Source organism: Methylobacterium frigidaeris (assembly GCF_022179185.1).
Classification (GTDB): Bacteria; Pseudomonadota; Alphaproteobacteria; order Rhizobiales; family Beijerinckiaceae; genus Methylobacterium; species Methylobacterium frigidaeris.
On the sequence record NZ_BPQJ01000040.1, the window covers coordinates 1 to 56,498 of the forward strand.

Annotated in this window: 47 protein-coding genes, 3 tRNA genes and 7 pseudogenes (1 of these 57 running past the window's edge); 26 read left to right on the top strand and 31 right to left on the bottom strand. The window is 69.1% G+C overall.

The features are described 5' to 3' along the window. Window positions 1-10 precede the first annotated feature (10 nt). From MFF64_RS28125 to MFF64_RS28140, 4 genes and pseudogenes are all read right to left on the bottom strand, one after another. A complete protein-coding gene (locus tag MFF64_RS28125) occupies window positions 11-901 on the bottom strand; it encodes an alcohol dehydrogenase catalytic domain-containing protein (protein ID WP_238192914.1) in 891 nt (296 codons plus the stop codon). A gap of 189 nt (window positions 902-1,090) precedes the next feature. Next, on the bottom strand, window positions 1,091-1,345 hold the full coding sequence (locus MFF64_RS28130; protein ID WP_238192915.1) for a hypothetical protein: 255 nt from the start codon (window positions 1,343-1,345) through the stop codon (window positions 1,091-1,093). A 495-nt stretch (window positions 1,346-1,840) separates the two neighbouring features. Next, entirely contained in the window at window positions 1,841-2,680 is an 840-nt protein-coding gene (locus MFF64_RS28135; RefSeq protein WP_099901267.1) for an aldo/keto reductase, read from the bottom strand. Between the two features lie 335 nt (window positions 2,681-3,015). Further along, a pseudogene (locus tag MFF64_RS28140) lies at window positions 3,016-3,328 on the bottom strand (hypothetical protein); the annotation flags it as partial. A gap of 192 nt (window positions 3,329-3,520) precedes the next feature. Here MFF64_RS28140 and MFF64_RS28145 point away from each other — a divergent pair. Both MFF64_RS28145 and MFF64_RS28150 read left to right on the top strand, forming a co-directional pair. Next, a complete protein-coding gene (locus MFF64_RS28145; protein WP_238192916.1) occupies window positions 3,521-4,732 on the top strand; it encodes an adenylate/guanylate cyclase domain-containing protein in 1,212 nt (403 codons plus the stop codon). Window positions 4,733-5,330: 598 nt separating this feature from the next. Beyond that, a complete protein-coding gene (locus tag MFF64_RS28150) occupies window positions 5,331-6,860 on the top strand; it encodes a PAS domain S-box protein (protein ID WP_238192917.1) in 1,530 nt (509 codons plus the stop codon). Window positions 6,861-7,046: 186 nt separating this feature from the next. Here the strand turns inward: MFF64_RS28150 and MFF64_RS38645 are convergent, their stop codons facing one another. Continuing rightward, the gene (locus MFF64_RS38645; protein ID WP_438823103.1) at window positions 7,047-7,274 is read right to left on the bottom strand and encodes a DUF6894 family protein; all 228 of its coding nucleotides are present in this window, start codon (window positions 7,272-7,274) and stop codon (window positions 7,047-7,049) included. A 206-nt stretch (window positions 7,275-7,480) separates the two neighbouring features. Here MFF64_RS38645 and MFF64_RS28155 point away from each other — a divergent pair, with 206 nt between their 5' ends. After that, window positions 7,481-7,795 (top strand): hypothetical protein, encoded by a 315-nt coding sequence (locus tag MFF64_RS28155; protein WP_238192918.1) that lies wholly within the window; start codon window positions 7,481-7,483, stop codon window positions 7,793-7,795. A gap of 8 nt (window positions 7,796-7,803) precedes the next feature. Here MFF64_RS28155 and MFF64_RS28160 read toward each other — a convergent pair. The 4 genes and pseudogenes from MFF64_RS28160 to MFF64_RS38050 form a co-directional block, all read right to left on the bottom strand. Continuing rightward, window positions 7,804-8,649 (bottom strand): annotated as a pseudogene (locus tag MFF64_RS28160) (SDR family NAD(P)-dependent oxidoreductase). 14 nt (window positions 8,650-8,663) lie between these two features. Next, window positions 8,664-9,881: pseudogene (locus tag MFF64_RS28165) on the bottom strand (ABC transporter substrate-binding protein). A gap of 135 nt (window positions 9,882-10,016) precedes the next feature. Then, the gene (locus MFF64_RS28170; protein WP_238192919.1) at window positions 10,017-11,645 is read right to left on the bottom strand and encodes an AMP-binding protein; all 1,629 of its coding nucleotides are present in this window, start codon (window positions 11,643-11,645) and stop codon (window positions 10,017-10,019) included. 206 nt (window positions 11,646-11,851) lie between these two features. Further along, a pseudogene (locus MFF64_RS38050) lies at window positions 11,852-12,631 on the bottom strand (thiolase C-terminal domain-containing protein); the annotation flags it as partial. Between the two features lie 14 nt (window positions 12,632-12,645). Here MFF64_RS38050 and MFF64_RS28180 point away from each other — a divergent pair. Then, on the top strand, window positions 12,646-12,903 hold the full coding sequence (locus MFF64_RS28180; protein ID WP_238192920.1) for an effector-associated domain EAD1-containing protein: 258 nt from the start codon (window positions 12,646-12,648) through the stop codon (window positions 12,901-12,903). A gap of 694 nt (window positions 12,904-13,597) precedes the next feature. On the opposite strand, the gene MFF64_RS28185 is transcribed toward MFF64_RS28180, so the two are convergent. From MFF64_RS28185 to MFF64_RS28235, 11 genes are all read right to left on the bottom strand, one after another. Next, a tRNA-Tyr gene (locus tag MFF64_RS28185) sits at window positions 13,598-13,682 on the bottom strand. Between the two features lie 112 nt (window positions 13,683-13,794). Beyond that, complete coding sequence (gene recJ, locus MFF64_RS28190) at window positions 13,795-15,588, bottom strand: single-stranded-DNA-specific exonuclease RecJ (RefSeq protein WP_238192921.1); 1,794 nt, start codon at window positions 15,586-15,588, stop codon at window positions 13,795-13,797. Between the two features lie 222 nt (window positions 15,589-15,810). Beyond that, window positions 15,811-17,211, bottom strand: coding sequence for an NAD(P)(+) transhydrogenase (Re/Si-specific) subunit beta (locus MFF64_RS28195; RefSeq protein WP_099902775.1), 1,401 nt, complete (start codon window positions 17,209-17,211; stop codon window positions 15,811-15,813). A gap of 4 nt (window positions 17,212-17,215) precedes the next feature. After that, window positions 17,216-17,665: a proton-translocating transhydrogenase family protein gene (locus MFF64_RS28200; protein ID WP_099902777.1), complete on the bottom strand. Its 450-nt coding sequence runs from the start codon at window positions 17,663-17,665 to the stop codon at window positions 17,216-17,218. Window positions 17,666-17,694: 29 nt separating this feature from the next. Next, a complete protein-coding gene (locus tag MFF64_RS28205; RefSeq protein WP_238192922.1) occupies window positions 17,695-18,837 on the bottom strand; it encodes a Re/Si-specific NAD(P)(+) transhydrogenase subunit alpha in 1,143 nt (380 codons plus the stop codon). A gap of 199 nt (window positions 18,838-19,036) precedes the next feature. Further along, window positions 19,037-19,330 (bottom strand): aa3-type cytochrome c oxidase subunit IV, encoded by a 294-nt coding sequence (locus MFF64_RS28210; RefSeq protein WP_099904580.1) that lies wholly within the window; start codon window positions 19,328-19,330, stop codon window positions 19,037-19,039. Between the two features lie 247 nt (window positions 19,331-19,577). After that, complete coding sequence (locus MFF64_RS28215) at window positions 19,578-20,945, bottom strand: ABC1 kinase family protein (RefSeq protein ID WP_099904578.1); 1,368 nt, start codon at window positions 20,943-20,945, stop codon at window positions 19,578-19,580. 159 nt (window positions 20,946-21,104) lie between these two features. Next, complete coding sequence (locus MFF64_RS28220) at window positions 21,105-21,416, bottom strand: metal-sensitive transcriptional regulator (protein ID WP_048452223.1); 312 nt, start codon at window positions 21,414-21,416, stop codon at window positions 21,105-21,107. 180 nt (window positions 21,417-21,596) lie between these two features. Further along, the gene (locus MFF64_RS28225) at window positions 21,597-22,484 is read right to left on the bottom strand and encodes a manganese catalase family protein (protein WP_099904576.1); all 888 of its coding nucleotides are present in this window, start codon (window positions 22,482-22,484) and stop codon (window positions 21,597-21,599) included. A gap of 438 nt (window positions 22,485-22,922) precedes the next feature. Further along, window positions 22,923-22,998, bottom strand: a tRNA-Ala gene (locus MFF64_RS28230). A 108-nt stretch (window positions 22,999-23,106) separates the two neighbouring features. Then, window positions 23,107-23,182 (bottom strand) — tRNA-Ala (locus tag MFF64_RS28235). Window positions 23,183-23,291: 109 nt separating this feature from the next. Between MFF64_RS28235 and MFF64_RS28240 the strand changes: the two genes are divergently transcribed. The 5 genes and pseudogenes from MFF64_RS28240 to MFF64_RS38060 all read left to right on the top strand — a co-directional run. Then, window positions 23,292-23,579 (top strand): YggT family protein, encoded by a 288-nt coding sequence (locus MFF64_RS28240; RefSeq protein ID WP_238192923.1) that lies wholly within the window; start codon window positions 23,292-23,294, stop codon window positions 23,577-23,579. Window positions 23,580-23,587: 8 nt separating this feature from the next. Then, window positions 23,588-23,920 (top strand): DUF167 family protein, encoded by a 333-nt coding sequence (locus tag MFF64_RS28245; protein WP_238192924.1) that lies wholly within the window; start codon window positions 23,588-23,590, stop codon window positions 23,918-23,920. 70 nt (window positions 23,921-23,990) lie between these two features. Further along, window positions 23,991-25,106 (top strand): MaoC family dehydratase, encoded by a 1,116-nt coding sequence (locus MFF64_RS28250; protein WP_342352951.1) that lies wholly within the window; start codon window positions 23,991-23,993, stop codon window positions 25,104-25,106. A 141-nt stretch (window positions 25,107-25,247) separates the two neighbouring features. Continuing rightward, window positions 25,248-25,622 (top strand): annotated as a pseudogene (locus MFF64_RS38055) (PAS domain-containing protein); the annotation flags it as partial. A gap of 63 nt (window positions 25,623-25,685) precedes the next feature. Continuing rightward, a pseudogene (locus MFF64_RS38060) lies at window positions 25,686-26,534 on the top strand (methyl-accepting chemotaxis protein); the annotation flags it as partial. A gap of 18 nt (window positions 26,535-26,552) precedes the next feature. Here the strand turns inward: MFF64_RS38060 and mntR are convergent. Then, window positions 26,553-27,011, bottom strand: coding sequence for a manganese-binding transcriptional regulator MntR (gene mntR / locus MFF64_RS28260; protein WP_099901484.1), 459 nt, complete (start codon window positions 27,009-27,011; stop codon window positions 26,553-26,555). A 434-nt stretch (window positions 27,012-27,445) separates the two neighbouring features. Beyond that, window positions 27,446-28,336 (bottom strand): LysR family transcriptional regulator, encoded by an 891-nt coding sequence (locus MFF64_RS28265; RefSeq protein WP_238192926.1) that lies wholly within the window; start codon window positions 28,334-28,336, stop codon window positions 27,446-27,448. Window positions 28,337-28,618: 282 nt separating this feature from the next. Between MFF64_RS28265 and sdhC the strand changes: the two genes are divergently transcribed. The 7 genes from sdhC to MFF64_RS28300 all read left to right on the top strand — a co-directional run bounded on the left by sdhC (window position 28,619) and on the right by MFF64_RS28300 (window position 33,536). After that, entirely contained in the window at window positions 28,619-29,038 is a 420-nt protein-coding gene (gene sdhC, locus MFF64_RS28270) for a succinate dehydrogenase, cytochrome b556 subunit (RefSeq protein WP_099901046.1), read from the top strand. Window positions 29,039-29,052: 14 nt separating this feature from the next. Next, window positions 29,053-29,466, top strand: a complete 414-nt coding sequence (sdhD, locus tag MFF64_RS28275; protein WP_099901048.1) for a succinate dehydrogenase, hydrophobic membrane anchor protein — start codon at window positions 29,053-29,055, stop codon at window positions 29,464-29,466. A 23-nt stretch (window positions 29,467-29,489) separates the two neighbouring features. Beyond that, window positions 29,490-31,316 carry a succinate dehydrogenase flavoprotein subunit gene (gene sdhA, locus MFF64_RS28280; protein ID WP_238192927.1) on the top strand — a complete coding sequence of 609 codons (1,827 nt, stop codon included), beginning with the start codon at window positions 29,490-29,492 and terminating at the stop codon, window positions 31,314-31,316. A gap of 19 nt (window positions 31,317-31,335) precedes the next feature. Continuing rightward, entirely contained in the window at window positions 31,336-31,569 is a 234-nt protein-coding gene (locus MFF64_RS28285; RefSeq protein WP_099903685.1) for a DUF433 domain-containing protein, read from the top strand. A 5-nt stretch (window positions 31,570-31,574) separates the two neighbouring features. Further along, window positions 31,575-31,946: a DUF5615 family PIN-like protein gene (locus MFF64_RS28290; protein WP_273557178.1), complete on the top strand. Its 372-nt coding sequence runs from the start codon at window positions 31,575-31,577 to the stop codon at window positions 31,944-31,946. A 4-nt stretch (window positions 31,947-31,950) separates the two neighbouring features. After that, the gene (locus tag MFF64_RS28295; RefSeq protein WP_099903689.1) at window positions 31,951-32,733 is read left to right on the top strand and encodes a succinate dehydrogenase iron-sulfur subunit; all 783 of its coding nucleotides are present in this window, start codon (window positions 31,951-31,953) and stop codon (window positions 32,731-32,733) included. 185 nt (window positions 32,734-32,918) lie between these two features. Next, window positions 32,919-33,536 (top strand): AprI/Inh family metalloprotease inhibitor, encoded by a 618-nt coding sequence (locus MFF64_RS28300; protein ID WP_238192928.1) that lies wholly within the window; start codon window positions 32,919-32,921, stop codon window positions 33,534-33,536. Window positions 33,537-33,539: 3 nt separating this feature from the next. Here MFF64_RS28300 and MFF64_RS28305 read toward each other — a convergent pair whose 3' ends face one another. The 3 genes from MFF64_RS28305 to MFF64_RS28315 form a co-directional block, all read right to left on the bottom strand. Then, window positions 33,540-34,916: a TAXI family TRAP transporter solute-binding subunit gene (locus MFF64_RS28305; RefSeq protein ID WP_425324352.1), complete on the bottom strand. Its 1,377-nt coding sequence runs from the start codon at window positions 34,914-34,916 to the stop codon at window positions 33,540-33,542. 110 nt (window positions 34,917-35,026) lie between these two features. Next, window positions 35,027-36,643, bottom strand: coding sequence for an outer membrane beta-barrel protein (locus MFF64_RS28310; protein ID WP_238192929.1), 1,617 nt, complete (start codon window positions 36,641-36,643; stop codon window positions 35,027-35,029). Between the two features lie 114 nt (window positions 36,644-36,757). Further along, complete coding sequence (locus MFF64_RS28315) at window positions 36,758-37,324, bottom strand: GNAT family N-acetyltransferase (RefSeq protein WP_099903294.1); 567 nt, start codon at window positions 37,322-37,324, stop codon at window positions 36,758-36,760. 74 nt (window positions 37,325-37,398) lie between these two features. On the opposite strand from MFF64_RS28315, the gene mutL reads away from it, so the two are divergent. Continuing rightward, window positions 37,399-39,363 carry a DNA mismatch repair endonuclease MutL gene (gene mutL / locus MFF64_RS28320; RefSeq protein ID WP_238192930.1) on the top strand — a complete coding sequence of 655 codons (1,965 nt, stop codon included), beginning with the start codon at window positions 37,399-37,401 and terminating at the stop codon, window positions 39,361-39,363. Between the two features lie 719 nt (window positions 39,364-40,082). Then, on the top strand, window positions 40,083-40,817 hold the full coding sequence (aqpZ, locus tag MFF64_RS28325; RefSeq protein WP_099904070.1) for an aquaporin Z: 735 nt from the start codon (window positions 40,083-40,085) through the stop codon (window positions 40,815-40,817). Window positions 40,818-40,976: 159 nt separating this feature from the next. Here the strand turns inward: aqpZ and MFF64_RS28330 are convergent, their stop codons facing one another. Continuing rightward, window positions 40,977-41,474: a DapH/DapD/GlmU-related protein gene (locus tag MFF64_RS28330; RefSeq protein ID WP_099904068.1), complete on the bottom strand. Its 498-nt coding sequence runs from the start codon at window positions 41,472-41,474 to the stop codon at window positions 40,977-40,979. A gap of 458 nt (window positions 41,475-41,932) precedes the next feature. Between MFF64_RS28330 and MFF64_RS28335 the strand changes: the two genes are divergently transcribed. Together MFF64_RS28335 and MFF64_RS28340 are read left to right on the top strand one after the other, a co-directional pair. Next, window positions 41,933-43,816 carry a GumC family protein gene (locus MFF64_RS28335; RefSeq protein WP_238192931.1) on the top strand — a complete coding sequence of 628 codons (1,884 nt, stop codon included), beginning with the start codon at window positions 41,933-41,935 and terminating at the stop codon, window positions 43,814-43,816. A 206-nt stretch (window positions 43,817-44,022) separates the two neighbouring features. Continuing rightward, window positions 44,023-44,166 carry a hypothetical protein gene (locus tag MFF64_RS28340; RefSeq protein ID WP_165795778.1) on the top strand — a complete coding sequence of 48 codons (144 nt, stop codon included), beginning with the start codon at window positions 44,023-44,025 and terminating at the stop codon, window positions 44,164-44,166. A 310-nt stretch (window positions 44,167-44,476) separates the two neighbouring features. On the opposite strand, the gene MFF64_RS28345 is transcribed toward MFF64_RS28340, so the two are convergent. Further along, the gene (locus MFF64_RS28345; RefSeq protein WP_099904408.1) at window positions 44,477-45,874 is read right to left on the bottom strand and encodes a chloride channel protein; all 1,398 of its coding nucleotides are present in this window, start codon (window positions 45,872-45,874) and stop codon (window positions 44,477-44,479) included. Between the two features lie 23 nt (window positions 45,875-45,897). Between MFF64_RS28345 and panE the strand changes: the two genes are divergently transcribed. Next, window positions 45,898-46,836: a 2-dehydropantoate 2-reductase gene (gene panE / locus MFF64_RS28350; RefSeq protein ID WP_099904406.1), complete on the top strand. Its 939-nt coding sequence runs from the start codon at window positions 45,898-45,900 to the stop codon at window positions 46,834-46,836. A gap of 193 nt (window positions 46,837-47,029) precedes the next feature. Here the strand turns inward: panE and MFF64_RS28355 are convergent, their stop codons facing one another. The 3 genes from MFF64_RS28355 to MFF64_RS38210 form a co-directional block, all read right to left on the bottom strand. Further along, window positions 47,030-49,708 carry an AbfB domain-containing protein gene (locus tag MFF64_RS28355; RefSeq protein ID WP_238192933.1) on the bottom strand — a complete coding sequence of 893 codons (2,679 nt, stop codon included), beginning with the start codon at window positions 49,706-49,708 and terminating at the stop codon, window positions 47,030-47,032. Window positions 49,709-49,729: 21 nt separating this feature from the next. After that, the gene (locus tag MFF64_RS28360) at window positions 49,730-50,380 is read right to left on the bottom strand and encodes an SCO family protein (RefSeq protein ID WP_099900378.1); all 651 of its coding nucleotides are present in this window, start codon (window positions 50,378-50,380) and stop codon (window positions 49,730-49,732) included. A 425-nt stretch (window positions 50,381-50,805) separates the two neighbouring features. Further along, window positions 50,806-51,522: a LysR substrate-binding domain-containing protein gene (locus MFF64_RS38210; protein WP_369010723.1), complete on the bottom strand. Its 717-nt coding sequence runs from the start codon at window positions 51,520-51,522 to the stop codon at window positions 50,806-50,808. Here MFF64_RS38210 and MFF64_RS28365 point away from each other — a divergent pair. After that, window positions 51,523-51,705: pseudogene (locus tag MFF64_RS28365) on the top strand (hypothetical protein); the annotation flags it as partial. Window positions 51,706-51,956: 251 nt separating this feature from the next. Here the strand turns inward: MFF64_RS28365 and MFF64_RS28370 are convergent. Then, window positions 51,957-52,406, bottom strand: a complete 450-nt coding sequence (locus MFF64_RS28370) for a MarR family winged helix-turn-helix transcriptional regulator (protein WP_238192934.1) — start codon at window positions 52,404-52,406, stop codon at window positions 51,957-51,959. Between the two features lie 230 nt (window positions 52,407-52,636). Here MFF64_RS28370 and MFF64_RS28375 point away from each other — a divergent pair, with 230 nt between their 5' ends. The 4 genes from MFF64_RS28375 to hmgA form a co-directional block, all read left to right on the top strand. Continuing rightward, a complete protein-coding gene (locus MFF64_RS28375; protein WP_099899882.1) occupies window positions 52,637-53,590 on the top strand; it encodes an MBL fold metallo-hydrolase in 954 nt (317 codons plus the stop codon). A gap of 66 nt (window positions 53,591-53,656) precedes the next feature. Then, window positions 53,657-55,312 (top strand): FAD-dependent oxidoreductase, encoded by a 1,656-nt coding sequence (locus tag MFF64_RS28380; protein WP_099899880.1) that lies wholly within the window; start codon window positions 53,657-53,659, stop codon window positions 55,310-55,312. Beyond that, entirely contained in the window at window positions 55,312-55,542 is a 231-nt protein-coding gene (locus MFF64_RS28385) for a DUF2783 domain-containing protein (protein ID WP_099899878.1), read from the top strand. Before MFF64_RS28380 ends, MFF64_RS28385 begins: the two co-directional genes overlap by 1 nt. A 76-nt stretch (window positions 55,543-55,618) precedes the next feature. Beyond that, window positions 55,619-56,498, top strand: partial view of a homogentisate 1,2-dioxygenase gene (gene hmgA, locus MFF64_RS28390; protein ID WP_099899876.1) — the 5' portion only. 482 nt of this gene lie beyond the right edge of the window; 880 of the gene's 1,362 nt are visible here — the first part of the coding sequence; its start codon is at window positions 55,619-55,621; the stop codon falls past the right edge of the window.

A 56,498-nucleotide genomic window follows, 5' to 3' on the forward strand; every position in this document is an offset into this window, starting at 1 on the left:
CTCCGTCGGCTCAAAGCCATACTTCAGGGCGGACCACTCCGATGGGGGCTGACCACGATGGAACGAAGACGCCGACGACGCCGATGCCGCCGGTGAACTTCACCGACTTGACCAAGTCGTTCATGGTCATGTTGGGGTGCTCGTGGCCCTCCGGATCGTGCGCCTGGTAGCCGACGCACTCGCAGCCGCGGTCGGCTCCGATGCCGTTCGTCAACTCGAGCACCTGGTCCACCGGGGAGCCCTTGGAATCGTCGATGGGGATGGCTCCGATCGAGCCGGCCAGGCGCAGGCGGTCGGGATGGCGGTCGACGACCATCACCATGCTGGCGCCCTTGATCATCGCCGAGTGGGCCGCCATGAGTCCGACCGGGCCGGCCCCGTAGATCACGATCGACTCGCCGGGACGCAGTCCAGCAAGCTCGGTGGCGTGCCAGCCGGTCGGGAAGATGTCGGCCAGCATCACGTAGTCGTTCTGTCGCTCCTCGGCATCCGGCGGCAGCTTCAGGCAATTGTAATCGCCGTAGGGGACGCGCAGCAGGTCGGCCTGGCCGCCCCGATACGGACCCATGCCGGCAAAGCCGTAAGCGGCGCCGGCCATATTCGGCATGACGCTTCGATCCGCCGTCGTCAGGCAGAATGCGCTCAAGCCTCGCTCGCAATTCTTGCAGAAGCCGCAGCCGATGTTGAAGGGGATGGCGACCCAGTCCCCGACCTTCACCCGATCGACGGCATCGCCCACTTCGGCCACCTGGCCGAGGTTCTCGTGCCCGAACACGCCCCCGCGCTGGAAGTCGGTACGGCCCTCATACATGTGCAAATCGGAACCGCAGATATTGGTGCTCGTGATCCGCACCAGCACGTCGGTCGGCTTCTCGATCCGGGCGTCAGGCACGTCCTGCACCGCGACATCGCGCGGGCCGTTATAGACGACTGCTCTCATCGGGAGCTCCTGCCCTGAGGCCGTATGCCAAGCAAAGAGAGATACAGGCTGCCTGTCGTCAGATCATCCGGGCGGTACCTACGGTGTTCTCCGGAGTGCGATTGGCGCCAGTTTCCAGGGAGGGCGCCTTTTCGAAGCAACCGAAGCGGTTCAGATCTCGAACGTCTGACCGTCTGAAACGACCTGAGACAGCCGGCTATTCCGGTCGTCGGCGTCGCTGCCGTCGTTCCAGACAGGCGGAAGCAGGAGTTTGAGGCCGAGGGCAACGCCGTGCTGGATCGGCCATAAGTCCTTCGTGCTCATCGGAGTCTCCGAAGGTGCGTGGTAGAGGAGGTCGACCGCATGCCAGAAGGCTGCGCGCTCGGCTGGCGCGACGCCGCTCAGGATGGTCCGGATGTCGGACATGGCACCAGTCGCATTCGTGACAAGGTCATCGGGAGTGAGGGGATCTTGAGAAGCAGCCATGTGGTACTCCGCGGGTGTTATAATCATCTTTAAACATAACTATGATCATGCTCGCGCCAATGAGGGCGATTACTAAGTAAATATGCCAAGAAACTTACATCCTTTAACATCTCTCAAGGAATTGTTTCGGGCGTTTCGGCGGCGAGATCGCATCGTCGGAGCTTGTCGCAGAAGCACTGAGTTGTGACGTCAGGGCGAATGCCCTGGGCAAGTCACTGTAACCGACGCATGTGTCGCCGGCCGACCTGATGCGGCACAACACGAAAGGCCCAACCGCCAACCGGGCCCCATGAGCTTGGCGCTGTGCCGCAGATTGTTTGGCATCCGTGTGGCGGTTGGAGCCGACCGCCGGATTGCGTCGATGTTGTCGATCTTACGTACCTCAGGCAGGGCTTCCGCGCCAGCACCTGCACCGGCTCGGCTGCCCTCTTGGATCTACAGCATGGGAAGCCGGCGCGGCCGCGGGCCAAGCGGGAACGCTGCGTCGAGCCGTGCGATCTCGGCGTCCGTCAGCGACAGCGCGCCGGCGCCCGCGTTGTCGGCGGCGTGCTCGGGGCTGGACGCCTTCGGGATCGTGAAGGAGGACGGCCGCCGTAACAGAAACCGGAGCGCGACCTGGCGTGCGGTCGCGCCGTGGTGTGCTGCGATGCTCTCCAGCACGCGGCCGCCCGGCGTGTGCGGGCCGGGGAAGCTGCCATGGCCGAAGGGGCTGTAGGCGACGACGGCGACGCCGTGCTCCTCGCACCAGGGCTGCACGGCGTGCTCGATCGCACGCTCCTCCAGATGGTAGAGCACCTGGTTGCAGGCGATCCGGCCCTCGCCGCCGGCTTTCCAAGCAGCATCGAGGTCGGACACGTCGAAGTTGCTCACCCCCCAAGACAGGATCTTGCCCTGCTCGCGGAGCCTCTCGAAGCCGGCGAAGGTGTCCTCGAGCGGGTGCGGACCGGGCCAGTGCAGGAGGCAGCAGTCCAGCCTGTCGGTGCGCAGGCGTGCGAGCGAGCGCTCGCAGGCCGCCACGGTCCCGGACCGCGAGGCATTGCTGGGGAGAACCTTGGAAACGAGAAAAACCTCGTCGCGCCGTCCGATGATCGCCTCGCCGACCACGATCTCGGCATCGCCGTACATCTCGGCGGTGTCGATGTGGGTCGTGCCGAGATCGAGGCCTCGGCGCAGGGCAGCGACCGCGGTGGGCCGGTGCGCGTCGTCGATGTACCAGGTTCCCTGGCCGATCACCGCAACTTCGCGCGGCACGGGACCAAACGGGCGCCGCTCCATGGTCTCTCCTCCTCGCGGGATGCGAAGCGAGAGGACCCGGACAGTCCGACCACTCCGCAGCAGGAGAACGTTGGCTGCCGCACCTTGGTTTAATAGGGGATGTTCCTCAGGATGTTCCCATTGTCCGCAAGAGCCGACAAGCTTCAGTGCACTGGCGACATCACCCGATCGATCTCTCACCTGTCGCGCGGCGATCAGGCGGGCGTCCCAATCCGACGGCTTCAAGCCCGTGCAATTAGCCGTCGCCGGAACCTCGGACGGCGTCGTGGCGCCGAACAACTCCATCTGCGCACTCGGCGGGCGTCAGGCGGCTGAGGTCGCTCCGATGGCTGGCCAGACTCGTCGTCCCTGCCTCGCGGCACCTTGCGTTGCGTTGAGCGATGCTGGCCAAGCGCCCGGCACACGCGGCTTTCGGGGACGTGCAGGACATCCCTGCCATGCTCGATGCCTGCGCGGGGCTCGGACGCCTCCCTGGGCCGCCTCCCACAGGAACAGCTTGTCGGGGATGAGGTTCGCGATTGCCGTGGCCACGCTCGAGCCTTGCGAGACCGAAACATCGACCTGCCGCAGCTTGGCGCCGACATCTTCAGGATTACGCCGTTTCCCGTCATCGTCATGACCGGAAAACCATACCTCGCGGCTGACCACTCCGGCAGGGGCGGATCATGTGCGCACCACGACTGACGGACAACGACCTAAATACTGACGGACATCAGGGCCTCCCTTGGCGACCCGGCTACACTTGATCGAAGCTGCGATAGCACCCGGGACACGCTTGATGGTTCTTCGGGCAATCGGACCGGTCGACGCAGACGTATACCCTCGGAGGCCGACTTTCGCATGCGGATCACGATCGCCAAGATAGGCGCTGACCAACGCGACAGCGACGACGTTGCGCTGCAAAAGATGATACTCGTCAGCGTTGTTTTGACTTCCGCCGTGGCAGCAGCGGTATGGGGTCTCGTTTACATGGCCGCAGGAGCACGAATCGCCGGTGCCGTCCCCGCGGCGTACTGCGTCTTGTCGCTGGTCGATACAATCCTGTTCGGCATGATTCGCTGCTATGCGTTCTATCGTTTCACGCAGCTGATGTTAATATTGCTGCTTCCGTGCCTGATGATGATATGTCTGCGTGGTTTCCAGAATTCGAGCGCTGTCATCCTCTGGTCCACGCTCTGTCCACTGGGCGCCCTCGTCGTCCATGATCTTCGAGCTGCACGCCTTTGGTTCTTACTCTTCCTCATCCTGCTCGCCAGCAGTGCGCTTCTGCCGCCTCCCGGCAACTCCACGGACTTGCCTTCGACACTGGTCGCCTTTTTCTTTGTTCTGAACATCGGCTGCGTCGTAAGCGTTGTATTCTCAATGATGTATTATTTTGTTAAAACAAAAAATATGCTCCAAATCCGCTCAGAAATGTTGCTTTCAAACATTATGCCCGTCGAAATATCAAATATACTTAAAGGAGAATATCGCACGATCGCCGATCAGTACGACGACGCGACCATCTTGTTTGCTGATTTGGTGCAATTTACACCCATGGCTCAGTCGATGTCGCCCATGGAGTTGGTCGAGCTGCTCGATGAGGTCTTCATGTGCTTCGATGTGTTGGTTGAGAAATATCAATTGGAAAAGATCAAGACCATCGGCGATTGCTATATGGTTGTGGCCGGCGTACCGCGCCAGCGGGCCGATCATGCCCACGCGCTGGTGCGCATGGCGCTTGAGATGCAGGCGTGCGTGGCTGAGCGTGAGTTCTGCGGCAGGCTCCTCACATTCCGCATCGGCATGAACTCGGGGCCCGTGGTAGCAGGCATCATCGGCCGGAAGAAATTCATCTACGATCTATGGGGCGATGCCGTGAACATTGCCAGTCGCATGGAATCTCAGGGCCAGAGCAAGGCCATTCAGATCACGCATGCAACGTACAAGCTGATCAAGGATGACTTTGTTTGCGAATCGCGCGGGACGATCAGCGTCAAGGGATCGGGTTCAATGGAGATCTGGCACGTTTTGGGTGAAAGATCCGGTCGCCCGGTGATGCTTGTCACGTGATATATCGTTTAAGCGCGCGGCTGAGCCTGCACGTTTTGTTCTACAACATTGCGAGGTGATCCAGATCTTGATAAGCGGAAGTCCAGACTTTCCCGGGTCAGAGTGCCAATCACAGCGATCCGGACCCAACTCTCTTGCAGGCAACTTCGCCGCGAGGGCTCGCTCCGCGCCCAGGCTAACAATCCGTGTTCTTACACAGCTTGCCGCCTTCTCGGCCGTTCGGAAGGTCTGCTCGCCGGCGGTCTGATCGGCCCTGGGCGACCGGGGCTGTGCCCATGACCGACTGAAACGATCTCCCGTATGCCGAGCAGCGACTACGCCGTGCCGGCCAGATGCAGATCTTGCGCAGCCAAGGCTATCTGGCTCGGTCCCAAGCCGTCGATGCCCTGATGCGATCCCGCAAATTCCTGGCCGCCCCAGTCCTTGGCGTAAGAGATAGTGGTACGCCAGCAAAACGTTGACATGAAATGGCCTGAGTGCAATTGGACTTACTGGCGGAACGAGCCTAAAATATCGGGATCACCAGCTCGTTCCGAGCCCGTAGGCACTGGTGGCTGGGAGCGACGTGTGCTCCCGCCTGCTTCGCGTGAGCACGACGATGCCCGATCTCGAGCGGCACGCTCTGGTTGAGCAAACCAAGTCTCCCATCCGGAACGCTCAGCGGCCCCAGCTTGTCGGTCCTGCCGGAAACGACAGAAAGATCGCTCAGAGGACGCAGCAGGTCATCGAGCATCCAGTTGGGCTGACCGCGGACGAGGTGCTGCGCGAGAGTGAGGAGCGCTTCCGGGCCGTGGCCGAGCAAGCCGAGGCCGGCATCGTCATCGTCGACACCGGCCATCGGATGAGCTTCGTCAACGACCGCTACTGCGAGATCCTGAGGCGCACTCGAGATGATCTGCTCGGCCGCACCGTGCAGGAGCTGACCCACCCGGACGACTGGGCGATCAACGAACCCCTTTATCAGCGGGCCATGGCACAGGGCGCGCCCTTCACCATCGAGAAGCGCTACCTGCGTCCGGATAGCACGGCAGTATGGGTGCGCAACGTCGTCAGCGCCCTTCGCGACGAGACGGGCGCCATCGTTGGCGGCCTCGCGGTCTCGCTCGACATCACCGAACGCCATCAGGCTGAAGAGGCGTTGCGCGAGAGCGATGAGCGCTTCCGGCGCTTCGCCGAGCATTCGGCGAATGTGCTGTGGCTCGCGGATTTGGAGAGTGGACGGCTCGATTATCTCAGCCCGGCCTTCCGGCGCGTCTGGGGTATGCCCGCCGAGGACATGCCGGACCTTTCGCGTTGGCTCGCCAGCGTCCATCCGGATGACCGGGACGCCGCTGCGCAAGCGCTGGAGCGGGTGCGGGGTGGTGAGACGCTGATCCTGGAATACCGCATCCTGCGCGACTCGGACCGTGCGGTGCGTCGCATCCGCGACACCTTCTTCCCGATCCCGGGCAGCGACGGGCCGATCCGGTCAGCGGGTGGGATCGCGCAAGACATCACCGTCGACATGGGCCTGCGCGCCTACGTGGTGGCGGTCGGGGACGACGCCCGGAGCAGTCTCGTCGACACTCTGCAGGCCGCCGGTTACGCGGTGCAAGCCTTTGGAAGCGGTCAGGCGCTCCTCAAGATGGCGGGGTCACTAATACCGGGCTGCGTCGTGCTCGACCTCAAGGAAGCCGGCGACTTGGTTGTTGCAAGCGAGCTGAAGGCGGTCCGCGCGCACCTGCCCGTGGTGGTGGTCGGCGCGAGCAGGGGTGATGTCGGTTTCGGGGTCCGTGCCATGAAGGCGGGAGCGGTCGATTTCCTCGAAGCCCCCTGGGCACCGGAGGCGCTGCTCTTCGCCGTCAAGACGGCGCTCGCCGAGATCCACGCCAAGGCTGATCGGGTGCGCCGGGGCGACGAAACTTATGCCCGGATCGCAGCGCTGTCCGCTCGCGAGCGCGCAGTGCTGGAGGGCTTGCTCGCGGGCGGGACCAACAAGACGATCGCTCGTGGTTTGGGGCTGAGCCCGCGCACGGTGGAGATCCACCGGGCCCGAGTCATGGAGACGCTCGACGCCCACACCCTGCCCGAGGCGGTCCTGATGGCGACGGCCGCCAGTGTTCGTCCCGCCGATCACAGCGGTGACTAGGTTACGACCTAGCTCCTGCATGAAAAGGAGGTCGCCCTTGCACACCCACGTCGAGGTGGTCCTGCGCTGCCCTCCGTCTCGCGCGACGGATATAAGGCATTTCGGTTGCCGATTCAAAGTCACCGATGGCCTGCTACCCAGTGAGTGCCTCTGCACAAGGACGGCGTGATTGAAATCCCTACCGTTCTATTGAGATGTTGAGACCCGAATGCTGAACAGCTGCCGCCCAGTTTCATCAGCAACCGTCATGACCCATTCACCGACAGGCCAGATATCACCCAACGTATTATCGATCATCAACTCGCCGATGATCCTCAAGGCTTCCTTCCTGGCGGATTCTAAATTTGAAAGCTCGACTCCGTCTCTGTCGACGTAGCGACGAGCTTCGTTGATATGAAAATAATACAGGGGCATTCATTGCACAGCCAAATCGGGCAAATAGGTATACGGGAATGGGCAGGGCTCGGATCGGCCGAGAGAGCACTATCTGTCGGCTCTTTCAGCATCGCATAAGCGCGGAACTCTGCTGGTTGTTAAGGTAACATACAGCGCATTCGGGATGCCCTGACTGGTATTTCGGACTGGGCGAAGTGCGATGCCGCGGCATGGTAGCTGCATGGATGACTGGCATCAACTTCCTCTCCATTCAACTCATCCGAAGTGCGCCACATCTGGTCTACGCATTCAAGCTGTCGAACGATCCAGCGTTCGCCGCTCAGCTATCCGCATCGCCAGTAGTGAATAGGGGCTGGTTTCTCGATGGCAGCTTGTGGAAGAAGAGCAGCCATTTCAGTGGCTATGTCTGGAGATCCGAAATTGGCGCAATGCGGCCATCGGCCGCCTGCGACTTGGGCCGAACAGAATACGGTTTCGAGTTGCCCGGCTTGTGCGGTCACGTGCACCTTGGGGTGTACGCGCCGATGGGGACGGATTGATCGTTATCTCAGATCGTCAGCCCGCTTCCCACGACGATGATCTGGCCGCTGATGTAATCGGATTCGGGGGTGCAGAAGAGGTACACGGCGTTCGCGGCCTCCTCCGGGGTGCCGGCACGACCGAGTGGGATTGATCGTACCATCGTGTCCAGCATCTCCGGCCGGACGCCGACCTTGATGGTCTGGCCGCCGACCTCGATCTGCGCCTGTCCTCCGGCGAGGGGCTGCGTCAGACGGGTCTCGATGAGACCGAGCGTGACGCAGTTGACGTTCACCTTGTAGCGACCCCACTCCTTGGCCATCGTTCGCGTCAATCCGATCAGCGAGGACTTGGCGGACGAGTAGCCGACCTGCCCGACGTTGCCGCCGAGGCCGGCGATCGACGAGATGTTGACGACCTTCCGGAAGATCTCGCGCCCTTCGTCAGCCTCACGCTTCGCGAAGGTCCGGATCGCGTCGGACGCCGCGCGCAGAATGCGGAACGGGGCGACGACGTGTACGTCGAGCATCGCCTGGAACTGTTCATCGTTCGTGTTGCCGATCGTCGCGTCCTAGGTGTAGCCGGCGTTGTTGACGATGATGTCCAGCCCGCCGAGTTCATCGACGGCGGTCGCCACGAAGCGGTCGGCGAATGCCGCATCGGTCACGTCGCCGACGCAGGCGGCGGCTCGGTGGCCGGAAGCCCGCAGCTCGTCGAGGAGGGCCCCGGCAGGCCCCGCATCGAGATCGTTCACCACCACGCTGGCACCTTCGCGGGCGAGCTTGAGCGCGATGGCGCGGCCGATCCCCCGGCCGGAGCCGGTGACGAGCGCGACCTTCCCGGCCAGCCGGCCGGTTCCTCCATCATGAGACATCGGAACGGCTCCTTTCACTTGGCAGAGGGGCATGAACCGTCGAGCGGGCGCGCCGCCTCTTCGGCCGGGATCCTCCCGATGACCTTGAAGACGTCGAACCGCTCCTTGGCCGCGCCTTTCATCTCGTCGGGCGACCGAACCTGCGTCAGCAGCATCTCATGCAGCATGCGCCCGTCGGACCGCACCGTCCCGGACGAGACATACGCATCGTCGACCGGCATCGCACGGAGCTTCTTCGCGACCGTGTCGCGGTCGAGCGTGCCCGCGGCCTCGACCGCCTTGAGATAGTGGAGCACGGCCGAGTAGACGCCGATCTGCACCCAGCTCGGGCTGCGGCCCATCCGAGCCATGAAGCGCCGCGAGACGGCCTCGGCCTAGGGGCTCTGCGACCAGTAGAACGGGCTGGTGGTCAGGAGCCCCTGCGCGTTCTCCAGGCCGACCGCCAGGGCGTCGGCCTCGAAGAAGATGACGCCGAACAGGCGCTGGCCGGCTTTGGTCAGGCCGAACTCGTTCGCCTGCTTCAAGGAGTTCGTGGTGTCCTTGCCGGCGTTGAGGAGTGCGACGACCTGCGCACCCGACGACTGGGCCTGCAGCAGGAACGACGAGAAGTCGGGCGTGTTCAGCGGCGTCTTCACGCGGCCGACGATCTTGCCGCCGGCCGCCGTCACGACCGTGTTGAGATCGGCGGCGGCGGCCTCTCCGAACGCGTAATCGACCTGGAGGAGATACCAGTTCTTCAAGCCCTGGCGGGCCAGCTCCCGCCCGGCGCCATTCGCGAGGGCGAAGGTATCGTAGGTCCACTGGAACCCGCAAGGCGAGCAGAGAGCACCGGTGAAGCTCGACGCACCACCCCCGGATGAGAATAGCAGGCCGCCCTTCGCCCGTATGATCTCCTGCACGGCCAGCATGATACCGGAATTCGGTACGTCGAAGATGGCGTTGACGCGGTCGACGTCGAGCCATTGCCGGGCCGTCGTCGTGGCGATGTCCGTCTTGTTCTGGTGGTCCGCGGAGAGGATCGCGACAGGCTTGCCGAGGACCTTGCCGCCTAGATCCTCCAGGGCGAGCTCGGCCATGACCGTTGAGCCCTGGCCGGCGGCGTCGGCATAGGGGCCGGAGCGATCCGTCAGGATGCCGATCCGAACCTGCTCGTTCGTTTGCGCGCCGGCCGGGCCCGCGGCGAGCGCGAGCGCGAGCGCGACGCCGACGAGCCCCTTCAAGAACCGCCTCATGGTCCGTTTCCTCCTTGATCTATTTTTTGGATGCAACGCGGATCCGCGCCTGCCTGCCGACGCTTCGCCCGCTCAGGATCTAGCTGACTGCCGGATCTCGTTGCTGGAGCCGCGAATGACCCAGCAAAGTCCGATTCAAGCCGAGGGCCCGCCGTTCGTCGGCTGCTCGCGGTCCCAGGTCCCGGCGGTCACGCCGCGGCGACGCAGCTCGACTTTCTGAACCTTCCCCGTCGGCGTCTTCGGCAGTTCGCCGACGATCTCGACGTAGCGGGGTAGAGCGAAGCGCGGCAGGTCCCGATCGGCGTGGCGGACGATGTCCTCGGCCGTGCAGGGCGATGCCTGCTCCAGCACGACGGCGAGCATGACCTCGTCCTCGCCGCCCTCGATGGAGGCCGGCACCGCGAAGGCCGCGACCTCCACGACACCCGGAATGCCGATGACGCTCGCCTCGATCTCGTAGGAGGAAATTTTCTCGCCGCGGCGCCGGATGCAGTCGCGGATGCGGTCGACGAAGGTCAGATCGCCGTCCCGGTCTATGATCCCTGCGTCGCCCGTGCGGAACCAGAGGTTGCGCCAGGCCTCGACGGTCTTCTCGGGCATGCCGTCGTACCCGGCCATGAACCCGAACGGGGTACGGGGCCGGACTACGATCTCGCCGATCCGACCGGGATCGCGCCGCGTATCCGTTTCGGGATCGTGGATCTCGACCTCGAAATGGCGGTCGTAGACCCGTCCGGACGTGCCGGGGCGCGATGCGCCCGCCGATCCCCAGACCACGATGTTGACCTCCGTCATGCCGAAGCCGGACACGACGGTCTCGACGCCGAAGCGGGATTTCCAGATCGCCTCGTGCTCGGGCACGTTGGGCGCCGCGAGGATCAGCCGGAGCCGGTGGTCGCGGTCGTCCGGGCCGGGCGGCTGCTCGAATACGAAGGCGCTGAGGACGCCCAGCGTATTGGTCGCCGTGGCCCCCGTCGCGCGGATGTCCCTCAGCCAGGCCGTGGCGCTGAAGCGCTGCCTGACCATGGCGGTCGCACCCGCGATCAGGCATCCACCGACCTGCATGAAGAGCCCGTTGGCATGAAACAGCGGGAGGACGACGTAGTAGACGTCCCGTTCTGTCACCCGGACGTGATCGACGCTGCCGATACCGAACAGGAAGCAATGGGCGTGGGGCATCAGCACGCCCTTGGACGGTCCCGACGTGCCCGACGTGTACATGATGGCCGCGACGTCCGAGGCGCGCGGCATCGGCCCGTCGTAACGGGCGCAATCCCGCCAGCCGTCGAACCGGGCGTAGCGCCAGGGCTGCCCGTCTCCCGTGGCGGAGGGCGGCTCGTCGTCGCCGGTGAGGAGGACGGTGTCGAGGGCCGGCACCTCGCCCGCCAGGTCGCGCACGCGGTCCAGCAGGACCGGCGAGGTGATGGCGATCCGCGCGCCCGAGCTGCGCAGCTGATGCGCCAGGAAGGGACCCTTCAGCTCGGTGTTGAGGACGACGAAGACCGCCCCGAGCCGGCCGAGCCCGAGCCAGGCCCGCACGATGTCGAGGCCGTTTTGGAGGAGCACGACCACCCGGTCGCCGGGCGAGACGCCGAAGCGGCACAGGTGTTCCGCCACACGGCCCATGTCGTCGTGAGCCTGCGCATAGGAGAGGTTGTCTCCTTCGATGAGGCCGACGAACGTCTTGTCCGGCCGCTCTCGTGCGTGGTGGGCGAGGGCCTCGGGGTAGAGCCAGCGCTCCGGAGCGTCGATTTCGGGATACATCGCGCGGTTGCCCTCAGATTCGCTCGTAGAGCGTCACCACGCAGGCGCCGCCGAGTCCGATATTGTGCTGCAGCCCGAGGCGTGCGCCCTCGACCTGCCGCGACCCGGCCGCGCCGCGCAGTTGCCAGGCCAGTTCGGCGCACTGCGCCCAGTCCGGTCGCGCCGAGCGGGTGCCCCTTGGACAGCAGCCCGCCGGACGGATTCGTCACGACGCGCCCGCCATAGGTGTTCTGGCCGTCCCACACGAACTGCTCGGCGGTCCCTGGCGGGGTCAGACCGAGACCTTCGTACGAGATGATCTCGTTCGCCGTGAAGCAATCGTGCAGTTCGCAGACATCGATCTCGGACGGGTCTACGCCTGCCTCATCGAAGACCTGCCTTGCCGCGACAGCCGTCATCTCGGCGCCGACCACCTTGAGCATGTCCCGCTCCTCGAAGGTGGAGGAGAAATCGGTGGTCATGGCCTGGCCGCGGACGGCGACCGGCGAGACGATCCCGCGGCGCTGGGCGAAGTCCTCGGATACGACGATCGCCGCGGCGGCCCCGCAGGTCGGCGGGCAGCATTGAAGCCGGCTGATCGGTCCGTAGAGATGCGTCGAGGCCAGGATCTCCTCGACGGTAAGGGGGGTCCGGAAGATCGCACGCTCGTTGACGGCGGCGTGGCGCCGCGCCTTCTCGGTCACCTTGGCGAAGGTTTCGTTCCGGGCGCCGTAGCGCCGCTGGTACTCCTCGCCAGCGCCGGCGAAGAGCTTGACCGCCATCGGCAGATCGGCGCGTCCGGCGCTCCGCGCGAAGACGTCGTCGGCGACCTCCGTGAAGCCGGAGAGCGGCGTCGGTCGGTCGTCGAAAGACTCCTGCAGGGCGCCCGGCCGCATCTGCTCGAAGCCGAGCGCGAGCGCGCAATCGACCATGCCGGAGGCGACGGCCTGCCGCGCGAGGAACAGCCATGGGTCCTTCGGAGCCCGGCACGCCGCACGGACGACCATCCCCGGACCCCGTGGTGATCCTGGCCGATCTCTTCCCAGGCGGTCCGTCGGTCACGGGGATCTGGGAGCGGGCTGGGGGTGACCCGAGCCGCCTCGACGCCTCCGGCGACGGCAACGCCCAATGGCGGGCCGCCTTGGGCAAGTTCCGGCGCGGCGGCGGAGGGGCGAACATCACCGCCGAAAGCTTGTTCGCGGTGGTGCGGGACGAGTACCCGAAATACTCGGATCTGCCGGCCCTCGAACGCGCCCTGGCGAGCCTCAGCCCACGCTAAGTAGGGAGTGGATCGGCGTCCCGGAAGGTCCAGCCCCTTGATAGCTCCTACGCGCTTATACCACGAGGTCTTCGTTCGTAGCGGTGGGCGCCGAAAGGTGTCGGTGTGGTAGCCATCCTCCTCAATGAGGCTGCCGGGGGTTACAGGGCTGGCGGGTGGTCGCGTTCGTCGAGGGCATGATAAGGCTCCATTCGAGCAGCGACCAGCATCACACCCCGCCCGCGAACTAACCGTCGGTGGGCACGCAGCAATATCGATCTACTCCGCGAGATCAGTCTGCCCAGTAGCGGACATTCGGGAAGACGGCTTTGGGTCAGGAGTTGCTGCGGCATGTTCGGCTTGCAACTTTGTCATAGCCCGTCACGAACACGAACGGCTAGCCTGCATCCTGCAACGCTGATGCTGATATTTACACACCTGCATTCGGTGAAAGCATCTGGTAATCCAACCAGAGCGCTCGTGGAGGTAAGCGTTTTTCCGAGTTAAAGGACGGGATCGAACCCGTCTCCGGGCGCCAGCATCAGAGTCTTGCGGAAGCGCGATATCCTGAGTGTGAGAGGACGCCCGACATCCGGAACTTTGCAGCCGCCGAAACAGCGTATTGAGAGGCGCACCGTACGCGATATTACGCCAAGGCTTTGCGGCGGCACCGCAATCCTGGATCTGCGGTTCAAGAGTTGTCAACAAGAATGGGTGGTGGGGGAAGTAGGACTCGAACCTACGAAGGCATAGCCAGCGGATTTACAGTCCGCCCCCTTTGCCGCTCGGGACATTCCCCCACGCTGCCGTTGTCGGCAGGGGCCGCCGGTCGGCGACGGGGCCCTTATGGTGGGGCGGCCGGGGGGTGTCAAGTCGGTTGCAGGGCCGGCTAAGCTGTCGACACGACGCTGCTCAGTCGGCCTCCGCGACGTCGCACAGGCGCAGCTCGACCCGGTCGCTGCCGCGCCAGCGGTCGCGGGAGAGGGTGCCGGCGGCGTGGACGTCGCGGCCGATATGCGAGAGCAGCAGCCGCCCGACCGGCGATTCCGCCGCCCGGAAAGCGATGGCGCCGACCGCCACGCCGTCGCGGCCGCGCAGCTGCGCCTTGACGTGGCCGGTGCCGACGACGCGGGCATCGGCGACGCGGTGCCGAGCCAGCGCGAAGACCGGCTCCGGCGCGCCCTGGCCGAACGGACCGGCCCGCTCGACGGCGTCCGACAGGTCCGGCTGCACGCCGCCGGCGGAGACGAGGCCGTCGACGAGCAGCGCCTCGCCGAGGCGCGCCTCCGCCACCGAGGCCGCGAGGTCGCCGGCCAGAGCCTCGCGGAAGCGGTCGAGGTCGAGAGCTGCGAGCGTCACGCCCGCCGCCATGGCGTGGCCGCCGCCCTTGGCGGCGAGGCCGGCCTCGACGCAGGCCCGGACCGCCCGGCCGAGATCGGCGCCGGGGATCGAGCGTCCGGAGCCGGTGGCGGTGCCGTCCTGGCGCAACGCGAAGGCGAAGGCCGGGCGGCCGAAGCGCTCCTTCAGCCGCGCCGCGATCAGGCCGACGACGCCCGGATGCCAGTCCGGGCTGCCGGTGACGAGGACCGGCTGGTCGGGATCGCGCTCGAGGCGCATCCCCATCTCGGCCTCGGCCTCCGCGACCGCGGCAGCCTCGATCGCCTGGCGCTCGCGGTTGAGCGTATCGAGCTGCGCCGCGATGCCGGCGGCCTCGATCGGGTCCTCGCACAGGAGCAGGCGGGCGCCCAGGGTCGAATCGCCGATACGTCCGCCGGCATTGATGCGCGGTCCGAGCAGGAAGCCGAGATGCCAGGCCTGCGGTGCCTCGGAGAGACCGGCCGCGTCGAGGAGCGCGGCGAGCCCCAGCCGGCCGCGCCCGCGCATCACCGCCAAGCCCTGGCGGACGAAGGCGCGGTTGAGGCCGTGGAGCGGCACCACGTCGGCGACCGTGGCGAGCGCCACGAGGTCGAGCCCGGCCATGAGGTCGGGGATGGTGAGCCCGTCCCGGCGCAGGCGCCGGTTGAGCGCCACCAGCGTCAGGAAGACCACGCCGGCGGCGCAGAGATGGCCGAGGCCCGACAGGTCGTCGAGGCGGTTCGGGTTGACGACGGCGCGGGCCGGCGGAAGCAACTCGGGCGCGCCGTGATGATCGAGCACCACCACGTCCATCCCGAGACGGGCCGCCTCGGCCAGCGGCTCGTGCCCGGCGGTGCCGCAATCGACGGTGACGAGGAGGGTGGCGCCCTCCTCGGCCAGCATCCGCACCGCCGCGGCGTTGGGGCCGTAGCCCTCGGTGATGCGGTCGGGGATGTGGAGCCGGTAGGGCACGCCGAGGTCGCGGAGCGCACTCGCCAGCAGCGCGGCGCTCGCCGCCCCGTCGACGTCGTAATCCCCGAAGATCGCGACCTTCTCGCGCTTGAGGATCGCCGCGGCGAGGCGGTCGGCCGCTGCCTCCATGTCGACCAGCACCGCGGGGTCGGGGAGGAGATCGCGCAGGCGCGGCTCTAGGAAGCCCGGCACCGCGTGCAGATCGACCCCGCGGCCGGCCAGCACCCGGGCCAGGACCTCCGGCAGGCCGTGCCCCTGCGCGATCGCGACGGCCAGGCTCTGAGCCTGCGCGGAGGCGCAGCGCTCGTGCCAGGGCCGCCCGAGGGCGGAGCGGTGAACGTCGAGGAGCGGGCGGGGCAGGTCGAGGAGCGTGGACACGGAAGGGAGTGTAGCGGGATTCGCGGACGCGCGCTGCCGCAGCCGGGCGACACCTGGGGGTTGGGTGATGCCCCCTTCCGGCAGGCCCGCACCCGAAGCCTGCCCTGCAGAGTGGGGAGGGTTCGGGTGCGGGCCCTGAAAATGCGAAAAGCGGGGCACAAGGCCCCGCTTTCCTGTTCGGGGCCATCGCCCCGGTTCACACGACCCGTCGCCGAACGAGCGTCAGAGATTCTTGACGATCTCGTCGACCACCTTCTTGGCGTCGCCGAACAGCATCATGGTGTTGTCGCGGAAGAACACCTCGTTCTCGACGCCGGCATAACCCGAGCCCATGCCGCGCTTGATGAACAGCACGGTCTTCGCCCGCTCCACGTCGAGGATCGGCATGCCGTAGATCGGCGATTGCGGATCGGTCTTGGCGGCCGGGTTGGTGACGTCGTTGGCGCCGATCACGAAGGCCACGTCGGCCTGCGGGAATTCGCCGTTGATGTCCTCCAGCTCGTGCACCTCGTCGTAGGGCACGTTGGCCTCGGCGAGCAGCACGTTCATGTGGCCCGGCATGCGGCCCGCCACCGGGTGGATGGCGTACTTGATGTCGACGCCGGCCTTCTTGAGCTGGTCGGCCATCTCGCGGAGCGAGTGCTGGGCCTGCGCCACCGCCATGCCGTAGCCCGGCACGATGATGACCTTCTCGGCGTTCTTCATGATGAAGGCCGCATCATCCGCCGAGCCCTGCTTGACCGGCCGGGTCTCGACCTGACCGCCACCGGAGGCCGCCGCGGCGTCGCCGCCGAAGCCGCCGAGGATCACCGAGATGAACGAGCGGTTCATCGCGTGGCACATGATGTAGGACAGGATCGCGCCCGAGGAGCCGACCAGCGCGCCGGTGATGATCAGCGCGAGGTTGCCGAGCGTGAAGCCGATGCCCGCGGCCGCCCAGCCCGAATACGAGTTGAGCATCGAGACCACGACCGGCATGTCCGCGCCGCCGATCGGGATGATCAGGAGGCCGCCGAGCACGAAGGACAGGATCACGATCAGCCAGAACAGCACCTTGCTCTCGCCGCCGATGAAGCCGGCGAGGAGCGCCACCAGCACGATGGCGAGCACGATGTTGATGGCGTGGCGCTGCGGCAGCATGATCGGCTTGCCCGACATGCGACCATCGAGCTTGAGGAACGCGATCACCGAGCCGGTGAAGGTGATGGCGCCGATGGCGACGCCGAGGCCCATCTCGAACAGCGACTGCTTGTGGATGTGGCCGTTCTCGAGGATGCCGAAGGCCTGCGGCGCGTAGAGGGCGCCGGCCGCCACCGCGACGGCCGCGAGACCGACGAGGGAGTGGAAGGCCGCGACGAGCTGCGGCATCGCGGTCATCGGCACGCGCTTGGCGATCACCGCGCCGGCGCCGCCGCCGATGCCGAGGCCCAGCAGCACCAGGAACCAGGCGCCGACGCCGGACGGCGCGTGGCCGACCAGCGTCGTCAGGATGGCGATGCCCATGCCGATCATGCCGTACAGGTTGCCCTGTCGGGAGGTGGTCGGGTGGGACAGGCCCCGCAGCGCCAGGATGAACAGGACGCCGGAGACGAGGTAGAGGAGCGAGGAGACGTTCTCCGACATCGCCTCAGGCCTTCTTCTTGTACATGCTGAGCATGCGCTGGGTGACGAGGAAGCCGCCGAAGATGTTCACGCTGGCAAAGACGAGGCCGATGAAGCCGAAGAACCGGGCCCAGCCGGTGCCCTTCTCGATCAGCGGCACGCCGACGGCGAGCAGCGCGCCGACCACGATCACCGAGGAGATCGCGTTGGTGACGGACATCAGCGGAGTGTGGAGGGCCGGGGTCACCGACCAGACCACGTAGTAGCCGACGAAGATCGCCAGCACGAAGATCGCGAGGCGGAACACGGTGGGGTCGATGGCGCCGTGGGTCACGGCGGCCACGCCGTGGCCGACGCTGTCGGCGATGATCGCGGCCTGGTCGGCGGCACGGGCGGCGATGTCGGCCGCGTTGCGGGCGGCGGCAGCGGCGGCGCGCGCCTGCTCGGCCGCCTGGTCGGGGGGAAGGGTAGCCATGAGGTCTCCTCCGATTGCGGGCGAGCGGCTCACGCCGCCTTGGGCTGGAAGTTCGGGTGGACGACGGCGCCGTCGCGGGTCAGGCAGGTCGCCTTGACGAGCTCGTCGTCCCACTTCACCGCCAGCGCCTTCGCGGCCTTGTCGACCAGGGTCTCGACGAAGGCGTAGAGGTTGCGGGCGTAGAGGCTCGACGAGGTGGCGGCGAGCCGGCCCGGCACGTTGGCGTAGCCGACGATCTTCACGCCGTTCTCGGTCTCGACGATCTCGTCGGCCTTGACGCCCTCGACGTTGCCGCCGCGCTCGACCGCGAGGTCGACGAGCACCGAGCCCGGGCGCATCGCCGCCACCATGTTGGCGGTGACGAGCTTGGGCGCCGGACGGCCTGGGATCAGCGCGGTGGTGACCACGATGTCCTGCTTGGCGATGTGGCTCGCCACCAGCTCGGCCTGCTTCTTGCGGTATTCGGCCGACATCTCCTTGGCGTAGCCACCCGCGGTCTCGGCCTGCTTGAACTCCTCGTCCTCGACGGCGACGAACTTGGCACCGAGGGACTCGACCTGCTCCTTGGCGGCGGGCCGCACGTCGGTGGCGGTCACCACCGCGCCGAGGCGGCGGGCGGTCGCGATGGCCTGGAGGCCGGCGACGCCGGCGCCCATCACGAAGATGCGGGCCGCCGGCACGGTGCCGGCCGCGGTCATCATCATCGGCAGGGCCCGGCCGTAGACGGCGGCGCCGTCGACCACCGCGCGGTAGCCCGCGAGGTTGGCCTGGCTCGAGAGCACGTCCATCACCTGGGCGCGGGTGATGCGGGGCATCAGCTCCATGGCGATCGCGGAGACGCCGGCATCCGCCATCGCCTTGACCTCGGCCTCGTGGCCGTAGGGGTCCATGATCGCGACCACGATCGCGCCGCGCTTGAGCACGGGCAGCTCGTCGGCGGCGGGGCGGCGCACCTTGAGGACGACATCCGCCCCCTCGGCAGCGGCCTTGGCGTCCGGCGCGATCGAGGCACCGGCGGCCTCGTACTCGGCATCCGGTACGCCGGCTTTCAACCCCGCCCCCGACTGCACCGTCACCTCGGCCCCGAGAGCCTTGTACTTCTTCACCGTTTCCGGGACTGCCGCGACCCGCGGCTCCGCCGGATCGGTCTCGGATAGGACCGCGATCCGCATTCAGACTTCCTTTGGTCGATACACGGCGCGGCGCGCCGATCCCCCCTCCAGGGCGGCATGTACAAGGCCACGCCTGCCCTACAACTGTAAAGCCGTTCCCTGTCGCGAGGGAACGGCTTCCGTTACGAATTTCTCACGATTAAATCACGCGCAATTTATAGGCGCGAGAAGGGAAGGGGCGGGAAGGCCGCCCGCGCCCTTAGTAGAAGGCCAGCATCAGCGCGAGCAGCAGGGCCACCACGGCAGGGGCGCGCCAGCCGATGGACGGCGAGAGGGCGCCTATGGCCCCGGCAAAGCCGCCCAGCACTACGCCCACGATGGCGCTGATCCAGGCCTCGCGCACGCCGCCGACGGCGAGCGACAGCACCCAGCAGATCACGACGCCGGTGGCGATCTCGACGAAGGTGACGAAGCCGCGATAGGTGGCCTCGTGGGACGGGCCGTCCATCTCCGGGCTGTAGGCGGAGTCGGTGGCGTGTGTGATGTCGGCCATGATGCGGTAGACCCCGTCTTGTGCTCGTTGGCCGGGCTTTAGCGCATGCTCAAGGTCCCGGCAATCAGCCGTAGCAAGGCCCGCGCACCTCCCACGGGTCTGCGCGGCCAAGCTGCAAATCGTTGTGGATATTCGGGTCTTCGACACGGTCACGGGCCCGCACGCCCCTCGTCGGCCGAAGGTCGAAGTGCGGGACCGCACCTTTTTCCAGTTCGAAAGCGGCGGAGCGCCGGTTCGGCGCCCCCCGTCAGGCCGGTTGCGGCAGACCTGCCTTCTCCAGCGCCGCGTGCTGCCGGGCGGCGAGGTCGTCGAGGGAGAAGCGGTCGATCTGTGCCTCGAACAGGCGGTGGTAGTTCAGTTCCGAGCGCAGGTGCAGGAACACCGCGCCGAGCCCGACCGCCGCCCGGTCCATGAACACGAATTCCCGCGGCACCGTCACGGGGCCGCGCTCCTTCAAGGCCCGGTGCACCTCGAAGGCCTGGCGGCGGCCGTACTCGCTCGGCTTGACGCCGTCCGCCACCGTGCGGACCCGGTCCTCGAGGAGCGGCCCGTAGATGAAGCGGGCCCAGATGTTCAGGATGTCGACAAGGTCGCGGGTCAGATTGCGGAAGCCCCAGCTCTCGTAGGCGTGGACGATCCGGGCTTCGTCGCCGTGCAGCAGTCCCTTGTAGAGGTCGACCACGCCGCCGACGAAACGGGGATGGAAGATGCGGATGCAGCCGTAATCGAGCAGGTTGATCCCTTGCGGCTCAGCCCCCTCGGAGAACACGGTGTAGTTGCCGAGATGGGGGTCGCCGTGGATCACCGCGGCACGGCTGAAGGGATGCCACCAAGCCTGGAACATCGCGTGGGCGAGGCGGTTGCGCACCTCCAGCGGCCCGCCGGTGAAAGCCAGGATCTTCTCGCCCTCGAGCCAGCCCTGGGTGAGCAGGCGCTTGGTCGAGAGGTCCGGATACACGACCGGGACCCGCACCGTCTCGACGCCCTTGAGCACGTCGGCGTAGAGGGCAGCATGCTTCGCCTCGCGGGTGTAGTCGAGCTCTTCGCGCACCCGATCGCCGATCTCCTTGGCGATCTCGCGGGTGTCGATGACCGAGCTGATGCGCCGGTGCAGCGCGAAGGCGAGCTCGAGCTGTTTCAGGTCCGCCTCGACGGCGGATTGCATGTCCGGGTATTGCAGCTTGCAGGCGAGGGCCACGCCGTCCAGGGTCTCGGCCCGGTGGACCTGGCCGAGGGAGGCGGCGGCGGCCGGGCGCAGGTCGAACTGACCGAAGCGGTCCTTCCACTGGGGCCCGAGCTCGGCCGCCATGCGGCGCTTGACGAAGGCCGCACCCATCGGCGGTGCCTCGGATTGCAGCTTCTGCAGCTCGGCGGCGTATTCGGGCGGCAGCAGGTCCGGCACGGTGGCGAGCAGCTGCGCCACCTTCATGATCGGCCCTTTGAGGCCGCCCAGGGCCTGGGCCAGGGCCGCGGCGCTCGACATGTCCTCGCCCTTGCGGCCGAGGAGCCGCGCACCGGCCATCCGGGCGGCGACGCCGCCCACATTGGCACCGACCTTCGCGTAGCGGGCGGCGCGGGCGGAGAAGCGATTGGCTTCGCTGTCGGAAGCGGACATGCGGGATGAGGCTCGTGTGAGGAGGCGCGCAGGGACCTGCACGCCGGACATGGAGCCTTAGATAAGCCCAGGCCCCGGGACCGCCAGGGCGACCGGACAGCGCGGGGGCGACGCCGTGATCCGGACGGGCATGAGCCGGACGGGACGGTCCAACCCCCGTCAGGTCTGCCGCAGGGCGGCACGCAGGACCCGCACCATCTCCTCGATGGCGCCGTCCTGATCCTGGGCGCGGACCGCGTAGTCAACGGAGGCGTCGAGATGGGTGCTGATGAGCTGGAGCACCGCCTCGCGGACCGCCGCCGTGATGGCGTTCATCTGCTGCACCTCGTCGAGGCAGTAGCGGTCCTCCTGCACCATGGCCTGGAGGCCGCGCACCTGGCCCTCGATGCGCTTGAGGCGCTGAAGGATAGGCTTTTTCTCCTCTTCGGTGCGGCGAATCTGGAGGCGCCCGTCGACGTATTGGTAATCCATTGATGTGCCTTCCCCGACCGTGGGTCCGCCTCGTCCGGGGGCGCGGGCGGCCCGGGCGACGTCGGGTCTGGTGATCGATTGCCGCCCTGTCCCTAAGGAACGGCAATCGATCTTACATCAGGGGCGCGCAGGTCAAGCTCAATCTTGGCGCATGGCCTGCACGCCCGCATGCCTCACGGCCTAGATCTTGCTGTTGGTGACCGGCGCGGAGGTCATCTGCTCCTTCTGGGCGCCGGAATCGGGCCGGGCCGGCCCGAGGACCGGCTCCTCGCCGAGCGGCTCGAAGGCCTTGAAGTAGAACTGGCCCTTGCCGTCGATCGACGGGCCTTCGGAGTAGCGGCCGGGCGGAACCGGCGTGCCGTTACGCTCGGTGCCCATGAACATGTAGCTGAACTCCTTGGCCTCCTTCGACTGGTCGAAGCTGTTGGGCACCGGCAGCGACTCCTTCAGACCCCCCATGTCCTCGATGATCGCCAGCCATTGCTGCTGGTGCATCGTATCGCGGGCGATCAGGAAGCTGAGCATGTCCTGCATGCCCTTGTCGTGGGTGGAGTTGTAGAGCCGCACCGCCAGGGTCCGGCCGGTCGCCTCCGCCGCCACGTTGCAGAACATGTCGCCGACGAGGTTGCCGCTGGCATAGACATGCGAGCAGTCGAACGGCACGCCGTCGCAATCCGCCGGGAGGGCCGCCATGCCGGTGGAGAGCAGGTGGCGCTGAAGCATGCCCTCGACCACGTGCCGCGGCCGCTCGCCCCCCATCACCGCGCCGACGATCGGGTTGGCCTGGGCGGACGTCTCCTGCAGCGTCGCCGGCGCATCCTCGAGGTTGAGGGCGACCGCCGTCGATAGCATCTCGATGTGGCTGATCTCCTCGGTGGCGGTGTTGAGCAGCACGTCGCGGTACTTCGTGCTCGGCCCGCGGGCGCCCCAGGCCTGGAAGAAGTACTGCAGGCAGACGCGGATCTCGCCCTCGATGCCGCCGATCGCCTGCTGAAGCTGACGGGCGAACAGGGGATCGGGCTTCTCGACCTTCACCGGGTACTGCAGGCGCTTGTCGTGATAGTACATCGGGGTCTCCTGACCGTTCGTCTGGGTGATCCCGGGCGCGGCGCGCCGGTCACGCCATCCTGAGATAGATATACTCAGCATGGGTATTGGAATCGCCGACTAACGCCTCGCCAGTGAGGTGGTTCGAGCGTGGCGGGCGGTTTTTTCGCGGAGAGGAGCGGGACGCTCGCGGCGAGGCCGGTCGACGATGGCGTCGGGTACTTTCCCCTCCGGGGAATCCAGGGGAGGGGGTCGTCGTGCCTCGACGCGCAGACGCGATCAGATCGCGTTGCGCGGGTGCGCTGCCCGCCCGCGAAGCGAGAGAAGGGGCCTCGCGCTTCTCTCGATGACGCCCAGGCTCATCGCCCGGCCGACGCGAGAGACGATAAAACCGGGCCCCGGCCGAAGCCGATCCCCGGTCTCACCCAGTTGATAATGATGTCCAGCCAAACACCGGTTTGGTGGAGCTGAGGGGATTCGAACCCCTGACCTCCGCAGTGCGATTGCGGCGCTCTCCCATCTGAGCTACAGCCCCGCCGAAAGCGGGTATATGTCGTATCGCCGAAGCGATGTCACTACCCGGTGGCTCCGTACCACCTGCCTGCCACCCTGCCAACCCTGCGTTAACCACGAAGGGCAGGCCTGGTGGAGCTGAGGGGATTCGAACCCCTGACCTCCGCAGTGCGATTGCGGCGCTCTCCCATCTGAGCTACAGCCCCGTCCGAGGCGGGTGCCTTGTAGGCCGGCCCTTCTCAGCCTGTCAATTCCCTTGGTGGGCCCGCCGCGATGCGATTGCGCGCGGGTGCCCCGGGCTCGCACGGACCGCGCATGCGCTCGATTCTCTGGCTCATCGACAACATCATCACGCTCTACGTGTACCTGCTCATCGCCAGCGCCGTGCTGAGCTGGCTGGTGGCCTTCAACGTGGTCAACGTGCGCAACCCGATCGTGTCGCAGATCGGGGAGTTCCTGTACCGGGTGACCGAGCCGGCCCTGCGGCCGATCCGGCGCATCCTGCCGAATCTCGGCGGCATCGACATCTCGCCGATCATCCTGGTCCTCGGCCTGTTCTTCCTGCGCAACCTGATGTTCGAACTCCTCGCCGGCATGGTGTGAGATCGGCGATGGCCTCGCCCTGGCGGGTTGTTCCCACGGGGATCGAGGTCCGGGTGCGGGCCACCCCGCGGGGCGGGCGCGACGCCCTCGACGGCGTCGAGACCCGGGACGACGGCGTGGCCGTGCTGAAGGTGCGGGTGCGGGCGGCACCGGAGGACGGCGCCGCCAATGCGGCGATCCGGGACGTGCTGCGGCGCGCCCTCGGCCTCCCGGCTGCCTCGGTGACGCTCGCCACCGGGGCCACCGCGCGGATCAAGCTGTTTCGCATCGCCGGCGACGGGCCAGCCCTCGCCGAGCGCCTGCAGAGCCTCACCGGCGAGCCGCCCATCGTCGGGGCTTGACCGTTGGGCGGGGCTGCGCCTCAAATCGCCGGGAGCGGCCTGCTCCCGCCGGCCCAGAACCATTCAGAGCCTGCCCGGCCTCGCGAGTGCCCGGCAGGCTCTCGCACGAGAGGCGCAGGCTCTCGCACGAGGCGCGACGATGAAGACCAATCCGGGCCGTTTCTTCGAGGATTTCCGCCTCGGGGAGACCATCCGCCACGCCACCCCGCGCACGGTCACCACCGGCGACGTGGCGCTCTACACCGCGCTCTACGGCCCGCGCTTCGCGGTGCAATCCTCCGACGCCTTCGCGGCGGCCTTCGGCTACGCTCGAGCGCCCCTCGACGACCTGCTGGTCTTCCACGTCGTGTTCGGCAAGACGGTGCCGGACATCTCGCTCAATGCGGTGGCCAATCTCGGCTACGCGGAAGGCCGCTTCCTGCGCCCGGTCTATCCGGGCGAGACCCTGAACGCGGTCTCGGAGGTGATCGGCCTCAAGGAGAGTTCGAACCGCCAGACCGGCGTCGTCTACGTCCGCTCCACCGGCTACGATGCTGAAGGAGCGGCAGTGCTGAGCTATTGCCGCTGGGTGCTGGTGCGCAAGCGCGACCCCGAAGCGACGATCGAGGCGGAGGCGGTGCCGAGCCTCGCCAAGGCGGTCGCTCCGGAGGAACTGGCGGCGGCCATGCCGCCTCTCAACCCGCAGGGCTACGATCTCGGCCTCGCCGGCAGCCCGCACCGCTTCGGCGACTACGCCGTGGGCGAGCGCATCGACCATGTCGATGGCATGACCGTCGAGGAGGCCGAGCACCAGATCGCCACCCGGCTGTTCCAGAACACCGCCAAGGTCCATTTCGACGGCTACGCCGCGAAGGATACCCGCTTCGGCAAGCGCCTGATCTATGGCGGCCACGTCATCTCGCTCGCCCGGGCCCTGAGCTTCAACGGCCTCGGCAACGCCTTCTCGATCGCGGGCATCAATGCCGGGCGCCACGTCGCGCCGCTCTTTGCCGGCGACACGGTCTATGCCTGGAGCGAGGTGGTGGCGACTGCCGACCTGCCGGGCCGGAGCGACGTCGGAGCCCTGCGCCTGCGCACGATCGCCACCAAGAACCAGCCCTGCACCGCTCATCCGGACAAGACGGCCGAGGGCGCCCACCCGGCGGTGATCCTCGACCTCGACTACTGGGCGCTGATGCCGCGCTGAGGAAGCCATGCCGATGTCGGGTTGGGGCGCACCGACATCGGTACCGAATCGGCCCGGGCAGGAAATCTTTCTCTTAACGTAACGCCCCCTTCATAGTTGTTCGTACATGAGGATCGAACGACGAGCCGGGCCGACGACCAGATGCTGAAGCGCTTCTCCCGCAAGAACGAATTTCTCGAACTGCTCGCGACGCGCGCCGGCGTCGGCCTGTGGGAGGTGGTCCCGTACCAGGGCGACCTCACGCATCCGAAGACCCGCGTGACCTGGACGCCGGAATTCCGCCGCGTCGTCGGCTATTCGACGATCGAGGACTATCCGGACAAGCTGGATTCCTGGTCGCGCCGGATCTATCCCGAGGACGTGGATCGCATCATGACCGCCTTCGCGGCGGCGATCAAAGACGTCAAGAACCAGGGCGCCTACGACGTCAAGTACCGGATCGTGATGCCGGACGGGAAGCCGCGCTGGTTCCGCGCCACCGGCGGCGCCTCCTACGACGCGAACGGCGTGCCGGTGCGGATCTGCGGCTCGCTGGTCGACATCCAGGCCGAGATGGACATCAAGACCAACGACGAGGCGCGGGCCAAGCGGATCGACGAGATGGTCGCCGGCTTCGCGCAGGACTCCCACGCCCTGTTCGCCAGCCTGTCGAAGGCCGCCGCGGAGATGCAGGCAGCCGCCGCCTCGATGGCCGGCACTGCCGACCAGACCAGCGCCCGTTCGAGCGCGGTGGCGGGCTCCGCCACGCAGACCTCGACCAATATCGGCACGGTCGCGGCGGCCTCGGAGGAGCTGGGCAGCTCCGTCACCGAGATCGGCCGCCAGGTCCAGGGCTCGGCGGCCCTCGCCGAGGCGGCGGTGGTCGAGGCGGATGGAACCGCGCGCCTGGTGCAGGAGCTGAGCGGCGCGGTGAGCAAGATCGGCGACGTGGTGAGCCTGATCTCCTCGATCGCCGGGCAGACGAACCTCCTGGCGCTCAACGCCACGATCGAGGCGGCGCGTGCCGGCGAGGCGGGACGGGGCTTCGCGGTGGTCGCCGCCGAGGTCAAGGAACTCGCCAACCAGACCGCCAAGGCCACCGACGAGATCTCCTCGCAGATCGCCCGGATCCAGGATTCGACCGCGCAGGCCGTATCGGCGATCGGCGGCTTCGGCGCCCGCATCCGCGAGATCAGCAGCGTGACGACGGCGATCGCCGCCGCGGTGGAGGAGCAGAACGCCGCGACCCAGGAGATCGTCCGCAACGTCTCCCAGGCCGCCGCCGGCGCGGGGGACGTGATGAGCGGCACCGCCAGCGTGTCGGCCTCCGCCGAGGAGACCGGCCGGACCGCCGCACGGGTGACCACCGCCTCGTCCGAGGTGTCGGATCGCACCCGCGAGCTGAGCGCGCAGACCGAGGCCTTCCTCCGGAATGTCCGGGCGGCCTGACCGCCCGTCGGCCGCCGCTCAGGCCACGGTCCGGGCGGCGGTGAAGCGGCGGAACGCCTCCAGGGTCTCGCCGCTGACATGGTGCTCGATGCCCTCTGCGTCGCAGCGTGCCACGTCCGGGCTGACGCCGAGGGCGAGCAGGAACGATTCGACGATGCGGTGGCGCTCCCGCGCCTCCGCGGCCAGCGCACGGCCGGCCTCGGTGAGGAACACGCCCCGGTAGGGCCGCTGCTGCACCAGCCCATCCTCGGCCAGGCGCTTGAGCATCTTGGCCACGGTCGGTTGCGCTACGCCGAGGCGGGCGGCGATGTCGACCTGGCGTGCCTCGCCGCCGTCGCCAATCAGGTCGGCGATCAGCTCGACGTAATCCTCGACCAGCTCGAGCCGGCGCGCCTCGCGCACCTGCCGGAAGCCGGCGGAATGCGCCTCGGCATCGACCAGGGCGGCAGGCTCGCGCGGGTGATCGGGGTCCTGCATGGAATTCGCTTCTACCGCCTCTGCTGCGTGATCCGCCCTCGGGTCCGTGGTCTTCTTAGCCGAGGACGGGCCGGGTGTGCAGAGGGCGGCACCCGCGCGGCCCGGTGTCCCACGGGAATGTCGAGAATTTCGTCCCCTGCCCGCCCGCAAGGAGAGGCGAGGGCCGACGCTCCCGGGGCAAGTCGAGGCCGGGACGCCGCGTGATCGATCCACAATCGCGCGGACCGCGGAGCGCTTGATGTTTGTCTCGACTCCCGCGATCGATTTCACGTCGACTTCATCGACCCAATCTCCACTATGGGCTCGCGAGGCGCCGTCCTGTCGTGGCCTGGTCGCGGCTGCTCCGTCCTGCGATCAGGGTCTGCCCGGAACGCGGGCCCTGCTCGGGAGACAGGGAGAGTCCCGCATGATCCGGTTCGCCCCCGCGCCGCGTCTCACGCCGCCGGCGCTCGCAGATGGGCGATGAAGTCCTGGGCGAAGGGGGGCAGGGCGGCGAGGTCGCGCAGGCAGATCGTGAGGTCGCGCACCGCCCACGGGTCCTCCAGGGCCACGATGGCGATCCCCATGGTGCGGGCGGCCCGGCGCGCAGTCGTCTCCGGCACGATGCCGAGGCCGACCCGGCACTCGACCAGGCGGCAGACCGCGTCGAAGCCGCGCAGCTGGACCCGCAGGCGCAGGGGCTGGCCGCTGCGCCCGGCCTTGGCCGCGAGGAAGCGGGTGAGCGCGCTCGCCCGGTCGAGCCCGACGAGGTCGTGGCCCAGCACCTCCGCGAAGGTTACCGAGGTCCGTGTCGCCAGCGGATGGCCTTCGGCCACCACCAGCACGAACCGGTCGCGGCGGAACGGGTAGGTCGCGAGGCTGCCGGTCTCAACCGTGCCGGCGACAAGGCCGAGATCCGCCGCGCCCTCGGCGACGAGCCCGACGATCTCGTCCGACAGGCGCTCCTCGATGTCGACGCTCACCCCCGGATGCTGCGTGAGGTAGGCCGAGAGCACCTCGGGCAGGAACTCGGTGAGCGCGTTGGTGTTGGACAGGACCCGGATCTGCCCCGCTGCCCCGCCCGCGAAGGCGGCGAGGTCCCCCTGCAGCCGCTCGACATTGCCGAGGATCTGGCGGGCATGGGCGAGCAGCGTGCGCCCGGCCGGGGTCGGGGTGACGCCAAGCCGCGCCCGGGTGAGGAGGGCGGCGCCGAGCGACGCCTCCATGCTGCGGATGCGGTGGCTCGCCGCGGCGAGTGCCAGGTTCGCGCGGTTCGCCCCGTGGGTGATCGAGCCCGCCTCGACCACGTGGCGGAACAGGCTGAGGTCGACGAGATCAAAATGCATGGCGGCGCCTCCCTCAGGCATCGATGGCCCGTGTCCGGTCGTTCGTTTCGCCGGCCACGAAGGTAGAGCGCGCCGGCCCACGATGACCAGAGGGGCCCCGAGCCTTCGCGGATGACGAAGCCTGGGTCAACGAGAACCGCATTGCGAATTGGACGCGTTCCAGAGAGACAGGCGGATGCATCTGTCGCCGGCGCGGGTCGACGGCCGCGTTGCGCTCGCGCGGCGGAGCCGGTAGGTGACCCAGTTTAGAGCCGGTACAGACCAGGACTTTCGAGGATCACGATGGCGGACACCGCAAGGCCCACGAACCCCGCCGGCAGACCGGTCGTGCGACCGCTCTCGCCCCACCTCCAGATCTATCGCTGGACCTGGACCATGGCGATGTCGGTGGCGCACCGCATCACCGGCGTCGCGCTCTACGGCGGCACGGCTCTGCTCGCCCTGTGGCTCGTGGCGCTCGCCGCCGGCCCCGGCGCCTACGGCCCGGTGGCGTGGTTCTTCGGCTCGATCCTCGGGCGGCTGATCCTGTTCGTCTACACCTGGATCCTGCTGCACCACATGCTCGGCGGCATCCGCCACCTGGTCTGGGATTTCGGCCACGGCATGGAGCCCGGCACCCGCATCGCGATGGCCCGCTTCACCCTGATCGGGTCGGTCGCCCTGACCGTTCTGGTCTGGATCGTCGCCCTGGTGGCCCGCTGAAGGACGACTGACAGATGGTCGACAACCGCCCCGACATCCGCCCCTCGATCCGCACCCCGCGCGCCCGCGTCAGCGGCCTCGGGCCCGCGCATCACGGCACCCGCGAGTGGTGGATGCACCGCGTCACCGCGGTCTCCAACGTGCCCCTCGTCCTCGCCTTCGTGGTGATCGTCGCCCTGATGGCCGGCCGGCCCTATCCGGAGGCGGTCGCCCTGGTGTCGCACCCGCTGGTCGCGATCCTGCTGATCCTTGGCGTCCTCTCGGTCACCAACCACATGCGGATGGGCCTGCAGATCGTCATCGAGGACTACGTCCACGACAAGGGCCTGCGCATCGCCGCGGTCATCGCCAACAACTTCTACTGCGTCGTCGTCGCGGTCGCCTGCCTCTACGCGATCGTGCGCGTGAGCCTGCGGGCCTTCGCGTAACGCCAGCCGTCAGGAACCTCCCCATGGCCTCCTCCGCTTCCGCCGCGCCGGCCCAGAACGGCAAGGCGTACACCATCATCGACCACACCTTCGACGTGGTGATCGTCGGCGCCGGCGGCGCGGGCCTTCGCGCCACCGTCGGCTGCTCGCAGGCGGGCCTGCGCACCGCCTGCATCACCAAGGTGTTCCCGACCCGCTCGCACACCGTGGCGGCGCAGGGCGGCATCTCGGCCTCGCTCGGCAACATGGGCCCGGACGACTGGCGCTGGCACATGTACGACACCGTGAAGGGGTCGGACTGGCTCGGCGACCAGGACGCGATCGAGTACCTGGTGCGCAACGCCCCGGCCGCGGTCTACGAACTCGAGCATTGGGGCGTGCCGTTCTCGCGCACCGCCGAGGGCAAGATCTACCAGCGTCCGTTCGGCGGCATGACCACCGATTACGGCAAGGGCACCGCCCAGCGCACCTGCGCGGCGGCCGACCGCACCGGCCACGCCATGCTGCACACCCTCTACGGCCAGGCCGTGAAGGCGCAGACGAACTTCTTCATCGAGTACTTCGCCCTCGACCTGATCATGGACGAGGAGGGGCGCTGCCGTGGCGTGATTGCCATCGACCAGGCGACCGGCGAGATCCACCGCTTCCGCGCCGCCATGACGGTGCTCGCCACCGGCGGCTACGGCCGCGCCTATTTCTCGGCGACCTCGGCCCATACCTGCACCGGCGACGGCAACGCCATGGTGCTGCGGGCGGGCCTCGCTCTCGAGGACATGGAGTTCGTCCAGTTCCATCCGACCGGCATCTACGGCGCCGGCTGCCTCATCACGGAAGGCTCGCGCGGCGAGGGCGGTTACCTGACCAATTCCGAGGGTGAGCGCTTCATGGAGCGCTACGCTCCGTCCGCCAAGGACCTCGCCTCGCGCGACGTGGTCTCCCGCTCGATGACCATGGAGATCCGCGCCGGCCGCGGCGTGGGCAAGAACAAGGACCACATCTTCCTCCACCTCGACCACCTCGACCCGAAGATCCTGCACGAGCGCCTGCCCGGCATCTCCGAGAGCGCCAAGATCTTCGCCGGCGTCGACGTGACCAAGGAGCCGATCCCGGTCATCCCAACCGTGCACTACAACATGGGCGGCATCCCGACGAACTATCACGGCGAGGTGCTGACCCTGAAGGACGGCAACCCCGATCACGTGGTGCCGGGCCTGATGGCGATCGGCGAGGCGGCCTGCGTCTCGGTCCACGGCGCCAACCGCCTGGGCTCGAACTCGCTCATCGATCTTGTGGTGTTCGGCCGCGCCGCCGGCCTGCGCTGCGCCGAGACGGTGGAGAAGGGCGGCCGCCTGCCGGAGCTGCCGAAGGACTCCGCCGACAAGGCGCTCGGCCGCCTCGACCGCTTCCGCTACGCCAATGGCGGCACGCCGACGGCGGAGCTGCGCCTCGAGATGCAGAAGACGATGCAGAACAACTGCGCCGTGTTCCGCACCGGCGAGGTGCTGGAGGAGGGCAAGGGCCTGATCCACAAGGTCTGGGCCGGCGCCGAGGACGTGAAGGTCACCGACCGCTCGCTGGTCTGGAACACCGATCTCCTGGAGACCCTGGAGTTCGACAACCTGATCGGCCAGGCCGTCGTCACCATGGAATCGGCGGCCAACCGCACCGAGTCCCGCGGCGCTCACGCCCGCGAGGACTTCCCGGACCGCGACGACAAGCAGTGGATGAAGCACACCCTGGCCTGGCTCGACCCCGACGCTCGCAAGGTCGCGATCGATTACCGGCCGGTCCACACCTACACGATGTCGAACGACATCGCGTATATCGAGCCGAAGGCGCGCGTGTACTGAGGCCGAACTGGAGGGATCGATGACCGAGTTCCCCCGTATCACCCGCGACCCGGCCGTCATGGCCGGGAAGGCCTGCATCCGCGGCAAGCGGGTGACGGTGGCGATGATCCTGGGGAATCTCGGCGAGGGCGTCGGCATCGACGAGCTGCTGGCGTCCTACCCCTACCTCGAGCGCGAGGACGTGCTTGAAGCCCTCCGCTACGCGGCCTGGATGGCGCAGGAGCGCGAAATCGCTCTCGAGCCGGCGGCGTGAGGATCGTGGTCGACATGAACCTCGCACCCTCCTGGGTCCCGTACCTTGAGAGCCTGGGACACGACGCCGTCCATTGGTCTGCGGTCGGGGCCGAGGACGCCCCCGACACCGACATCATCGATTGGGCTCGAGCGTCCGGTCGCACCGTCATGACGGCCGATCTTGATTTCGGAATCGCCCTGGCGCGGTCGGATGCGACCGCGCCGAGCATCATCCAGCTCCGCACGGGAGCCACGCTGCCCGGACGGGTCGGCCCGCTCGTCGCGCGCGCGATCGACGGGGCGCAGGCGGACCTGCTCTCCGGAGCCCTCCTCACCATCGAGACCGGACGGGTGCGGCTGCGTCCCCTCGGGCTCGACCGCACCGATCAGGCATAGACAGATGGCCCAGTTCAATCTCCCCAAAGGCTCCCAGTACACCGAGGGCAAAACCTGGCCGAAGCCGGCCGGCGCCAAGACCATCCAGGAGTTCCGCATCTACCGCTGGAACCAGGACGACGGTGCCAATCCGCGGATCGACACCTACTACGTCGATCGCGACGATTGCGGCCCGATGGTCCTCGACGCCCTGCTGTGGATCAAGAACAAGGTCGACCCGACCCTGACCTTCCGGCGCTCGTGCCGCGAGGGCATCTGCGGCTCCTGCGCCATGAACATCATGGGGCAGAACACGCTCGCCTGCACCCTCGGCATCGACGACTGCAAGTCCGGGCAGATCAAGATCTATCCGCTGCCGCACATGCCGGTGCTGAAGGATCTGGTGCCGGACCTGACCGCGTTCTTCGCCCAGCACGCGGCGATCGAGCCCTGGCTGCAGACCGAGACGCCCTCGCCCGAGAAGGAGTGGCGCCAGACCCCCGAGGACCGCGCGCGGCTCGACGGGCTCTACGAGTGCATCCTGTGCGCCTGCTGCACCACCTCGTGCCCGAGCTACTGGTGGAACGGCGACCGCTTCCTCGGCCCGGCAGCCCTGCTCCAGGCCTATCGCTGGCTGATCGACAGCCGCGACGAGAATACCGGCGAGCGCCTCGACGGGCTGCACGACCCGTTCCGGCTCTATCGCTGCCACACCATCATGAACTGCGCCAACACCTGCCCGAAGGGCCTGAACCCGGCCAAGGCCATCGCCGAGATCAAGAAGATGATGGTGGCCCGCGAGGTCTGATCCTCGCCGAGGATCCCCCTGTGCGGCCGACTGGGTCCTGTCGGCCACACCCTCTCGAAAAGGCGCCTCCGGGCGCCTTTGTCGTTGGGGAAAGCCCTGCACGCGCCTTCGCGGGATCGTATTTCCCGGGGACCAACGATCCCCGACAGTCGCCGCCCGCCCAAAGGCCCTCGCAGGACCCCTCGATGCCGCGTCAGATCCTCTGCACCGTCGCCGCCCTGGCCCTCGCCGCGAGCGCCGGCGCCTGCTCCTCGTCGCGCTTCGACACCGGGCTCAACGCCTCGGCGCGGCCCGCCGCGCGCCCGGCCCGGCCGCTGCCGCCCGAGGAGCCGGATCTTGGCCCCGGCCTGTCCTCCGGCCCGGTCACCTCCGCGCCGCTGGCGCCGCCGCCGGGCGCCGCCGCCGCCCCCGGACCGGTCGTCGCCAATCCCTCCGGCCCGATCATGGCCGAGCCGGGCCCGCCGCCGGTGCAGCAGCAGGCCGCCATCGCGCCCCCGCCGGCGCCCCCGGTCGTGGCGGGCGGCGGGCGCTCGGCCGTGGTCGGCGGCTGGACCGCCAAGGACGCCACCGGCGCGAGCTGCCGGGTCAACCTGGCGAGCACCCCGGCCCTCGACCTCTACAAGGCCTCGTCCACCGGCTGCACCAACAAGGACCTCGCCAAGGTCACGGCCTGGGATTTTCGCGATGGCGAGGTCTACCTCTACCAGCCGGGCGGCACCGTCGCGGCGCGGCTGCGCCCGGCGGGTGGCGCCATGGACGGCGCCCTGTCGAAGTCCGGCGCGCCGCTCGCGATGGTGCGGTAGGGGTCATTCCGCCGCGCTGAGGCGGAAGGCCGGCCGCGGCGGCACCGCCTCGCCGGCCATCCGGCGGCAATCCGCGATGGTGGAGCGGGCGGTCTCGATCGCGATCATCACCGCCGCCATGGTGCGGGTGTCGGTCTCGCGCTCGCGGGTGTAGCGCACCACGTCCGCCGCCAGGGTATCGACCTCCCCGGTCAGGGCGTCGAGGCCGGCGGCATCCGCCCGGCGAGCCTCGGCCAGGATCTCGAGCAGGCGGTCCATCACCACGTCGATGCGCTCGCGCCGCAGCCGCCGCAGGCGCTGGCGCAGCCAGGCGAGCGCCGAGCCGAAGCCGCCGCCGAGCACCGCCACGAGGTAGATCCAGTCGCCGTAGCGTTCGATGAAGCCCTGCTGCTCGCGCTCGTAGTAGTCGATGGCGCCGGGATGGATCGGCAGCCGCGCGCTGGTCGCCTCGGCGGTGGTCTCGTAGGCGGGCGCCGCGACGTAATCCGCCGCCGGCGTCGCGTCGGAGAGGCGCGAGCGCAACTCGAACAGGTGCTGGGTGACGTCCGCCGCCACGGTGCGGCTCATCGAGGCCTTGGCCATCAGCCGATAGGAGGCGCCCACCGTCTTCACCTCGTCCTCAGGCACCTTCGGGCTGCCGCCGAACAGGCCGGCCGGCACCGTCACCGCCTGGAGCCGCGGCAGGCGCTCGATGATCGCCGGCCCGTCCTCGACGCCGACGAAATCGACCTTGCGGGTCCGGCTCGCCGCCTGGACCGTACCGACGAGACGGAGCGCCATCGGGGCGGCGGGCGCGATCACCGCCACCACGGCGTCGATGCGTTTCTGCGCCAAGGCGGCGGCGAGGTCCTCCTCCGCCAGCGGCACCAGCCGCACCTGGCCGGCGGGAATCGGACCCGTGCCGCCCTCCTGCAGGGTGAGGCCGTAATAGCCCATCAGGCTCTTGAGCAGCCACAGGTCGGCGTCGCGATGGGCCACGATGCCGAGGCGCTTGCGGGCGAGGCCCGGAAATGTCGTGATGCCGGACGGCGCCGGCGAGGCGATCAGCATCGCCTGGTCGCGCAGGATCGCGAGCGTCAGGCCGTTCGCCGGCAGGTCGACGTCCGGCCGCACCACCGCGAGGTCGGCCTTCCCCTGCTCCAGGGCCTTGGCGCTCTCGCGCACGTCATCGAAGGGCAGGATCTTGAGGCGTACCCCCTTGTGGGTGCTCTTCAGGGCGTCCGCATAGGCGCGGATCAGCGCCGGCTCGGTCCCGTCCCGCGGCGCCACCGCGATGGTGAGCGTGGTCGCCTGCAACACGTACAGGGCCACCGCCGCCGCGATGGTGAGCACCAGGCTGGTGACCAGGAAGATGCGCTCGGGCCGGAACGCTCTCATCATCGCGCGGACACGCCCTCCCATCGGGCCGGGGCCTCACGGCCTCGATCGGAAGCAAACGGGGGGAGGGCGGTCCGGGTTGCGCTGCGCGCGTGTCGCAGGGTGAACTGCGCCTACGGGTTGACCCGCACCCCCACCAGATACGTGTCCGAATGGTAGCTCGACCCGACCGCGGTGCTGCGCAGCAACTCGCGGGCGTAGCTCGCGCGGACGCCGAGCCAGCGGTTGAGGCGGTAGTCGAGCCTGACGCCGGCGCTGTAGCCCTGCTCGCGGATGCTGGTGCCCTGGTAGTCGTTGCTGATCAGGGTGCCTGTGAGGGTCAGGCGCAGGTTTCGGCGCAGGTCGTGGGTGAGTTCGGCGACGGCGGTGCGGGTGAGGATGCCGCTCGCTCCCGGCACGATCGTCTCGAGCACGCCGGTCGAGGCGCCGACCCGAAGCGAGGTGAGGGCGGTCGCCGCCCAGGTGACCGACCCGTCGATCACCGGGCCGGTGACGTCGCGCAGCCGGCTGTCGACGAAGCGGCGCGTCAGGTAGCCGCCGGAGACCTCGCCGAGGAGGAGCCGGCTGACCTCGAAGCTCGAGCCGGCGCGGACCGTGATGCCGTCGGAATCGCGGCGCAGCCCGGACTGGTCGACCGCGAAATCGTGCACCCTCGTGTCGACCAGGGTGTCGACGAAGGGGGTGAAGCCGGGGCGGATCTCGTAGCCGGTGCGCAGGCGCAGGCCGTACTGGTTGGCGTTGCGGTCGTCCTGGCGCAGGAGCGTGCCGTCAGCGAGCTGGGCGTTCTCGAAGGTCTGGCGGTCGATCAGGCCCGCCACCGTGACCTGCAGCCGGTTGAAGCTCTGCGTCAGCCCGACCGTTCCGCCATAGGCGGCGACGAGCGGCCGGTCCCGGACCTGGGCGCTCAGGTCCGGGCTGCCGGCGCGCTGGGTCGTGAGGGCGTAGCGGCCCTCGACATCGACCCGGGTGTCGCGGGCGACGTCGAGGCGCAGGCGCATCGCGCCGTCGCCGTCCGGCCGGTTGGCGTTGCGGTTGTCCGGGTAGTTGAAGTAGCCGAAGCGCGCCTCGCCGGTGAGCGCGTGGGACGACCAGTCGCTCTCGACGCGCAGCTCGCCCTGGCTGCGCAGGGCCATCGAGCCGCGGCGGTAGATCGAGCGGTCGGGGTTGGAATCGTAGCCGACGCTCTGCTGCAGGGCCGGGAACAGGGTGAGGCCGCCGACCCGGATGCCGAGCGGCCCGTAGGGATCGAGGGGGTCGATCGTGCGCCGGCGCAGCAGCGGCACCGCTCCGGCGATGTCGGGCAGGCCCGAGACCGGGATCTGCACGGTCGGACGCAGGCGCGCGTCCTCGGCGATGCCCTGCTGGGTCGCCTGGCGGGTGATGGCGGTGGTGGGCGGGCGCGTGCGGCGCTGCGCTGGCGTGCGCGGCCGGGTGCCGAAGCGGGACGACGCGCCCGGACGGGCGACGCCGCGGGCCAGGCTGCCCTGGAGCGCCGGATTGGCGGCGCGCAGGGCGAAGGTGCCGGGATCCCGGCCGCCCGGAAGCGGGCCGGCCAGGCTCGGATCGGTCGCCTGGCCCAGCCCCTGGCCCAGCCCCTGGCCAAATCCCTGACCCGGATCCGAGGCCGCGACCTGGGCCTCGACCGGACCCGCGGCGAGGAGGCAGGCCGCCAGAACCAGGGCCGGGATGCCGGGGCCGGCCTGTCCGGGTGTTCGCCGCTCATCCGCCACGGGCCTGCCGCTCCGCTCCGCCGGGCCCGTCACGTCCGGCGGGCCATCATGGTTAAGAGCGTTACAACCGACAGGGTTAAGTCCCCGTAACTGACGCGAGGACAGAGTTTTCCCTCATCGATCCGGCGGGGTCCCGTCACCTGGGCCGAGCGGGCGCTGCATCAGCACGGTGTCGAGCCAGGTGCCGTGCTTCCAGCCGACGGAGGTCAGCACCCCGACATGCCGGAAGCCGAGGGCGGCGTGCAGGGCGATCGAGGCGACGTTGTGCGAATCCCCGATCACCGCCACCATCTGGCGAAACCCCGCCGCCGTCGCCTCGGCGATCAGCCGTTCCAGCAGGCGCCGGCCGAGGCCGCGCCCGGCCTGGTCCGGCCGCAGATAGACGGAGGTCTCCACGGTGCCGCGATAGGCCGGTCGGGTGCGGTAGGGGCCCGCATAGGCGTAGCCCACCACCGCGCCCGCCCGCTCTGCGACGAGATAGGGGTAGCCGCCGGCAACCAGCGCCGCCCGGCGCCGGCCCATCTCGGCCTCGTCCGGCGGCTCGAGCTCGAACGAGGCCCGGCCGGTGGCGACCGCGTGGAAGTAGATCGCCGTCACCGCGGGAATGTCGTCCTCCCGGCAGAGGCGAAGCATCACGTCGTCGGACGTCCCATCATCCCGGGTCCGATCATCCTGCGCCATCGCCTTGATCCATCCAGTGGAAACGCGGGGTCCCGCACCTTCTGGCGGGCGTTGCAAAACCTTATATTCCGGCCATGGCTCCTTCATCCCCCGGACGGCCGCAGGTCCGCCGCCTCGACCCGGTGCTCGTCGACCGCATCGCCGCCGGCGAGGTGGTCGAGCGGCCGGCCTCGGCCGTCAAGGAACTGGTCGAGAACGCGGTCGATGCAGGGGCCTCCAGCATCGCGGTGACGATCGCGGCCGGTGGGCGCAAGCTGATCCGGGTCGTCGACGACGGCGGCGGCATGGGGCCTGAGGATCTCGCCCTCGCGGTCGAGCGCCACGCCACCTCGAAGCTGCCGGACGGCGACCTCGAGCGCATCGACACCCTGGGCTTCCGCGGCGAGGCCCTGCCGTCGATCGGCGCCGTGGCCCGCCTCGCCATCACCTCGCGGGTTCCCGGCGCCGAGAGCGGCCACGTGATCGTGGTCGATGCCGGCCACAAGGGCCCGGTGCGGCCGGCGGCCGCCCAGCCCGGCACCCGGATCGAGGTGACGGACCTGTTCGCCGCCACCCCGGCGCGGCTGAAATTCCTCAAGTCCGACCGGGCGGAAGCGACCGCGGTGGGGGAGATCCTGCGCCGCCTTGCGGTCGCTCATCCGCAGATCCGCTTCACCCTCACGGGGGAGAACTCATCCTCTGCCGGCCTCGTCTTCCCGGCCGAGACCGGACCGGGCTCGTGGCTGCGCCGTCTCGTCGCGGTGCTGGGGCCGGAATTCGGCGAGAACTCGGCGCCCCTGAGTCTCGAGAGGGAGGCCTTCGCCCTCGACGGCCATGTCGGCCTGCCGACCTTCCACCGGGCGGCGGCCACCCACGTCCATTTCGTCGTCAACGGCCGCCCGGTGCGCGACCGGCTGCTGCTCTCGGCGGTGCGTGGCGCTTACGCCGACGTGATGGCCTCCGACCGCCACCCGGTGCTGGCGCTGGCGCTCACCTGCGACCCGGCCCTGGTCGACGTCAACGTCCATCCGGCCAAGACCGAGGTGCGCTTCCGCGATCCCGGCCTGGTGCGCGGACTCATCGTCAGCGCCATCCACGAGGCCCTGCGCCGGGAGGGCGGGCGCAGTTCCGGCACGGTGGCGGCCCGCACCCTGGAGAGCCTGCGGCCGGCGGTGGCGCCGGTGCCGGTCTCGTTGCCGTCGGCCGCGGCACGCCCGCCCGCGAGCCTGTTCGCGCGCCGCGACGAGACGGCGCCGTTTAGGCCGGCCGACCCGGGCTTGCCGGAGGAGGTCGCGCGCGACTTCCAGTCCGTGCCTCGGGAGGCTGTGCCCTGGGAGGCCCGGGAGCCGGACCAGGCCGCCTACGAGGCGCCGACGAGCGGCTTCGGCGAGGCGGCGCAGGCATATTTCGCCGGCGACCTCGCCCTGCCGAGCGCCGACCAGCGTGCGCCCGCGTCCGAGGCGACCGCCCATCCGGCGGAGCAGCACCCCTTGGGCGCGGCGCGGGCGCAGCTGCACGAGACCTACATCATCGCCCAGACCCGGGACGGGATCGTCATCGTCGATCAGCACGCCGCCCACGAGCGGCTGGTCTACGAGCGGCTGAAGCGCGAGCGAGCCAGGGGCGGCATCGCCCGCCAGATCCTGCTGATCCCCGAGGTGGTCGAGCTCGATCCCGTCGAGGCCGACCGGCTCGCCGATGCGGCCGAGTCTCTGCAGGATCTCGGCCTCGTGCTCGAGGCCTTCGGCCACGGCGCGGTGCTGGTGCGGGAGGTGCCCGCGGCGCTGGCCGGCGGGTCCTTGCGGGCGCTCCTCACCGACGTGGTCGACGCGCTCACCGAGGGCGGGGCCGACCCGCTCGCCCGCCGCCTCGACGCCGTCCTGTCGCGGATGAGCTGCCACGGCTCGATCCGGGCCGGCCGCCGCCTGCGGCCGGAGGAGATGAACGCCCTCCTGCGCGAGATGGAGGCGACGCCGTTCTCCGGCCAGTGCAATCACGGCCGCCCGACCTATGTCGAGCTGAAGCTGTCGGACGTGGAGCGGTTGTTCGGCCGGCGTTGAGCCCTGTCCTTGCCAGGGAGTCCGGGGGAGGGCGTCCCGGACCGCGTGCTGCCCACCTAAGATCGCATGATACGATTTCGGATTGATTGCTTCGCAATGGGGAAATCGGCTTCGCTCAGGCGCCGCGCGGGCTGCTGATACCGCCGCGCCTTCGAACGGACTGGTTCGGAGGCGCAAGGCAAGCCCGAACGGGCGCCGGCGCTGATGCGCTGGACGCCCTGCCATCGACGCGTCGATGGCAGGGCGCGAGGGTATGAGACGAGTTCGGAAGGGATCTTCCGGAACTCGTTTCAATCATGCCGGAGAGGCTGCACGACAGGTTGGAGGCGGCCCTGCGCAAGATGCCATGATGCCGTTCCGGTCCGCGCCAGTTGGTATGCTGGGATGCGCGCCCCGATCTTCTTCGCATCGAAGCTCTCGAGCGTCGAACAGCTGCTCTGCCAGCGCCAGTATCGGCCCGAGTACAGCCCCGACCAATCGGTCGCATCACCGTTCAGTACAGCGGCGGCGGTTCGTGATTCCGTTGCAGTGAGATGTCCGTTATAGGGACATCGAGCGAGCATAAAAGCTCACGATCATACTTGGGTTAGCCTCTCCTCCGAGGGATCCGGGCGGCGCACGGCGCCGAATCCGGGCCGGATGCCCGCGGCCGACGTCCCCGCACCCCCTGGTCCGGCAGAAGCCCGGCACGGGAGGGAATCCGACACGAGGAGACGCCCATGGACATCCGCAAATGCACCGCCGAGGCGATCGGCACCTTCTGGCTCACCTTCGCCGGCTGCGGCAGCGCCGTCGTCGCGGCGGCCTTCCCGGAGGTCGGGATCGGCCTGCTCGGGGTGTCGGCCGCCTTCGGCCTCACCGTGGTCACCATGGCCTACGCCATCGGCCACGTCTCCGGCTGCCACCTCAACCCGGCTGTGACGATCGGGCTCGCCGCGGGGCGGCGCTTCCCGGCCCGGGACATCGTGCCCTACATCGCCGCGCAGCTCGTCGGCGGCGTCGCGGCAGCGGGCCTGCTCTACGTGATCGCCTCCGGCGCGCCGGGCTTCGACCTCGCCAAGGGCTTCGCCGCCAACGGCTACGGCGAGCACTCGCCCGGGCAGTACTCCCTCGTCGCGTGCTTCCTCGCCGAGGTGGTGCTGACCCTGATGTTCCTGTTCGTGATCATGGGGGCCACCCACGGCAAGGCGCCGGTGGGCTTCGCGCCGCTGGCGATCGGGCTCTGCCTCACCCTCGTGCACCTCGTCGGCATCCCGATCACCAACCTCTCGGTCAACCCGGCCCGCAGCACCGGCCCGGCCCTCGTCGCCGGCGGCTGGGCGATGGCGCAGCTCTGGCTGTTCTGGGTCGCGCCGATCATCGGCGGGGCGCTCGGCGGCATCCTGTACCGGTGGCTGAGCGAGGAGCCCTCGGCGCAGGTCACCGGCGTGCCGACGGCCGCCGCGACGCACTGATACCGGCGCGCTCTGCCGTCGACACGTCGGTGGCAGAGTCTTCGGTGGCAGAGCCTTCGGCGCGTCAGCGCCAGCGCCCGCTCGGGCTCGCCGTCACGTCTCGAACGCGTCCGTTCGACGGTGCTGCGGCACACAAGAGCGAGGAGCGGCCGGCCGAGTTCAGCCGGCCGACACCTCGTCGAGGCGCCCGGCCGGGTCGTGCGGTTCGAGGCCGCGCCGGTCGCGGGCGTCGCCCACGACCCGGCCCGGTACGCCGACCACGAGGGCGAAATCCGGCACGTCGCCGCCGACGACGGCACCGGCGCCGATCATCGCGCCCCGGCCGATCGCGACGCCGGGCAGCACCGTGGCGCGCGACCCCAAGGACGCGCCGGGGCCGATCCGGGTCGGGCGGGAACCACCGGATGCCAGCTTGCCCGCGTCCCCATCGCCGATCACCACCCCGTGGCCGACGAACACGCCCTCGCCGAGCTCGACAGAGGGGCCGAGCACGCTGTGCGAGGAGACCTTGCAGCGCGCACCGACGCGGCTGCCCGGCCGGATCTGCACGAACGGCCCGATCCGCGCTCCAGCGCCGATGCGGCAGCCCGCGAGATCGACGAGGTCCGGATGCGTGATGCTGGCGCCTTCCTCGAGGGATACGTCGGTGATCGGCATGCGGGCGGGCTCCGGTCTTCCATGTCGCGAGGCCGATCTGGGGCCTCGACCCGAAGCCTAGGCTGCGGCCGAGCCAGCCGGCAGCACCGGCTTTGGGGGCGCCGGGCCGCGCGCTCCTCGACCGGCCGGGGCGGGCGGCGGCGACCGGCGCTCAACCGTCGGGGGAGGCGCCTCCTCCGTCGGGAGGGAGGGGACGCTGACCGATCCGCCACCAAAGGGGGAGGGGTGGGCGATCGGGCTTATCCCGGCCTCCGCCTCCCGGGCGCTCTCGGGCCATGCCTACGCCGTTCCGCGACGTTCCGGCTCTGGGCGAGCCGGACGTACACCTCTGAGGGTCACGGGCGGGGCCTCGGGGTCGAGAGATCCCGGGTGTCCGTCCGCGGCGGCCACCAGCACCCGCGGGGGAGCCGCCGAATCCAGAGACCCCCCGCCGCGGTCGAGCCGAAGAGAGCGCGATCTTGCTGAACAACCCGATCTGGACCGACCCGTCCCTGGCCCCGCGCCTCCGGGACGACCCGCCGGAGACGCGCACGCTCGAGGTCCGCGACATCCTCGCGTTCCTGCGCCGCCGCCGCGCCCGCATCCTCGCCTGTGCCCTCGCGGGGGCGGCGCTCGGCGCCCTCTACGCGCTGGCCTCGACCCCGGTCTACACCGCCCGGGCGCAGCTGGTGATCGATTCCAAGATGCCGCCGCTCTTCGCCGAGCCCGGCGGCGAGGCGCGCTTCGCCATCGATACCGGCCAGATCGCCAACCAGGTGGCGATCCTGCGCTCGGAGAAGGTCGCCCGGATGGTGATCGACAAGCTCGGCCTGCGAGGGGATCCGGAATTCGCCGGCGCGACGCTCCGGCTCCCGGCCTGGGCCGCGGCCGCGCAAGGCCGCGCGGTCGCCCTGTTCGAGTCAGCCCGCGCGGCCTTCAAGGGTGCGACCGGACGCGCGGAAGCCGAGGCCGATGGCGGTCTCGAGGCGGAACGCCGCCTGCTCGACACCTTCGCGGCGAGGCTCGACGTGCGCCGCGCCGGCCTCGCCTACGCCCTTGACATCAGCTTCGCGGCCCGCGATCCGCAGAAGGCGGCCGACATCGTCAACGCCGTGGTGGAGCAGTTCCTGCGCGAGAAGATGGAGGCCCGCGTCGAGGCCTCGCGCTTCGCCACCGACTGGCTCAACGAGCGCGTCGACCGGTTCCGGACCCAGATGAACACGGCGATCCGCGCCGTGCAGGAATTCCGCGCCACGCATAATTACCGCATCCGGCGCAGCCGGCGCGACGATGCCGACGGGCCGGTGGCGAGTGCGGGCACGCAGATCGTCCCCCGGGCGCCGGCCGACGACGAGCCCGGCACGCTGGAGGAGCTCGAATCCGCCGCCGAGACCTCGCGCAAGGTCTATGAGAGCCTGCTGGTGGTGCTGGCCGAGGCGGTGCAGCGCCAGAGCGCCCCGGTGGCCGATTCCCGGGTCATCACCGCAGCGACCCGGCCTCTGTTCCGCTCCAACCCGGGCCTGCGGCTGACCATGCCGGCAGGCGCGGTGGCTGGTGCCGGGCTGTTCGTGGCGTTCGGGGTCGCGGGCCTGCTGCTCGACGGGCGCGCCCGGTCACGGCGCCAGGTCCGGGCCGCGACCGGGCGGGACTGCCTCGGCTGGATCCCGGCGAGGCCAGCAGGGCTCCCAGGCCTCCGCCGCCGCGGCCTGACCGACGAGGCCCGGCTCTGCGCCGGCCTGGCGGAGGGTCTGCAATGGACCCGGCTCTCCCTCGCCTCGGCGAACCACGCCGTGCCGCTGCGCACCATCGGACTCACGGCGGCGGGGCGCACCTGCGGGCGCACTAAGGCCCTCGCGGCGATCGAGCTCGCCCGGCTCTACGCCGCCGCGGGCGGGCGGGCACTGGTGATCGACGCCGACGCGGCCGATCCGGTGCTGCGGACCCCGGCATCGCGCGACTTTGGGGCGGGCGAGGGGATCGTCGCGGACCTGCGCGGCTTCGGCACCCGGGCATCGGAGACCTGGCGCACCCACGTCTCGGCGCTCAACGAGGGATGCGACGTGCTGCCCCTCGCGCACGAGGCCTTGTCCTCGCCGCACTGGCTCGGCTCGCCCGCCATGGAGGCGCTGCTCACCAGCCTGTGCGACGCCTATGACGTGGTGATCGTCGACCTGCCGCCGGTCGGCCGCTCCGCCGCCACCGTGGCGCTGGCACCCCTCCTCGACGGTGTGGTGCTGATGACCGAATGGGGCCGCACCCCCCTGCGCACGCTGACCGAGGCCTGCGAGGCCCTGGAGCACGCCCGCGCCCGGATCCTCGGCACGATCACCACGGAGGTCGACCGGACCGCGCTCGACGGGTGAGCCAGGGCTCTGAAATGCCGCTCATCGCCCGTCAGCCAGGCATATCGTGCATGATTGGCGGGCAATTTAGCATAATGACGCCAGTTGCATGCGATAGCCGCATATCGCGGCTGCGAGATCGACGATTGTTGCGGCGCAACATCGAAGGCATGGTCAGGGACAGGAACCACAGAGTTCCAGTCACCTCCCACTTCGGAGCCGAACCCATGGCCTCCTCCCCGTCGATCGCCTCGACCCGTTCCATCGCCTCCGCCCAGGCTTCGTCCAAGCCGGGCCTGTTCGCCAAGATGATGCGTCTGTGGGCCGAACATAACCGCCGCGTCGCCGAATTCGGGGTCCTGCCGTTCTGATCCGGATCGTCCGGCAAGGGTCGCCTCGCAAGGGTCGCCTCGCAAGGGTCGCGTCGATAGCCGGCGCGACATCCCTCGACCGGACCGACGCCGTACATACCCGCCGTCTCATCCCAGGACTCGCCGGAAGGCGAGAGCCCGGGATGCCTGACCGCAGGTGGTGCCGGGTCAGGCGGACTATGGTCGGCGCGACTGAAGGACCGCCTGGATTCCTGGAGTCCGGGCTCCGCCGCGCGGCCCCGGAACGACGCTGAGAGGCGGCGACCGGAAGCGCCAGCTTCCTTCCATCCCGTCGCGCCCCGCGACATCCTCACGCCGGCCCACGCACCTCCGGCTCGTGCGCCCGGCGCCCGGTGAGGCGCTCGACTATCGGCTCGGCGAGCGCGTGGTAGAGCCCGTCCGGGCAGACCAGCTTCGAGGCCGCGTCGGCGATCAGCGCCGCGACCATGAGGGGGATCACGAGGGCGTGGTTCTCGGTCATCTCCGCCACGATGACGAACGATGTGATCGGCGCCTGCAGCACGCCGGTCAGGTAGGCCACCATCCCGACCAGCACCACGGCCCCGACCGGCACGCCAGCGAACAGGCCGGCAACCTCGGCGCCCAGGCCCGCCCCGACCGCGAGGGAGGGGGCGAACAGTCCGCCCGGAATGCCGCTGATCGACGAGAGCGTCGTGGCGACGAATTTCAGCGGCCCGAACCAGGCGTGGGTCTCGGCGGTGCCATGCAGCAGCGCCTTCGCCTGCTCGTAGCCGGTGCCGTAGGCGTGCCCGTCGGTGGCCAGCCCGCACAGGGCGACGCCGAGGCCGCAGAAGGCCGCGAACACCACCGGCCGTTCCGAGACGAACCGCCCCGCCAGGCCCGGCAACCCGCGGGCCACCGCGATGACGATGCGGCTGAACAACCCGCCCGACAGCCCGCCGAGGATTCCGCAGAGCGGCACCACGGCCCAGGCCTGAAGCGGCAGGGTGTCGGCGGTGGTGCCGAAATAGGTGTAGTTGCCGACCAGCGCGAGGGAGGTCAGGCCCGCCGCGATGATCGCTCCGAGGATCAGGCTTGAGGTCTTGGCCTCGTAGGAGCGGCTGAGCTCCTCAATGCCGAACACGATGCCGGCGAGCGGCGTGTTGAAGGCAGCCGCCACCCCGGCGGCGCCCCCGGCCAGCAGCAGGCCGCGCTGTCGCTCCGGCGCGAGCGGCCCGGCCGCCGCCATCAGGGCGGCGCCGACCTGCACCGTCGGCCCCTCGCGCCCGGTGGAGGCGCCGCAGAAGAGTCCCAGCGTCATCACCACGATCTTGCCGGCGGCGGTCCGCAGGGAGACCAGCGGATGACGCAGAGAGGCGTCCTCGATGTCGCGGGCGGCGATCACCTGCGGGATGCCGCTGCCCTGCGAGTTCGGGAACACCGTACGGGCGAGGAGCGCCGCGACCCCGAAGCCCAGGGGCGTGAGGACGAGGGCGATCAGCGGCGAGACCCCGAGCACCGCCCGGAACCCCGCCTGCGCCGCATCGGCCAGGAAGGCCATCAGCACCGCCGCGGCCCCGACCGCGATGCCTCCGATCACGAACAGCCCGCGCCGGACCCAGAGTCCGGCGAGATCCCGCGACCCGGACAGCCGCTCCCGCAAACCCCGCACGCCCCGCAACCTCCGTCCGTCTGACTCATGGTCACCTTGGACGAATCCGCCCGGGATGCGAAGCTCGTTCGACATGGAAAACGGCAGGAGGGAACGAAATGCGGGTGCTGGTGGTGGGGGCCGGCGCGACCGGCGGATATTTCGGGGCACGGCTCGCGGCGGCGGGCCGCGACGTGACCTTCCTGGTCCGGCCGGCCCGGGCGGCGCGGCTGGCCGAAGACGGCCTCTCGGTGAGGAGCCCGCTCGGGGATTTCCGCGTCGAGGGGCCTGCGACCGTCACGGCGGGCGCGATTCCCGGGCCCTTCGACCTCGTGCTCCTCAGTTGCAAGGCCTACGACCTGGCGGGCGCCCTCGACGATGTCGCCCCGGCGGTCGGGAGCGGCACGCTGGTGCTGCCGATCCTCAACGGTCTGGCGCATCTCGACGCCCTCGACGCGCGATTCGGGCCGGAGCGGGTGCTCGGCGGCTCCTGCGCCATCGCGGCGACGCTCTCGCCCGAGGGCGAGATCGTGCAGATGAGCGAGTTGCACGCGCTCACCTTCGGCGAGCGGGACGGGACGCGCCCGGATCGCATCGCCCGTGTCGCCACCGTCATGGAGGGGGCGGGCTTCGCCGCGCGGCTCAGCGACAAGATCCTGCTCGAGATGTGGGAGAAGTGGGTCTTCCTCGCGACGCTCGCCTGTGGCACCGGCCTGATGCGGGCCCCCATCGGCGACATCGTGGCGGCACCGGGCGGGCGTGACCTGCTGCTCGGCCTGCTGGACGAGTGCCGTGGCATCGCGGCGGGGGCCGGCCACGCGCCGCGGGAGAAGTTCCTGGAGACCAGCCGCGGCACCCTGACGGCGGCCGGCTCCCGCTTCACCGCCTCGATGCTGCGCGACATCGAGAAGGGCGCCCGGATCGAGGCCGACCACATCGTCGGCGACCTCCTGGCCCGCGGCCGCCAGGCGGACCCGGACGGGGCGTGGCCGCACCTCGCGACCGCCTATACCCACCTGAAGGCCTACGAGAACCGGCGGGCTCGGGAGCAGGGCTGAGCGAAGGATCGACGGCCCGGGGCACCGGGTCTCGACGAAGATCCCGGGAGGACGGTCGGCACCATCCTCCCCCGCCGTCGCATCGTGCCGGTGGATCCCCGACACCACTTGGCCGAGGACACCACTTGGCCGAGGATGATGGCTTCGCCGGCGCCGGGCCGTGGCTCACGCCCGCCGCGGCCGAGAGGCAGGGTTACTGCGACAGGAAGGTCTGGTTCGCCCCTCCGTGGCAGGTCCAGACCGCCGTCTTCTCACCGGGCTGCGTCGAAGCGTACAAGACATCGAGGCAGAGATTCGCGTTGACCGAGACGAGGGCGTTGCCGGTCCCCTGCGCCCGCGACGTCCAGGCCTGGTTCGTCCCGCCGTGGCAGGTCCACTGGTAGATCGGCGAGCCCGGGGCGGGCACCTCCGCTAGCGAGAGGTCGAGGCACTTGCCGGACGCCTTGTTGACGTAGGCGAGGCCGCCGTTGCTGGGGGTGCTCGTCCAGGTCTGTTCGGCCGAGCCGTTGCACGCCTGCTGGGTCACGGCGCCGCCGTCGCTCGCGTCGCCGGCCGCGACCGACAGGCACATCCCCGAATGCGCCGCCTTCAGGACCGAGCCCGTGGGGGTCAGGCCGGAAGCAGGGCAGAACGAGGCGTCCTGGTTGAAGGTGGGGCCACCGTCCGGCTTGGCGATGTAGAAGGTGAAGTTCTGGTGGCGCAGGTAGTAGCCCGGCCAGTCGACCGACTCGTAGGACGTGCAGGTTCCGGTATTGCAGCCGCAGGTGCCGGCGAGAGCCGCGCGCGGGGTGAAGGTCGAGCCCTTCTTGAAGATGTCGCCGCCGTCGTTGGCCTGCTGGAAGATCTGGAAGTTCTGATGGCGCAGGAACTGGTTGGGGCTGGTGGTCGACTGGAACGAGACGCCCTCGCCGGCCAGTCCCGGCACCTGCCGGAAGGTCGCCTGCTGACGGTCGCTCGCACCGGCCGGCACGACCAGGCGGGCCGTGCCGCCGACGTTGGTGAGGTAGCTCGTCGTGTAGTTGCTCGATTGCAGGCTCACCGCAGCGCCGGTACCGGCCGTCGTGCCAGTCCCGCCCGTACCACCGCCACCACCGGTGCCGCCCGTGCCACCACTGCCGGATCCGCCGGTACCGCCATTCTGGCCACCCGTGCCGCCGGCCACCGCCGGGGCCGCCACCTGGCTCGGCGCCGCGACGCCCGCACCCAGCGCCACGATCACGCCCGGCGAGGGCACGCCCTTCTGGTCGACCGCGACGAGCTGGTAGTAGCCTGGGGGTGCGATGTTGCCGGATGCCGGCGCCTGCACCGTCACGGCATTGCCGGCCTGGGTGAAGGCGGCGACGTAGCGCCGCTGGCCCGAGTTGAAGCTGTGCGTCACCGTGCTCAAGCCCACCAGCACGACCTGCGACAGGCCGTTCTGGGAGGTGAGCTCGAATTGCAGCGTCTGGCCGTGCTGGAGTTGGGCCGTCGAGAGGCTGACGATCTGCGGCCGCGGGGCGAGCGCCGTCTTGCCGTTCACCGTCGTGAACAGGTAGGGCGGGTAGAACACCTCGACGTTCTGGTTCGCCACTGGCCCGGGCGCACCGCCGCCAGCGATGAGGAGCGCCCCGTTCTGCATCAGGATCGCGGTCGAGTGGTAGCCGCGATAGACCCCGCCCGAGGCGCCGACCGACCAGCGGCCGGTCCGCGGGTCCCAGATCTCCGATTGTAGCACGATGTCGCCGCCGCCCCGGTCGTTGAACTTGCTGCCGCCGGTCACCGCGACCTGCCCGGTCGGCAGCACCGTGGCATTGGCCCAGGCGCGGCCGACGCTCATCGGATTCGTGTCGGTCACCTTCGGGTTGGCGCCATTGATGTCGATGATCGACGCGCGGCTGCTCGACAGGAAGCCGTTTCCGTTGTCGTAGCTGTTGCCGCCGACCTGGAGGATCTTGCCGGTGTCGTACATCACCGCGGTCGAGACTGGGCCGACATTCGGCGCGTCGGTGGCCGAGTTGGCGTTGCGCTGCGGCTCCTTGAAGTTCATCGCCGTCACGGCTCCATTACCCGACGGGTCGAGGTACCACATCTTGTCGGAGGTGATGCCGAACACCTTTCCGTTCGGGGCGATCCAGGCGCGGGGATACCACCATCTGTTGTTGTCGGGCCCGAACGCGTCGCGACTCTTGGCGCCGAACAGGCTCTTCCACCTGGTGCCGTCATAGACCTCCGGGGTCATCCCGGTCATCAGGCCCTTGTCGATGCTGCCCTGCGGATCGTCCCAGCCGCCCTGATAGGGGTAGGAGCCGCCCATGATGATCTGCTGGCCGTTGGGTAGCGTCAGCATGGTCGAGTAGTAGCGGTCGTTGGCGAGCCTGGCGGCGGCGGCGGTCACGCCGGTGGCGGTGCCGTTGAGGACGACGCTGCCCTTGTCGTTGCCGTTGTCGAAGATGCCGCCCGAGATCAGCAGCGATCCGTCGGCCCGGAAGGACTGCGCGGCGCAGAAGCTGTTGACGCCGGCGACACCCGGAAGCGTCACATGGCCGCCGGCGAGGCCTTGAGTCGGAGTCCAGATGTCGAAGGTGCGGCCGTCCTGGGTGTCTGGGTTGCCGCCCGGCGTGCCGTAGGAGGCAACCTTGCCACTCGGCAGAAGGCTCAGCGTGATGGCGTTCATCGGCCAGCCCTTGACGCCGGACCACAGGCCCGCCGCAGGCGCGGTGTCGGGCAGCGGCAGGCCGGCCATCAGCGGGTCGGCAGCCTGGTTCACCACGACCCGGAACTGGGCGGCCTGCGCCGGGGAGAGGAGGCCCGTCGCCAGCACCGTGGCGGAGAGGAGGGTAGCATGGCGCAGGCGCAGCCGGCGCCGGCTCGCGGCGTGTGTCACGTCGATCATGGGTGAACTCTCGCTGGAAGGTCAGAGCTTGTGCGGGGCCGCTTCCGTCGCGCGTCCGGACGGCGCGTCGAGGCCCTGCGTGAAGGTGCTGAGGAGGGCGATGTCGCCCTCGAGCCGCGGTCGGTCGACCGGATCGCCGCCATAGGTCATGGCGATCCCGCCGCGCCGGTCGAAAACCAGGATCTGCGGCGGGGGCTCCGGCAGCGACGCCGCCGGGTAGCGCATCATCGCGGTGAGCGAAGCGGTCCAGGCCGCATCCCCGGCGAGGAAGCGCAGGCGCGTGCTCGCCCCGACCGTGCCGTCGATGAAGGCGCGCAGCCGCCCGGCATCATGGCCCGCATCGTCGAGGGAGACGGTCATGAACACCGCCCGGTCACGCATCGGGCCCGGCAAGGCCTTGGCAACCCGATCCAGGTCGAGGGTGCGGGTGACGCAGAGGATCGAGCAATCGGCGGCCACGAACGTCACGACGGTGATCCGGTCGCGCAGATCCGCCGGGCTCAGCGCGACGCCGTGCTGGTCGACTCGCCGCGCAGCGTCACCGGCGTGCCACAGGAGATGATCCAGGTCGCTCCGCGGCCTTTCCGCTGGGATCGTCTGTGGCTCGATCGAGGCGGTACTCGGGATGCCCCAGAGGGGTAGGCTGACCACGAGGGCCGTGATGGAGTTCACTGTCGGCCACATGCTTCGTCAACGCAATTCATGATCCGGTTGTCCCAGTTCCGAACCTGCCGAAAGGGCGTTTACATCCCGTAATCGCCCGCGGATAACGAATTATGACCAGAATTCTGTTGCGGACAGCTGTGTCGACACCGGCGCAACCTGAAGTATAATACTCCGCGACAACGCGTCAGCATTAATGAAACACGGATACTTTCGTTAGAAAGGCCGAGATCGGAAGTAGACCCGGCTTTGGGCTGGACGGTGGGGAGGATGGTGTCGAAGGTCGACGCTGCGATCCGCTCGTCGAGGCGGGCGGGGGCGGCCAGCGCTCCTGCGATGGACACACCGGGAAACGTCACGCAGCGACCGGCGCTTCGGTAAAGCCGGCGGTCTTCCGATGCTCGATCCGATGATCACAACCTGCTCGCCGGGCATCACGTCGATGTCGAGCGGAGCCAATGCCCTTGGCAGTCGGTCATACCAAACGACGTGATCGTCGCCGCGGCCTGCCAGATAGCGACGATCCGTCGGACCCGCCACCCGATCCTCGAAGTCGCGAGCGGCGCCTTGCATCCGGGCCCCGACGTCAAGGCCCGCTTGCCCGGGATTGTTCGGCGCGGGGGAGAGCGGTGGGCCATCACCGGATATGCGGGAACGACACGGGCATCCCTCGCGCGAGGGCACCGGCAGCCCCTTTGTTCGCATAAGCAGTTTTTCTCAGAGAACTTTTCGCTGAAAGCGGGCGGGCCTTGCTCCAAGGGCATCGCCTCGATCAGATCCTGCCCGATCCCGTTGCGGGACCCCGCGTGCAGGTGGTCAACGAAAGCCCTTACCTTCGGTGTCATGAACCGGTTGGCGGCCCATTCGACGTTGGGCGTTCCCGTCCTCTCTGTCTCCCGCTCCAGAACCGCCACCCGCGCACCGGAGGCGAGATGGTCGTGGAAGAGGTAATCCGGCAGGACCGCGATGCCAGCTCCGGCGAGAACCATCTCGCGGAGCGGATCGATGACGTTGGCGGTAGCGCGGCGGCCGGCTCGACCGCGCCGGCATCCCGCGAGGGTCAGGGCGACATCTTCAACACGCCCGAGCAGGTGGCGGACTGGTGGCGTGACCCGCGGGCGCGCCGAGAGGATGATCAGCGACGGGACCATGATCTGGCCGGCTTCGGGCAGCCCTTCATCGCCAACCCCGACCTCGTGGAGCGGCTGCGCAACGGCTCGCCGCTGACCCAGCCTGATCGGGCAACTTGCTACGGCGACGCGGCCGGTGACATCGACCACACGGCTCGCGCGGCGCCGGACTCTCGCAATCGGGGTCGCCCGCACCGAGGATGACCACCGGCCGTGCGGCGCGCGGGTACCCCGGCCTGTGCGGAGGCTCCTGGCGTGTCGGACCTGCCGATGGGTTGTCGTCTTGAGCCGGCGCCGGATGCTCGGTCGGCATTTCCCGGCCGCCTTCGCTGCGCACGGCCCGAGCAACCAGGCCCGGATCGCTTGGGCAGAGGGTCGAACTCGATGGGAGCGCCAGCGCCTTCTTTCAGAACTCCGAAAAGATCAGCTGAAATGCCTTCCGGGGCCAACACATTTCATTTCTTGCAACTCACCAGGCCGAGCGATCTTTCAAGCGTCAGCATGATGTCATCGAGCGCGCTCGATTGGGCCGGGCTGAGACCCGACAAAAGCTTCTCCTCGCGCGCGCGCAGCAGCGGGAGAAGTTCTTCGTAGACCTCCCGCCCTTTCGGCGTCAGCTGAAGCATGATCTCGCGGCGATCGTCGCCACTCTCGAGACGCTCGACGAAGCCAAGCTCCGTGAGCTGGCTGACGGCGCGGCTGATCCGGGATTTGTGCGTGCGCGTGCAGCGCACGACGTAGTTGGCGCTTCGCGGCTCGTCATGCATGCCCAAGGTCGCCATGACCCGCCACTCCGGGATGTCGATGCCGAAACGCGCGTAGTCAGCCGCCAGGGCGTTGCTGAACTCGGCCGCGAGGCGGTTGAGCCGGAACGGCACGAAGCGGAGCAAGTCCAGACGATCCATACCCCCGTTCGTCATGTACCCTCTCGCCATGCCCCCTCTTGATCGCCGTGCCGCAGCGGCACGATCATAGCCTATGCCACTTGACGGTTGCGATCGCAACCGTCTATGCATGGTTGCACTCGCAACAAGCACGGCGGCCGTGACTTCTCTATGCCGAAGCGCGCGGCCTGCGCGGTGGTCCCGGGCGGATGATCCGCTCCGGTCCGGGACGTACGAGGGAGGAGAGCCGCATGAGCAAGGGTTTCGCCAGCCAGGCCGATCTGGTCGAGAAGAAGGAAACCTTCTCCGAACTGGCGCCCGGGGTCTACGCCCTCACCGCCGAAGGCGACCCGAATTCCGGCATCGTCGTCGGCGACGATTCGGTGCTGGTGATCGACGCCCGCGCCACGCCTCGGATGGCCGGCGACCTGGTAGCCCGGGTCCGCGAGGTCACCGACAAGCCGATCCGCCACGTGCTGCTGACCCACTACCACGCTGTGCGGGTGCTCGGCGTCGCCGGCTATCCGGACCGGGTCAACGTCATCGCCAGCGACGTCGCCCGCGCGATGATCGTCGAGCGCGGGCAGCAGGACATGGATTCCGAGATCCAGCGCTTCCCGCGGCTGTTCCGCGGGCGTGAGGAAATCCCGGGCCTGACCTGGCCGACCCTGACCTTCCGCGGCGAGATGACCCTGTGGCTCGGCGCGCGCGAGGTGCGGATCATCCATGCGGGCCGCGGCCACACCGCCGGCGACACCATCGCGTGGCTGCCGCAAGAACAGGTGCTGTTCTCCGGCGACCTCGTCGAGTACGGCGCCACCCCCTATTGCGGCGACGCCCACTTCCAGGACTGGCCCGCTACCCTCGACCGCCTGGAGGCGCTCCAGCCCAAGGCGCTGGTGCCGGGCCGCGGCGAGGCGCTGACGACGCCCGACCGGATCCGCGAGGGGCTGGAGGGTACCCGCGCCTTCCTGCGCGACCTCTACGCCGTCGCCGAGGCCGGTGTCGCGGCCGGGCACGACCTCAAGACGGTCTACGACCGGGCGATGAGCGAGATGCGGCCCAAATACGGGCACTGGGTCATCTTCGAGCATTGCATGCCCTTCGACGTGAGCCGCGCCTACGACGAGGCGAAGGGGATCGACACGCCCCGGATCTGGACCGCAGAGCGCGACATCGAGATGTGGCGAGCCCTCGAAGGCTGACGCCTCCATCCGCCAACGAACGATGCCCGGACCCACCGGGCACGGCATCCGGCTCAGGTAACGCCCATGACCTCTCGCCCTCGCTTTGCCTCCACGCCATCGCCCGAAGCGGGCGACCGGCGGCCGGTCGTGGTGATCGGCGCCGGACCGGTCGGTCTGACCTGCGCCATCGACCTGGCGACGCGTGGCGTGCCGGTGGTGGTGCTCGACGACGACGACACCGTGGCGACCGGCAGCCGGGCGATCTGCTGGGCCAAGCGCACCCTCGAGATCTGGGACCGGCTCGGCGTCGGGCAGCGGATGGTCGACAAGGGCGTGACCTGGAGCGTAGGCCGTGTCTTCCACGGCGACCAGGAGCTCTACCGCTTCGACCTGCTGCCCGAGACCGGCCATCGCCGTCCGGCCTTCATCAACCTGCAGCAATACTACGTCGAGCAATACCTGATCGAGCGGGCTGCGGACTTTCCGGATCTGATCGGCTTGCGCTGGAAGCACGAGGTGACCGGCTTGACCCGGACCGCCGAGGGCGTGCGCCTCGACGTCGCGACGCCGGAGGGCGCCTATGCGCTCGATGCGGAATGGGTGCTCGCCGCGGACGGGGCGCGGTCAGCCACCCGAACCCGGATGGGCCTGCCCTTTCCCGGCCAGCGCTTCGAGGAGCGCTTCCTCATCGCCGACGTCAGGATGAAGGCGGACTTTCCGACCGAGCGCCTGTTCTGGTTCGAGCCGACCTTCCATGCCGGGCAGAGCGCGCTGCTGCACCGCCAGCCCGACGACGTGTTCCGCATCGACTTCCAGCTCGGCCCCGAGGCCGACCCGGACCTGGAGCGCATGCCCGAGCGCGTGATGCCGCGCGTCAAGGCCGTGGTGGGCGATCAGACGCCGGTCACCCTCGAATGGTGCTCCGTCTACTCGTTCCGGTGCGCGAGGCTGGAGCGCTTCGTGCACGGTCGCGTGGTGTTCGTCGGCGACAGCGCGCATGTGGTGAGCCCGTTCGGCGCCCGCGGCGGCAACGGCGGCATCCAGGACGCCGACAACCTGTGCTGGAAACTGGCGCTGGTGCTGCGCGGCGAGGCGCCGGAGAGCCTGATCGCGACCTACGACGAGGAGCGCGGGCACGCCGCCGACGAGAACATCCTCAATTCGAGCCGCACCACCAACTTCATGACGCCGAAGACGAGGGCGGAGCGGTACCTTCGCGATGGCGTGCTGGCGCTCGCCGCCGAGGCGCCCTTCGCCCGGATGCTGCTGAATGCCGGGCGCCTGTCACGGCCATGCAGCCTCGCCGGCCTGTCGCTGCAGACCCCGGATCCGGCGCCGCAGCGCGACGGTCCCCGGCCGGGCGACGTCTGCGTCGACGCGCCGGTCGTCGACGGGAGCGGTCGTGCCGGCTGGCTGCTCGACTCGCTCGACGGATCGTTCACGCTCCTGGTCTTCGCGGGAGCCGAGGCGCCCGATCCGGGCCGGTTCTCGGGTCTCCCGCCCGGCCTGCGCTGCGTCGTCGTCGCCGAGAGACCGCTCACGCTGGCCGGGGCCGAGGTGCTGCTCGATACCGAGGGCGTCGCCGGGCTGCGCTACGTCGCCGAATCCGGCGTGGCCTACCTGATCCGGCCCGACGCTCACGTGGCCGCGCGCTTCACGGAGGTCGATGGCCAGCAGGTGGCGGAGGCGCTCGCCCGCGCGTGCGGCCGGTCCGGCACGTCGGTTCAGGAGGCTGCGTGATGACGGAATCGCTGAGACGGGGCGACGGCTTCGCCGGACGGGCGGACGCCGTCTACGAGACCTTGATCCGCGCGCATCACTCCTTGAGCGACGAGGACAGCGCGGCGCTCAACGCGAGGCTCGTGCTGATTCTCGCTCACGAGGTCGGCGATCCCGAGGCGCTGGCGCAGGCCATCGCCCTCGCGCGGCGCTCCCTCGGGCCGGCCGGCCCGGATCGCGCCGCCCCCTGACAGGGGCGGCAAGAGCGTCCCGACCGACGGCGACTGCTCGCCCAATGAATCACCTCACGGCATGGGAGATCCATCCATGAACCAGCAGACCCGCCCCGCTCCGGTCGGCGACCCCGTCGCGACCCAGATCCATCCGGGCTACCTGTCGGGCTTCGGCAACGGCTTCGAGACCGAGGCGCTGCCCGGGGCGCTGCCGATCGGCCGCAACTCGCCCCAGAAATGCCCCTACGGCCTCTACGCCGAGCAGATCTCCGGATCCCCCTTCACCGCGCCGCGCACCACCAACGAGCGCTCCTGGCTCTACCGCATCCGTCCCACCGTCATGCATTGGGGCGCCTTCCGGAAGGTCGATGCCCGGCTCTGGCTCACCGCCCCGGCCGAGGCCGCCGAGATGCCCCCCGCGCCCTTGCGCTGGGATCCCGTCCCGATCCCGGCCGAACCGCTCTCCTTCGTCGAGGGCATCCGCACCATGACCACCGCCGGCGATGCCGGGTCGCAAGCCGGCATGGGCGCGCATCTCTACGTCGCCACCCGCTCGATGCGGGACGAGTACTTCTACAACGCCGACGGCGAGATGCTGGTCGTGCCGCAGCAGGGCGCGCTTCGCTTCCGCACCGAGTTCGGCGTCATCGACGTCGCGCCCGGCGAGATCGTGGTGATCCCGCGCGGGGTGAAGTTCGCCGTCGAGGTCACGGGCGGCCCGGCCCGCGGCTATCTCTGCGAGAATTACGGTGGCGCCTTCACGCTGCCGGAGCGCGGGCTGATCGGCGCCAATTGCCTGGCCAACCAGCGCGACTTCCTCACGCCGGTGGCGTCCTACGAGGACCGCGACGCGCCCGGCACGATGCTGGTGAAGTGGGGCGGTGGCTTGTGGGCGGCCGACATCGCGCACTCGCCCCTCGACGTGGTGGCGTGGCACGGCAACTACGCGCCCTACAAGTACGACCTCAGGAAGT

Excerpts from the sequence above, each read along its gene's own strand:
- MFF64_RS28130 (WP_238192915.1), bottom strand. The coding sequence starts at position 1,345 with ATGTCCGACATCCGGACCATCCTGAGCGGCGTCGCGCCAGCCGAGCGC.
- MFF64_RS28135 (WP_099901267.1), bottom strand. The coding sequence starts at position 2,680 with ATGGAGCGGCGCCCGTTTGGTCCCGTGCCGCGCGAAGTTGCGGTGATC.
- MFF64_RS28145 (WP_238192916.1), top strand. The coding sequence starts at position 3,521 with ATGCGGATCACGATCGCCAAGATAGGCGCTGACCAACGCGACAGCGAC.
- MFF64_RS28150 (WP_238192917.1), top strand. The coding sequence starts at position 5,331 with ATGCCCGATCTCGAGCGGCACGCTCTGGTTGAGCAAACCAAGTCTCCC.
- MFF64_RS38645 (WP_438823103.1), bottom strand. The coding sequence starts at position 7,274 with ATGCCCCTGTATTATTTTCATATCAACGAAGCTCGTCGCTACGTCGAC.
- MFF64_RS28155 (WP_238192918.1), top strand. The coding sequence starts at position 7,481 with ATGACTGGCATCAACTTCCTCTCCATTCAACTCATCCGAAGTGCGCCA.
- MFF64_RS28170 (WP_238192919.1), bottom strand. The coding sequence starts at position 11,645 with ATGTATCCCGAAATCGACGCTCCGGAGCGCTGGCTCTACCCCGAGGCC.
- MFF64_RS28195 (WP_099902775.1), bottom strand. The coding sequence starts at position 17,211 with ATGTCGGAGAACGTCTCCTCGCTCCTCTACCTCGTCTCCGGCGTCCTG.
- MFF64_RS28200 (WP_099902777.1), bottom strand. The coding sequence starts at position 17,665 with ATGGCTACCCTTCCCCCCGACCAGGCGGCCGAGCAGGCGCGCGCCGCC.
- MFF64_RS28205 (WP_238192922.1), bottom strand. The coding sequence starts at position 18,837 with ATGCGGATCGCGGTCCTATCCGAGACCGATCCGGCGGAGCCGCGGGTC.
- MFF64_RS28210 (WP_099904580.1), bottom strand. The coding sequence starts at position 19,330 with ATGGCCGACATCACACACGCCACCGACTCCGCCTACAGCCCGGAGATG.
- MFF64_RS28215 (WP_099904578.1), bottom strand. The coding sequence starts at position 20,945 with ATGTCCGCTTCCGACAGCGAAGCCAATCGCTTCTCCGCCCGCGCCGCC.
- MFF64_RS28220 (WP_048452223.1), bottom strand. The coding sequence starts at position 21,416 with ATGGATTACCAATACGTCGACGGGCGCCTCCAGATTCGCCGCACCGAA.
- MFF64_RS28225 (WP_099904576.1), bottom strand. The coding sequence starts at position 22,484 with ATGTACTATCACGACAAGCGCCTGCAGTACCCGGTGAAGGTCGAGAAG.
- MFF64_RS28240 (WP_238192923.1), top strand. The coding sequence starts at position 23,292 with ATGCGCTCGATTCTCTGGCTCATCGACAACATCATCACGCTCTACGTG.
- MFF64_RS28245 (WP_238192924.1), top strand. The coding sequence starts at position 23,588 with ATGGCCTCGCCCTGGCGGGTTGTTCCCACGGGGATCGAGGTCCGGGTG.
- mntR (WP_099901484.1), bottom strand. The coding sequence starts at position 27,011 with ATGCAGGACCCCGATCACCCGCGCGAGCCTGCCGCCCTGGTCGATGCC.
- MFF64_RS28265 (WP_238192926.1), bottom strand. The coding sequence starts at position 28,336 with ATGCATTTTGATCTCGTCGACCTCAGCCTGTTCCGCCACGTGGTCGAG.
- sdhC (WP_099901046.1), top strand. The coding sequence starts at position 28,619 with ATGGCGGACACCGCAAGGCCCACGAACCCCGCCGGCAGACCGGTCGTG.
- sdhD (WP_099901048.1), top strand. The coding sequence starts at position 29,053 with ATGGTCGACAACCGCCCCGACATCCGCCCCTCGATCCGCACCCCGCGC.
- sdhA (WP_238192927.1), top strand. The coding sequence starts at position 29,490 with ATGGCCTCCTCCGCTTCCGCCGCGCCGGCCCAGAACGGCAAGGCGTAC.
- MFF64_RS28285 (WP_099903685.1), top strand. The coding sequence starts at position 31,336 with ATGACCGAGTTCCCCCGTATCACCCGCGACCCGGCCGTCATGGCCGGG.
- MFF64_RS28295 (WP_099903689.1), top strand. The coding sequence starts at position 31,951 with ATGGCCCAGTTCAATCTCCCCAAAGGCTCCCAGTACACCGAGGGCAAA.
- MFF64_RS28300 (WP_238192928.1), top strand. The coding sequence starts at position 32,919 with ATGCCGCGTCAGATCCTCTGCACCGTCGCCGCCCTGGCCCTCGCCGCG.
- MFF64_RS28305 (WP_425324352.1), bottom strand. The coding sequence starts at position 34,916 with ATGATGAGAGCGTTCCGGCCCGAGCGCATCTTCCTGGTCACCAGCCTG.
- MFF64_RS28315 (WP_099903294.1), bottom strand. The coding sequence starts at position 37,324 with ATGGCGCAGGATGATCGGACCCGGGATGATGGGACGTCCGACGACGTG.
- mutL (WP_238192930.1), top strand. The coding sequence starts at position 37,399 with ATGGCTCCTTCATCCCCCGGACGGCCGCAGGTCCGCCGCCTCGACCCG.
- aqpZ (WP_099904070.1), top strand. The coding sequence starts at position 40,083 with ATGGACATCCGCAAATGCACCGCCGAGGCGATCGGCACCTTCTGGCTC.
- MFF64_RS28330 (WP_099904068.1), bottom strand. The coding sequence starts at position 41,474 with ATGCCGATCACCGACGTATCCCTCGAGGAAGGCGCCAGCATCACGCAT.
- MFF64_RS28340 (WP_165795778.1), top strand. The coding sequence starts at position 44,023 with ATGGCCTCCTCCCCGTCGATCGCCTCGACCCGTTCCATCGCCTCCGCC.
- MFF64_RS28345 (WP_099904408.1), bottom strand. The coding sequence starts at position 45,874 with ATGTCGAACGAGCTTCGCATCCCGGGCGGATTCGTCCAAGGTGACCAT.
- panE (WP_099904406.1), top strand. The coding sequence starts at position 45,898 with ATGCGGGTGCTGGTGGTGGGGGCCGGCGCGACCGGCGGATATTTCGGG.
- MFF64_RS28355 (WP_238192933.1), bottom strand. The coding sequence starts at position 49,708 with ATGATCGACGTGACACACGCCGCGAGCCGGCGCCGGCTGCGCCTGCGC.
- MFF64_RS38210 (WP_369010723.1), bottom strand. The coding sequence starts at position 51,522 with ATGGTCCCGTCGCTGATCATCCTCTCGGCGCGCCCGCGGGTCACGCCA.
- MFF64_RS28370 (WP_238192934.1), bottom strand. The coding sequence starts at position 52,406 with ATGGATCGTCTGGACTTGCTCCGCTTCGTGCCGTTCCGGCTCAACCGC.
- MFF64_RS28375 (WP_099899882.1), top strand. The coding sequence starts at position 52,637 with ATGAGCAAGGGTTTCGCCAGCCAGGCCGATCTGGTCGAGAAGAAGGAA.
- MFF64_RS28380 (WP_099899880.1), top strand. The coding sequence starts at position 53,657 with ATGACCTCTCGCCCTCGCTTTGCCTCCACGCCATCGCCCGAAGCGGGC.
- MFF64_RS28385 (WP_099899878.1), top strand. The coding sequence starts at position 55,312 with ATGACGGAATCGCTGAGACGGGGCGACGGCTTCGCCGGACGGGCGGAC.